Origin of the sequence: Parvibaculum sp., assembly GCF_049651025.1 — a bacterium.
Taxonomy (GTDB): domain Bacteria; phylum Pseudomonadota; class Alphaproteobacteria; order Parvibaculales; family Parvibaculaceae; genus Parvibaculum.
The window spans coordinates 1-50613 of the sequence record NZ_JBASBH010000018.1 but is presented as its reverse complement, the minus strand read 5'-3'; the positions used below and the strand labels follow the sequence as shown (position 1 = coordinate 50613).

The following is a 50613-nucleotide window of genomic DNA, read 5'->3' as shown; positions in this document are numbered from 1 at the left end:
GATCAGGCGTCTTTGGCGAGTTCAGCAATGATGAGTTCGGCGTGTTTCTTCAGCTCGCCGAAATCCGCCATCTGCCGTGCATGGAGTTTCAGATCGATGCCTTGCGAGCGCGGGATGATGTGAGTGTGGAAGTGGAAGACGGTTTGTCCCGCCGCTGAACCGTTCAACTGCGCGACCATGACGCCCGGCGCTTTGAATGCGCGTTTCACTGCGGCAACGACTTTCTTTGTTGTCAGAGCCTGTGCCGCGACGAATGCCGGATCGAGGTCGAGCAAATCCTCTGCCGGAAACTTCGGGATGACGAGCGTATGTCCTTCGGCCTGGGGCATCACGTCCATGAAGGCGAGCGTCATGTCGTCTTCATAGACTTTGAAGCAGGGTGCTTCGCCACGCAGGATTTTGGCGAAAATATTGTTTTGATCATATGCCATGACGTCAGAAATCATCCTCTTGGGTTTCCGTGTGCTCATCGTGCCGGAAGGGTGAGTATTCGCCAAGCGTTTCAATGTCGTGATCGACATGAAGGCGTTCGCGCGCGAGATATTCGGCAACGGCTTCGCTGAACGAGGCGTTTGCAATCCAGTGTGCGCTATAGGTTTTTGCGGGCAGATAGCCGCGTGCGAGTTTGTGCTCGCCCTGAGCGCCGGCCTCGACACGCTTCAGCCCGCGTGCAATCGCGAAGTCGATTGCCTGATAGTAGCAGCATTCGAAATGCAGGAAGGGGTGATGTTCTATCGCGCCCCAGTTACGCCCGAACAGCACCTCGTCGCCGATGAAGTTGAGCGCTCCGGCGATGTAGCGCCCATTGCTCCTGGCCATGATGAGCAGCGTCCGGTCCGCCAGCCTCTCATTGATCAGGCTGAAGAATTCGCGTGTCAGATAAGGGCTGCCCCATTTGCGGCTGCCCGTGTCCATATAGAAGGCATAAAAGGCATCCCAATGATTTTCGGTCAGGTCTGCGCCGGTGACCCATTCGATGGAGATGTCGTGCTCGAGCGCGCGCTCACGCTCCTTGCGGATCATCTTGCGTTTGCGCGATGAAAGATCGCCAAGAAATTCATCGAAGGATTTGTAGCCGCGATTTTCCCAATGGAACTGTTGATCCGTTCGCTGGAGAAGTCCGTGGCTGCCCAGTTTTGTCCATTGGCGCTCGGGCAGGAATGTGAAGTGCAGCGACGAAACGCCTGTGCGGCGTGCGACTTCGAGCGCGCCTGCCAGTAGCTGATCCTCGGCAGCGTCCCGGCCCGGGCCGGGCTTTGTCAGCAGGCGCGGGCCGGTCGCGGGTGTGAAAGGCACGGACACCTGAAGCTTGGGGTAGTAGCTCCCGCCCGCGCGTTCGAATGCGTCTGCCCAACCATGATCGAAAACATATTCGCCGCGGCTATGGCTCTTCAGATACATCGGCATGCAGCCTGCGAGGCCGCCGGCAGCGTCTTCAAATAGCAGGTGATAGGGCATCCAGCCGGTGCGGCGCGTCGCCGATCCGCTTTCTTCAAGCGCGTGCAGGAAGGCGTGGCTCAGGAATGGATTGTAGGGTTCACCGGGCGGATTCGCACAGGCATCCCACTGCGCGGGATCGACGGCGCCGAGTCCTTGCGCAATTTTTATGATGGTTTGTTCGGCGTCACCCATCGACACTTCCACTCCGACCGACAGGGCTCGACTTTAGGCTATCGCGCGCAACGAGCAAGGCGCGCGTCCGATCATGAAGCCGTATCGGCGAGTTGCGGCTAAAGGGATTTGACGATCAGGCGACCAATGTCGGCCAGCACGGCGTCACGCGCGTCGGGCGGTTCACCGCCGCCTTCGTAATAGGCGGCGACAAGAACAGGCGCGCGTCCTGTCGGCCATATGACACCGACGTCGTTGGTCTCGGCCTTGGCGCCTGATCCTGTTTTATGGCCAATGCGCCAATCGGATGGGAGGCCCGCGCGAATGCGCCCGGCACCCGTCTTGGTGGAAAGCATCCAGTGCTGGAGCTGCGTTCGCGAGGATGGCGATAACGCATTGCCGAGCAGTGTGGAATTCATGAGCGCGAGCATGGCATTTGGCGTGGTCGTGTCTCGCGGATCGCCGGGCTCGATGATGTTGAGCGTCGGCTCTGTGCGGTCGAGCCGCGTGACTTCATCGCCAAGGCTGCGTGCGTAACGGGTGAGGCCCGCCGGGCCGCCAAGTGTGTTGAGGATGAGATTGCCTGCCGTGTTGTCGCTCAGCTCGACGGCTGCCGCGCAAAGCGCGCCAAGCGTCATGCCGCCTTCGCCGACATGCTGGGCGGCTACCGGCGCGTATTCGAGCAGGTCCGACTTGCTGAAGCTTATCCGGCGATCGAGGCTGTCCAGCCCACGGTCTACGCGATCGAGCACGGCGGCTGCGGCGAGGAATTTGAAGGTGCTGCACATGCCGAACCGTTCGTCGCCACGATGGCCAAGGCGTCGTCCGCTTGCCGTGTCGAGGATGGCCACTCCGAGGCGGCCATTATGCCTTGTCTCAAGCGCGACAAGTTCGCGCTCGGCATCGGCGATGGCTGGCTTCGCGCCAGCAAATGTTGGCGAGATGGCAAGGAGCGCGACGCTGCCCAGCAGTATCTCGCGGCGAGATATCGGCATGCTATTCGATCTCGAAGATCGCCTCGATCTCGACGGCGATGTCCATGGGTAAGCTCGGGGCAGAAACGGCGGAGCGGGCATGACGCCCGGCATCGCCGAAGATTTCCACGAGCAGGTCCGACGCGCCGTTGACGACGGTCGGTTGCTGGATGAATTCCGGCATGGAATTGACGAAGCCGAGCAGTTTCACGCAGCGCTTCACACGATCGAGGTCGCCGCCGACGGCTTCCTTGAGCTGTGCGATGACATTGAGCGCGGTGAGCCGCGCGGCCTTCTTGCCTTCCTCGACATCGAGATCGCGCCCGACCTTGCCTTTGAACTCCAGCCCCTTGGGGCCCATCGGGCCCTGGCCTGAAATATAGACAAGCGAGCCTGTCACGACATAAGGCACATAGTTGGCTGCGGGCGCGGCCGCATTCGGCAATGTGATGCCCAGTTCGCTAAGCCGTGCTTCAATCTTGCCGGTCATGGAAACTCCTCCTGTTGCGCCCGTTTTGTCAGAGGATATACCTACCTTGTGAAAGGCGGGCGCGGAAGCCCCGGGGGAGGAACATATGAAGCTTGCGACGCGCATGCCGGTCGATGACGGCCTTTTCATGCCAGCCGAATGGGAGCCGCATGCGCGCTGCTGGATGCAGTGGCCGTCGCGTGGCGAGGTTTGGAGCGAGCAGTTGCCGCAGGCCTATGTCGCCTATGCGCAGGTTGCGCGTGCAATCTCCCGCTTCGAGCCGGTGTCGATGGTCTGTCGCCCGGCTGATGAAGCGCAGGTTCGTCTTGCTTGCGGTCGCGATGTGGAAATCGTGCCCATCGAGATCGACGATTCATGGGTGCGCGATTCCGGCCCTATTTTTGTGGTGGACGGCAGAGGCCATGTGGCCGGCATTCATTGGCGGTTCAACGCCTGGGGCAATGCCTATTGGCCGCATGACAATGACCGGAAGGTCGGCGGCAGCATTCTGGAGCGCCTCGATATGCGCTGCTACGAGGGACCGATGATCCTCGAAGGCGGCTCGATTTGCGTGGACGGCTACGGCACTTTGCTGACGACGGAAGAATGTCTGTTCAATGACAATCGCAATCCGGAACTTACGCGCCAGCAAATCGAGGAGCGCCTCGCGCTGCATCTCGGCGTCCGTCGCATTATCTGGCTCGATCAGGGGCTGGAGGATGATGAGACGGGCGGGCATGTCGATATGATTGCCTGCTTTGCCGGGCCGGGGCGCGTGTTGCTGCATATGCCGGAGGATCGCAGCGACGTCAATTTTGCGCGCATGCAGGAAAACAGGAAGCGGCTTGAAGCGGCGCGCGATGCTCGCGGCCAAAAGCTCGAGATCATCGACGTGCCGCAGCCCAGGCGCAATCTGCGCCGGGCGGATGGCCGCAGGCTCAGCACGTCATATGTGAATTTCTATATTGCGAATGGCGGCATCGTGATGCCGAGTTTCGACGATCCAAACGACAAGGTGGCCGCGGAAATCATCGGCGCCGCGTTTCCAGGTCGCGAGGTCGTTCAGGTGCCGTCACTCGATATTGCAGCAGGCGGCGGCGTCATACATTGCATAACGCAGCAGCAGCCTGCCGGGAAAGCGCTGAAGTAGATCAGCCGTTCAAGATCAGGCGCGCGGCCCGGCTGCCCTTTTTCTTGTCGGCATACATTGCGCGGTCGGCGCGATTGAGCAGATCGGCCGCTTCGGTCGTGCCATTGTAGTAAGCGAGGCCGAGGCTCGCGCGTATGCTGATTTTGTCGTTCTGGGCAGAAACCACCAGCTTGTTGATCCCGTTGACGAGCTGGCGTGCGCGCTCGCGTGCGGGCACGTGTTCGGCGCGGACGAAGAGAATTGCGAATTCGTCACCGCCCAGTCTCGCGGCATAGTCGGTGGCGCGAATGCTCTGCTGGAGATGGCGTCCGATGGCGCGCAGGACTTCGTCGCCAATGTGGTGCCCGTGCTCGTCGTTGATTGCCTTGAAGCCGTCGAGATCGAGATAGGCGAGAATGCCCGCCTCGTCATAGCGCGCAGCGCTGAGCAGGTTGCGGCGCAGAACGCCGTCGAAACCCCGGCGGTTCAGGAGGCCGGTCAGCTCGTCCGTGACTACCATGTTTTCGAGCCGCGTGACCCGCGCGTCGAGTTCCATGATGCGCTGTTCCGCTTCCGCCGCATATGCAAGGGCGTGAGCGAGAATTCGCTGAGGATCGGCCGCGACGCGCCGGTCGCTTAATGTACGGCGTAGGCGGGCGACAGGCTCGTCGGCCGACAGGACGCTATCTGCCAATGGCAGAGCCGCCGTATCCCGCAAAAGTTTTCCGCGTCGCATAGCGCTGCTTCTCCAAGTCAAACCGATATCGGTCTTGTGTGAAGCAAGCTGTTTGCCAGCTTCATTGATTTAATGGTTTCAATGACTTGGTGTGTTCCGGCGCCATTAAAACCGGGGTACAGATAGGTAAATATTGCCCGCCCAGCATGGCTTGCCGGGCTCGGACAGGTCCGCTCTTTGTGGATGTCAGCTTGTCAGGGCGTCGCGCGGGCGGCGTCCGGCGAAGAAATCGTCGAGGTTGTCCAGTGCCCGAAAACCCATGGCGTTGCGCGTTTCCAGCGTGGCGCTGCCGAGATGGGGCAGAAGGAAAGCATTGGGCAGGGTTCTGTAGCGCGGGTCGATGTTGGGCTCATTGTTGAAGACGTCGAGGCCCACCGCCGCGATCTGTCCGCTGGACAGGGCATCGATCAATGCATCGTCGTCAATGATATCGCCGCGCGCCGTGTTGACGACAATGGCGCCCTTGGGGAGCCGGGCGAGCGTTTTGGCATTGAGAAGTCCGCGCGTTTGCGGGGTAGATGCACAGTGAACGGACAAAATATCCGACACCGCCAGAAGTTTGTCGAGGCTTGCATGCCAGATCGCCTCGCCTTCACCTTCGACCTTGTGACGATTGTGATAGTGAACTTCCATGCCGAAGGCGCGGGCGCGCCTGGCGACAGCGCGGCCTATGCGCCCCATGCCGAGAATGCCGAGGCGTTTGCCCGTGAGAGATATGCCGAGCATGCCGGTTGGCGCCCAGTTTGCCCATGTGGCTTCGCGGATTGCCGCCGTGCCTGCGGCAGCGCCGCGTGCCGCGCCGAGAATGAGGAGCAGGGCTATGTCGGCCGTCGCGTCGGTCAGCACGTCTGGCGTATTGGTGACGGCAATTCCTCGCGCATTTGCTGCCTCAAGGCTGATATGATCGGTTCCGACGGAAAAACTGGCGATGATTTTTACGGTTGGCGGTAGCCGATTTATGGTGTCAGCGTCGAGCTTGTCGGTCACTGTAACCAGCAGAGCGTCCTTGCCTGCGGCGTGTGCAATGAGTTGTGCATTGTTCCAGAGGCTGTCGTCCCGATTGTTTTCGACAAGATAGTCTCGCGCCGCTCGTACTTCGGCATCCGGCGGAAGCCGGCGGGTGATAAGCAGTTTGGGTGCCATTGTTGCGCCATTTTCAAGTGTTGTGGTCTCGGTGACGGCAGGCTGTGCTTCTGGTTTACTTGATGGTGCAGCGTTCGCAAAGGTCGCGGGCGCGGCGATGATATGAGGTCGGGAATATGTTGCGAGGCAAAGGAGCGGTAGTCGGTGCCATGGCGGCGGTGGCCCTGGCGCTTGCCGTCGTAGCGGCAGGAAGCGTTGCGGTGGTTCGGCTCGTCAAGTCCGACGTTCAGGCGGCGCTCCCACAGGCGCATCGCGCCGTCTACGATCTCAGCCTCGACCATGCGAGGTCGGTCAGCGAGGTCTACGGCCTTGAAGGCCGCATGGTTGTCGAGTGGCGGGGCGGCCCTGCTTGCGACGGCTATACGTCCGATCAACGGGTCGTGACCCATTCTCTCGATTCCGCGGGTGGCGTTTCTCTGAGCGATGTCAGGCTGAATTCCTGGGAGGCGCTTGATGGAAATGAGTTCCGTTTCGACCGTACCGAATATCTCGACGGGAAGCTTTCGGCGCGCGAAAGCGGCATCGTCAGGCGCAAGGGCGGCAAGGTGACTTTGGAAGAGCCCGGCAAGGAGCTTCAGACGCTGCCGCGCGACGTCATGTTTCCCAGCGCGTTCAACATGGCGCTGACAACGGCGGTGCTGAACGGAAAATCGAGTTTCACTCGCCTGCTGTTTGATGGAACGCAGACGATGGTGACGAGCGTGACAGCCTTTATCGGCAAAGCGGGTGCGGCACCCACGGATGCACGTTCGGTCAGGATTAAAAATCGCGGCGACGGCAACCCGCTCAGAGGTGCACAGGCCTGGCCGGTGCGTATGAGCTATTTCGATCAGGATGATGGCAAGGTCGATGGGATGCCGAGTTTCGAGATGGGATTCCATATGTTTCCCAATGGCGTGATGAGCAAGCTCAGCCTTGATTATGACGATGTGATCCTGAGAGGCGATCTCGCGCAGATCGAATATTTCCGCCCCGGCAGTTGCTGAGGCGGCACCCGGCTTTCACTTCTTGATGCCGCGCCCCTTGATGATCGCTTCCGAACCAAAGCGGGCGCGGACGCGATCCATCGCGCGTTCGGCATCGGCACGGCGCGTTGCTTTTGGATCGAGCATATCGGGCGGATCTGCGAGATCGCCATCCGCCAGTTGCGTGATGCCGATACCGATGAGGCGGAAGGCAGTTCCATCCGCTTCGCGTGTAAGCATCGGCGCGCCTGCGCGATAGATCACTTCGGCAAGCTGCGTTGGATCGGGGAGCGTGAGACTTCGCGTCCGTGTTTTGAAGTCTGCCGTTTTCAGCTTCAAAACGACTGTTGTGCCTGATGCGTTAGCGGCCTTTGCTCTCTCCGCCACGCGTTCGCATAGTGGCCAGAGCTTGCGATCTAGTTCGGCGGCATCGGAAATATCATCGAAGAATGTCGTTTCGGCGGAAATGCTTTTGGCGATATTCGCGCTTGAGACACTACGAACGTCGAGGCCGCGTGCGAGCCGCCAGAGGCGACGGCCCATCGATCCGTAGCGCGCCATCAGATCGTTTTCTTCCATGCGCTGAAGTTGCGCGATGCGCGTGATGCCGTCGCGCGCGAGCTTTGTTTCCAGAGCCTTGCCGACACCCCAGATCAGACCAACAGGTTTTTCCGCGAGAAAGGCCAAGGCCTCGGCGCGGCCGATAGCGGAAAACCCGCGCGGCTTTTCCATGTCGGATGCAATCTTTGCAAGAAATTTGCAGTAGCTCATGCCCACCGAAACGGTGATGCCGATTTCCTTTTCGATGCGGCGCTGAAGTTTGGCCATGGTGATTGCGGGGCTTGCGTGATGCAGCCGCTCGGTGCCGGTGAGGTCGAGAAAGGCTTCATCGATCGATAGCGGTTCAACGAGCGGCGACAAGTCGCGCATCATTGTGCGCACTTCGCGCCCGACGCTGACATATTTAGCCATGTCCGGTTTGATGACGACAGCTTCGGGGCAGGCTTGCAGCGCCTTGAACATTGGCATTGCGGAGCGCACGCCGCGAATGCGGGCGATGTAGCAACAGGTGGATACGACGCCGCGCTTTCCGCCGCCAATGATGACGGGTTTATCCGCAAGTTCCGGGTTGTCGCGTTTTTCAACCGCGGCATAAAAAGCATCGCAATCGAGATGCGCGATGCTGAGGCTATGGAGTTCGGCATGGAAAGCGATGCGCGGACGGTTGCATGCGGGGCAACGTTTCGCGTGAGGCTCAGTAGGAGCGAAGCAATCGCGGCAGAAGCCGGTCGCGCCCGCAGCTTCTGTCATGGCACGGGGTCCGGCCAGAGCCAGGCCGCGCCGCGCACGCCGCTTGCGTCTCCATGGAGGTGGCGCATGAGCTTCGTGTCCACGCGGTCGGAGAAGACATAGGCGCCCCAGCGCGCGGGCACCTCGTCATAAATGGCGGCGATGTTCGACATGCCGCCGCCTAGCACGATAACATGCGGGTCGATGAGATTGATGACATGGGACAGGGCGCGGGCGAGCCGGTCGGAATAGCGCCGAAGTGCGGAACGGGCAGGGCGCGAACCTGCTTCTGCGGCTGCGACGATTTCCATCGCTGTCAGTCTTTCCTTTTCGGTCAGTTCATATTCCGCTTCGAAGGCGGGACCGGAGTTCCAGCTTTCGATGCAGCCTTCCTTGCCGCAATAGCAGCGCGGGCCGGGAATTTCATCGGGCAGGGTCCATGGGAGCGGATTGTGGCCCCATTCCCCGGCGACGGCGTTCGGCCCGTTCAGCAAGCGGCCATTGACGACGATGCCGCCGCCGACGCCCGTGCCGAGAATGACGCCGAAGACGGTTGGCGCGCCTGCGCCCGCGCCGTCTGTCGCTTCGGAAAGTGCGAAGCAGTCGGCGTCATTGGCAAGGCGCACCTTGCGGCCAAGCGCTGCTTCGATATCGACATCGAAGGGCATGCCGTTGAGCCAGGTGCTGTTGGCGTTTTTGACAAGCCCGGTGGCCGGGGAAATAGCGCCCGGCATGCCGATGCCGACGGTGCCTTGTTCGCCAGTCTCGTCTTCAATCGACGTGATGAGCGCGCGGATGGCTTCAATGGTTTCGCGGTAGCCGTTCTTCGGCGTGGGGATGCGCTTGCGTGAAAGCTCGCGCCCATCGGGAGCAAGCGCCACGCCTTCGATTTTCGTTCCGCCGAGGTCTATTCCGATACGCATGGTTCGTCCGGTTCAGTAAATCATGATTGTCATCCCGGCCTTGTGCCGGGATCCAGGAACGACGAGTGCCGAGCAAGCGGCTTCTGGACCCCGGCACAAGGCCGGGGTGACAGCAGGTTTTGGATGAGAGTTTCTAGAACCCATCTTCTGTCAGGCGCTCTTCGATAAATGTCTGTGCAAGCCGCCAATCCGTCGTGTGGAAATGACTGTCGGCGGCAGGGCCCATGAGTTTTGCAAGGCGCGGGTCGGCAATGAAATGGAGCCGGTGGCAAGCGCTGTGCGCCTTGGCGACGGATGAGATGTTGTGCGGGATATCGTCGAGGAAAAACACCGGCGCCTCCACTATGTCGGCAAGCTTGCGCACTGCGCCGCCCTTCAGCCCCGTATTGGCGATAACAGGATAGTCCATGCCTTGCGCGGCGAGGCTTCTTGCGCGTGTTTCCCGTTGGGAAAAAGGCACATTGGTCAGCACTACGATCTGCGCGCGGGCCGAGAGCGCTTTGAGCGCATCGGCGGCGCCGGGAACGGCAAGGAGCAGATTGGTCGATGTCTCGAAAAAACCTTTCATCAGGTCCGGCATTTCCGACGGATCGATCGCCACATCCGTATCGCGGCGTTTGATGTTGCCCGTCAGCGCATAGCTTTTGAGATCGAGCCAGAGGCCCTGCGTTTCGAGATAGGTCTCCAGGCCGACAAGGAACTGCATCAGCACTTCGTCGCAATCGGAGATGATGAGCGGCCGACCACGAACAAGGCTCAACGCCTCGATCTGCGGGAGAACGTCGACATGCAGCGCCAGCGGGTCGTGATTGCCGAAGTTGATCGGCTGTGTCGAGCTCTTCATGTCCAATGCACTTCTTCGCCGCCCGGCAGGAGCCGTCTTGCGACGCCGGGGATTTCGGGTTTCAGGTTGGCCGTTTCGCAAAAGGCCAGCAGACGTTGATCGTCCATCAAGATGAAATCGAGCACGCCGCCGAGGATTTCCGGCTCGCTGGCGCGGGCAAGCAGCTCATCAGACGAAAGCCCGGTGAGGTCGACAAAGGCGAAAAGAAGCTCTTCCTCGGTTGCGATATAGCCGAGCGCTTGTATGGCGATCAGTTCAGCCTGATCTGCTTTCATCGGGAACTCCGGGCGTTTCTACAAGCTCCCATTAAGCATAGGTCGCTTTTGATACAAAATGGGGGTGCCTGAGAGGCAGGTTAAAGACTTAGTTAACGATATTGGAGTGAGATGGCCCCAGTGAGACCCGGGAATCAGCTCCGAGCCCCGGAATACCAGTATTGAAGCGCCGGACGGGCTCGGCAACAGGTGGAGTTCTGGAGCATGGATGCGATGACCAAAAAGGTACTGATCGTCGAGGACAATGAGCTCAATATGAAGCTCTTCCATGATCTCCTGGACGCCCATGGTTACGAGACGCTTCAAACGCGCGACGGTATCGAAGCGCTGGAAATAGCGCGCAAGAATCGTCCCGACCTGATCCTCATGGATATCCAGCTTCCCGAAGTGTCGGGCCTTGAGGTCACGAAGTGGATCAAGGAAGACGACAGCCTGCGTTCGATCCCCGTCGTGGCCGTTACGGCTTTTGCGATGAAGGGCGACGAGGAAAAAATCCGGGAGGGTGGCTGCGAGGCTTATATCTCCAAGCCAATCTCGGTAACGCAATTTCTTGAGACCGTTCAGCGTTTCCTGAGATAAGGGCAGACCCGTGACGGCGCGCGTACTCATTGTCGATGACGTTCCGGCAAATCTGAAGCTTCTGGATGCCAAGTTGACGGCCGAATATTTCGGCGTGCTCAAAGCATCTTCCGGCCCGGAAGCCATAGAGATCGCCACATCCCAACTGCCCGACATCATCCTGCTCGATGTGATGATGCCGGGCATGGATGGGTTTGAAGTGTGCCGCCGATTGAAGGCCGCGCCTGCGACCGAACATATCCCCATCGTCATGGTGACGGCGCTCGATCAGCCGAAGGACCGTGTGCAGGGCCTTGAGGCCGGCGCCGATGATTTTCTGACCAAGCCTGTCAACGATCTGGCGCTTTTTGCCCGCGTGAAAAGCCTCGTGCGCCTCAAAATGGTGACGGATGAGCTTCGCATGCGCGAGGCAACCGGCCAGCGCATAGGCGCGCTTGTCGGCACCAGCACCGAACGGATGCTGATGTCGGAGCCGGGGCGGGCGCTCATTATCGACGATCGTCCGACATCGCTGAAGCGCATGAGCGAAGCCCTGTCGCTCGAGCACACGGTCATCGTTGCCGAGACGGTTGACGAGATGATGCAGCTTGCCAGCATCGGCGCTTACGACCTTTTGATCGTCAGCCTGACGTTGCAGGAATTCGATGGCTTGCGCCTGTGCTCGCAGCTTCGCTCGCTTGAAGCGACGCGGCAGACGCCTTTGCTTGCCATTGTGGAAGAGGGCGACACGCCGCGCCTCGTGCGGGCGCTGGATATGGGCGTCAACGATTACCTTGTGCGGCCGGTCGACCGGAACGAACTGGTGGCGCGTTGCCGCACGCAGCTTCGCCGCAAGCGTTATCAGGACTATTTGCGCGACAAGTTCCAGCAAGGTCTCGAGCTGGCGATTACCGACAGCCTGACCGGCCTTTACAATCGCCGCTATATGGAAAGCCATCTCGCAGCGTTGGTTGAAGAAGGCGTGAATGGCGGCAAGCCCGTTTCCCTGCTGATTTTCGACATCGACTATTTCAAATCGGTCAACGACAACTACGGTCATCCTGCGGGCGACGCGGTGCTCAAGGAATTCGCACAGCGCATCTCGCAGAATGTGCGCGGCGTCGATCTCGCCTGTCGTCTCGGCGGGGAAGAGTTCGTGGTCGTCATGCCGGACACGGATCTCTCCTACGCACTCATGGTCGCAGAGCGCTTGCGCCAGAAGGTCGCCGAAGTGCCGTTCCATGTGGAGCCGACCGTGAGTATCAGCGTCACGGTGAGCATCGGTATCGGCGTCTCGGAAGGGACGGCGGATTGCGCAGCGAAGCTGCTGGAGCGAGCGGACGCCGCTCTCTACAAGGCCAAACGCGAGGGACGCAATCGCGTGGTCGCCGAGGCGGCTTGAAGAAGCACCTTTCTTAGACATTGCCTTTAAAGACGTTTTCAAGCTATTGAAAAATCACAATAATATGTGGTTTTCACGATCTGTTCCGCAGTCAGTTAAGAGATTGCATTAACCATGAATGTTCATGGTTAATCATGCTTCTAACGCCGATCTCTATGATGTGACTTTATTTGGCACAGTTCCGATGATAAAATCTGTGTATTAGGTAGGTTTCGCTGCCGCGCCTGCTTCCTATTGCTGGGGGGTGAGTGGAGCGGGTTTGAGGCAGCGATATGTGTCCTCGCGGGTGCTCGGGTCCGCCGCATCTCCTGGGTCCGCGGGGCACGGCCGGTCGGAACGTGGTTGTGGAGTGGCCTCCTCTGATAAGCCACCGTTTCGACCGGTCACCTTTTCTGCCCGCATATTGCAAAACAAAAAGGCCGGTCCATCGGGACCGGCCTTTTGCGTATCAGAGGCGGCAGGCGCCAATTATTTGATCTTCGTTTCCTTGAACTCGACATGCTTGCGAACGACGGGATCGTATTTTTTGATCACGAACTTCTCGGTCATGGTGCGCGAGTTCTTCTTGGTCACGTAGTAGTAGCCTGTGCCCGCGGTGCTCTCGAGCTTGATCTTGATGGCTGCTGGCTTCGCCATGGCACGAAATCCTTGGTGTTAGGCGGACAACACAAGGCGTCCGCAGAGATTCTGCTCGCAATCACGGGATGTGCGATTTGGCGGCAGACTACTCGCGCGCCGGCGTAAGTCAAGCCTGCTGTCGCAACTGCTAAGTGCAGAGCGGACAAGCGGGATTTGGCCGCCTAGCTGGCCTGGGAGCGCAGCTTGGCGTAGCGCCAGCCTGCAATGCAGCCATAGAGAAGCGTCATGGCGGCAAAAGCGAGCGGGAGGCCGTGTGGCGGGAAGAGTTCCATGGCGCCGCCGCCAAGGGCAGGCCCCGCAAGGCCGCCGAAATTATACATCATGATGAAGGCGGCATTGGCTGCCGCCAGATCGCCGCCCCGGAAGCGCTGGCCCAAAAGCGTGAGGCCGACAGTGTAGAGGCCTGTCGTGACGCCGCCGAAAACGAAGATGACGGGCATGACCAGAAACGTGCCCTGGACCAGCGGCAGCGTCGCGACGGTGAGCGCACCGATCAGGCCGCACATGACGAGAATCAGTCGCCGGTCCAGACGATCTGCCAAAAGGCCAAGCGGTATCTGGCTCAGGATGTTGCCGGCCGCGAAGGCAGTCAGCACCAGCGCGGCCATTTGCTCGGTTAGCCCGACGCGAAGGCCGTAGACGGGCATCAGCGTCATCGTGCCTTGCTCAAGGGCGCCGAAGGTGAAGGCTGCGAAGGTCGCGGTCGGGGCGACGAGCAGAAAGGCGAGAACGCCCCGGCTCTGGCCGTGTGCGGACACCTGACGCGTCGCCGGACCGGCAAGCGAGATCGGGATGCTCGCCAGTGCCACCAGAAACGCGATGATCGCGTAAGGCAGGAAACCCTCGGAACCCGCAGTCACCAGAACGAGAGGGCCGGTGGCAAAGCCGACGGCGAGCACAGTGGCGTAGATGCCCATCAGTCGCCCGCGCGTGTTGTCGTCCGCAAGCTGGTTGATGGTGGTTTCGCTGAGGACAAAGAGAATGACCAGCACCGCGCCGTTGACGAAGCGGATGGGGAACCAGACCCAGACATTGGGCACGATGTAGTAGGAGATGAGGCAGACGGCGGAAATCCACACCGAACCGAGAAGCAGATGTTTGGCGCTGAAGTGGCGGAGCAACAGGGGCAGGAAAGGCGTGATCAACAAGCCGCCGATCGCCGGGAAGGCGGAACTGAGGCCGATCATGAAGGGCGAGATGCCCTGGCGCTCGAGCGTCAGCGCGAGCAGCGGCAGCGACGCGCCAAGACCCATCGCGACAGCGGTGAGGCTTGCAATGGCGCTGACGATCCCGCGGCGCCGGTCGGCGACGGAAAGAGCGGATGTGGCTTCGTCGGTCATGTCATTTGTCATCGTGCGAGAGAGCCTCAGGCGCGGATGACGGGCCTGTTGTTGCGGTATGAGTAGAGGGGAATGCGCGGCCGCGCGGTGGTGGCACCATAGCCTGCAAGCACCTCGCGCAGCACGAATTCGGTGACGTCGATCACCGGCAATTTCAATGCGTCGCTGATCGGATACCAGTCGAGTTCTTCCAGCTCGCCGCTGCCGGCAAGCGTGCCCCGGACCGCATTGGCCGAGGCTGCAAAGAAGCGCGCATGGAAACGGATGGGGCTTGATGCGGGCGTTATCGCACGCGCAAGACCCGTCAATGCATCAAGGCGTGGGGCTACGCCAAGCCCGTGGAAGTGCGACCAGGATGGGCCGCTATCGGCACCCACATCGCCGGGAGCGGCAAGGATGAGGCCCGTTTCCTCGAAGGTTTCGCGGATGGCGGCCATGGCGAGCGCCTGAGACTTCGCGCCGAAGCTTGCGGCTGGCGAAAGCGGCGTTGCCGGGCGTGCGCGCAGATCGTCAGGATCGAGTTTGCCGCCGGGAAAGACGAACGCGTCCGGGATGAACTTCATCCGCGAGTGACGTTTGCCCATCAGGATGCGCGGCTCGGCCTGTGTCGTGTCGATCAGAACAAGGCTGGCTGCGTCGCGCGGGCGTACGGGCGAGGTTGCTTGAGACATCAGACGCTCAGCATGTCGCGGATGGCCTGATTTTTCCGGAAATGAATGAAGGGCACGGCGCGCGCTTTTTGCGCGGCGCTCGTCAGACGCAGGCGTTCGTCGATCTCCGCAAGGATCGTGCGTGTGATGTTGGGGAGATCGAGATCCTGCGCGTCCTTGATGCTGATCCAGTGCAGGCCCTGCAATTCGCCAGAGCCGGCAACCTTGGAGGGATCGCCATGAATATGCTCGGCATCGGCGATGAAGAAGCGCGTGTCGAAGCGGCGCGTGCGATAGGGCGGCGTGATGGCGCGGGCGACGAAATCGAGCGCGCTCAATGCCGGTGAAACGCCGAGCGAAAAATAAGCGTCCCAATCCTTGTGCTTGCTGCGCTGGGGCGAGTCGATGAGCCGCCCGACGGCGAGGCCCGTTTCCTCGAAGGTTTCGCGGATGGCCGCCATGGCGAGTGCGCGCGCGCGATTTTCGGTTGGCGTACCGCGCATCCGCGCGAGCAGCAGCTTGGCCACATCGTTGCGAAGTTCTTCAGCGGGGCGTACGCGGCTATCCACCGGATCGACGCGGCCGCCGGGGAAGACGAATTTGTTCGGCATGAATTTGTGGCTCGCATGGCGCTGACCCATCAGCACCTGCGGCACCGAACTGTCATTGCGAACGAGGATAAGCGTAGCGGCATCGCGGGGGCGCACTGCGGGGCCCGCCGTTCCGTCGCGAAATTCCTGCTCACGTGATTTCTTGGGGTCAAACGCCCCTCCTGCCGCCTCTGTCATGCGCTTCGGTTCCCGGTGCTTCAATGCCGTTATAGGTGCAGGATGCCTGCCGGGCGGCGCAGTGTCCAGAAGTGTGCGGGGTGTCAGTCCTGCGGAGTGCCGTCGAAGCCGTGCATCCGGGCCCCCCATTGCAGGCCGACAATCGAGCCCTTGATGCGTGGCAGCAGGATGAGCGACAGCGCCACCGTCATGGCAGGCCAGATCGCGATATGAATCCAGATGGGGGGCATATAGGCCATTTCGACAGCCAGCATCAGCGGCACGACGATATGGCCGACGATCATGATTGTGAAATAGGGCGGGGCATCATCTGCCCGGTGGTGGTGGAGTTCTTCATGGCAATGCGGGCAGTTATCTGCGACTTTCAGAAATGCTCTGAAGACCTTGCCGTTGCCACACGCCGGACAACGCAGCATGAAGCCACGCAGCATTGCCTGCCATAGAGACCGGGCCTCGGGGCGCGTAGCCTCGAAGATTTCGGGCTCATGAATGTCCACAATGCTGCTCATCGGATCCCACTGAATATTTATTGCTTCAGCATATGGGTCTTATTCGCTTGATGAAAGAATGTGGCAGGTTGCCGCGCGACGGACTGACAAGTCAGCTCTTGCGCGAACGCCCGGGCGTTGCCTTGCCTTTGCCGGGTTTTGCGCGTCCCGGTTTTGGCTTTGACGCACCACGACGCGGATTGTCCTTGCCGGTACCGGACTTGCCAAACCCCTGGCGGCCAGCCGGTTTGCCGGGACGCCCGCCTTCGACAATGTCGAAGCGAAGGCCGCCGGTGATCGGCACGGCCTCTTCGAGGCGGACTGTCACCTGTTCGCCGAGACGATAGGTGAGGCCCGAGCGCTCGCCGACGAGGGCGTGGCGTGCTTCGTCATGGTGGAAATATTCTGTACCGAGATTTGAGATCGGTATCAGTCCGTCGGCGCCGGTTTCCTCGAGCTTCACGAAAAGCCCGAAGCGCGTCACGCCGGCAATGCGGCCGCGGAACTCGGCGCCGATGCGCGCTTCGAGGAAAGCGGCGATGAAGCGATCATTGCTGTCGCGTTCTGCCAGCATCGAGCGGCGTTCCGTCATCGAAATATGTTCGGCGATTTCGGCCATTGCCGAAACCTCCTCATCCGATTGGCCGTCTTTGCCCTGACCGAGCGCGGAAATGAGCGCGCGGTGAACGACGAGGTCCGCATAGCGACGGATCGGCGAGGTGAAATGCGCGTAATGGCGCAGGTTCAATCCGAAATGGCCGATATTGTCCGGCGAATAAATGGCCTGCGCCTGCGAGCGCAAGACAATGGTCGAAACCATCTGATCGAATTCGGTGCCGTCGACATCCCTCAGGATCTTGTTGAAGGTGGCGGGCCTCGTGACCTGACCCTTGGCGATGCTCATATCGAGCGTTTTCAGAAACTCCGCCAGGGCGGCAAGCTTCTCGCGCGACGGCGCATCGTGAATTCGGTAGACGAGCTTGCGCTGTTTGTGCTGCAGCGTTTCGGCTGCGCAGACGTTGGCTTGAATCATGAACTCTTCGATGAGTTTCATCGACTCGTATTTTTCCGCGATGTGGATTGCGGCGATGCGGCCGACAGGGTCGATCTCAGCCTTGTATTCGGGCAGATCGAGATCGAGCGGTCCGCGCTTTTCACGCGCAATGCTCAATGTCTTGTAGGCATCCCAAAGCGGCTGCAGCACCGTCTCGAGCAATGGCCCGGTCTTGTCGTCGGGCGCGCCGTCGATGGCTTCCTGCATCTGGCGATAGGTGAGGCGGGCGGCAGAGCGCATCAATCCGCGCAGGAATTCGTGGCTGCGTTTATTGCCGTTGCGATCGAAGATCATGCGTACGGCGAGACAGGGACGCTCTTCCTTTTCACGGAGAGAGCAGAGATCGTTCGAGATGCGTTCAGGCAGCATAGGCACGACGCGGTCGGGGAAGTAGGTCGAGTTGCCGCGCTTGCGCGCCTCGCGATCCATCGGCGAGCCGGGGCGCACATAGGCGGCGACATCGGCAATGGCGACGATGACGACATAGCCGCCCTCATTTGCCGGATCGGTATCGAGCGCTGCCCAGACGGCATCGTCATGGTCGCGAGCGTCCGTCGGGTCGATGGTGACGAGCGGTATGTCGCGCAGGTCCGTGCGGCCTGAAATGTCTTTTGCTTCAGCCGCCTCGGCTTCGCGGATCACGCTGTCAGGAAATTGATCGGGGATGCCATGCGTATGGATGGCAATGAGGCTGATCGACTTCGGATCGCTGCTCTTGCCGAAGACTTCCTTCACGCGCGCGCGCGCAAGTCCGTAACGCTTGCCCGGAACCGTTTCGGCGAGCACGAGATCGCCGTCCTTGGCGTTTCCTGTATCGTCGCGACCGATTTCAAATTCCGTGCGCACGCGCTTGTCCACGGGGACGATGCGTCCGCCTTCCGAGCCGCTGCGAAAGAGGCCGAGAACCTGTTCGGCGCCTTTGCCGACACGGCGAATGACGCGCGCCTCGTAGTCGTAGATCTCGCCTTCTTCAGTCGTCTTGGTGAGGCGGGCAAGTACGCGATCGCCGATGCCTGCCGGCGGTTCGGCGTCGCGCTCCGCTGTGCGGCCTTTTTTGGGTTCGGGCGTAATGACGATGCTGGGGGCGGCGAGTGTGCTTTTCCACTCAAGCGGGCGCGCAACGAGTTCGCCATCGGTGTCGCGATGCGTGATCTCTATGAGCAATACGGAGGGAAGCTCTCCGGTGCGATGGATCTTGCGGCTTTCGCGTTTTTCGAGAAGGCCCTCTTCCGCCATCGCCTTCAGCATTTGCTTCAGGGGGATGCGGTCCGCGCCCTTGATGTTGAAAGCGCGCGCGATTTCGCGCTTGCCGATAGGTGTTGCGCTCGACGAAACAAATTCAAGAATTTGTTCGCGCGAGGGCAGTCCTTGCTCCCGGTCGCGCTTGCGCGGCGCGTCCTTTTTTTGGGGTGGCTTGCGGTCGGCCACCGGTCAGTCCGCCGCAGCGGCAGAGCGAGGCTTCGCTTTGGCCGCAGGTTTCTTGGTTGCTGCCTTCTTCGCAGGCGTTTTTTTGGCGGCCGTTTTTTTGGCGGCAGGTTTTTTTGCTGCGGCTTTCTTCTCCGGCTTCTCGGCGGCGTCCGCTTTCTTGGGTGCCGCTTTCTTTGCCGGTGATGCCTTTTTGGCGGGCTTTTTCTTGCCGCCGCCTTGCGCTTCGCGCGCGGCGATCAGCGCGACTGCGTCAGCCAGCGTCACCTTTTCAATGTCCGCGTCCTTGGGGAGCGTGGCATTGGTCTTCTCGTGTTTTACATAGGGGCCGTATTTGCCATCCATGATCTGGACGGGCTTGCCGCCTTCGGGATGCGGCCCGAGTTCGCGCAAGGCTTTCGGCCCGCGCGGCTTGCCGCCACGTGCCTTCTTTTCGGCGAGTTCGGTCACGGCGCGATTGATGCCGATGGTGAAAACCTCTTCCGGGCTTTCGAGATTGGCATAGGTGCCGTCATGCAGCACGAAGGGACCGAAGCGGCCAAGACCTGCCGTGATAGGCAAACCCGTTTCGGGATGCAGGCCGACTTCGCGCGGCAAAGCGAGAAGCATCAGGGCTTTCTCAAGATCGATATTTGCAGCGGACACGCCGAGCGCCTTGGGAATGCCGGAGCGTTTCGGCTTGTCGCCTTTTTCTTCCGGCTCACCGAGCTGGATATAGGGACCGAAGCGGCCCGACTTCACCAGCACGGGCTTGCCCGTGTCGGGATCGACGCCGAGCACGCGGTCGCCCGCTGCGGCTTCGCCATCCGCACCGACGGTGAGCTGGCGCGTGAAGCGGCATTCGGGATAGTTCGAGCAGCCGACAAAGGCGCCGAACTTGCCGACCTTGAGCGAGAGTATGCCGTCGGTGCAGGAGGGACATTTGCGCGGGTCGGTGCCGTCGCCCTGATCGGGGAAGACGTGCGGCCCGAGCACATCATTCAAGCGGTCCAGAACTTCGGTGATGCGAAGCTCCATGGCCTGGCTGACGGCGACAGTGAAGTCGGTCCAGAATTCGCGCAGGACCTGCTTCCAGTCCAGCTCACCTGCCGACACCTTGTCGAGCTTTTCTTCGAGGCCAGCCGTGAAATCATATTCGACGTAGCGCGTGAAGAAGTTTTCAAGGAACGCCGTGACGAGACGGCCCTTGTCGTCGGGCACGAAACGGCCCTTGTCCATGTTGACGTAGTTGCGGTCGCGCAGCGTCTGCAACGTCGAGGCATAGGTGGACGGGCGGCCGATGCCGAGTTCTTCCATGCGCTTGACGAGTGTCGCTTCCGTGAAGCGCGGCGGCGGCTCGGTGAAATGCTGGTCGGCGCGCACATCTTGCAGGCCGAGCTTGTCGCCGCGCAAAACCTTCGGCAGACGGCCATCGTCATCGCCTTCTTCCGGCTCGTCGCGCGTTTCCTGATAGAGGCGGAGGAAGCCGTCGAAGACAACGACGGAGCCGGTGGCGCGCAGGCCGATCTGCTGTTCGTCCGCTTCGATTTCGATGGTCGTGCGCTCAAGCTGCACGCTTTCCATCTGGCTGGCGATGGTGCGGTTCCAGACGAGTTCGTAAAGGCGGCGCTGATCGTCATCCAGCATCTTGGCGACGTGCTTGGGCAAGCGCGCGAGATCGGTCGGACGAATGGCTTCATGCGCCTCTTGCGCGTTCTTCGCCTTGGTCTTGTAAATGCGCGGCGCGGAGGGGAGATAGGCCTCGCCGAATTCATTGTTGATGACGGTGCGCGCCTGCGCGATCGCTTCATCGGCGATTTGCACACCGTCGGTTCGCATATAGGTAATGAGGCCGGTCGTCTCGCCGTCGATTTCGAGGCCTTCATAGAGGCGCTGCGCGACCTGCATCGTGCGGCTCGCGGAAAAGCCGAGCTTGCGGGAGGCTTCCTGCTGCAACGTCGATGTGGTGAAGGGCGGGTAGGGATTGCGCCGTGCCGGTTTGCTTTCGACCGACTTGACCGAGAAGCGCGATGCCTCGATGCGCTTGACGATGTTGTCCGCAGTCGACTTGTCCGGGATGTCGAACTTGTCGAGCTTCTTGCCGTCGAGATTGACGATGCGCGCGACGAAAGGCGCGCCGGATGCGGTCTGGAAATCGGTTTCGATCGTCCAGTATTCCTGAGCGCGGAAGGCGTCGATTTCGAGTTCGCGATCGCAGATGAGGCGGAGCGCAACAGACTGAACGCGGCCGGCCGAGCGCGCGCCCGGCAGCTTGCGCCAGAGGACGGGCGAGAGCGTGAAGCCGACGAGATAGTCGAGAGCGCGACGCGCGAGATAGGCGTCGATCAGTTCCTTGTCGAGGCCGCGCGGATTGGCCATGGCCTGAAGCACGGAGTTTTTCGTGATCGCGTTGAAGACGACGCGCTCGACATGGACGCCCTTCAAAACCTTCTTGCGGTTGAGGACTTCTAGCACGTGCCAGGAGATCGCTTCGCCTTCGCGATCAGGGTCGGTTGCGAGAATGAGTTTGTTTGCGCCTTTGACCGCTTCCGCGATGTCGTTCAGCCGCTTCTGCGACTTCGGATCGACATCCCAGGCCATGGCGAAGTCTTCGTCGGGCAACACCGAGCCATCCTTGGATGGCAGGTCGCGGACATGGCCATAGGAGGCCAGGACCTTGAAGCCTTTGCCAAGGTATTTGTTGATCGTCTTCGCCTTTGACGGCGATTCAACAATGACGACGTCCATGTGGCGCTTGAACTCTCTTTATATACCCAGGTGGTGGCCGCGTTCGTCGGCCGCAAAAGGTCAACGAGCAGTCCAGATAGTCTGGTTGCCATGAATAGAGAAGGGATAATTCACGCCGCCGCTGGCTTATGCAGCCGTGCGAGAAGATGGGGAAAAGCCACATCGCTGTCAAATGTCGCAGAAATCCGCCGATTTTCCTGGAGGAAGCCGATTTGGAGCAAATTCGGCTATTCCTGGGCCCCATGCTGAATTAACCATTTCAATAGGCGGAAAGTTATGAGATAGTTCTAAGGATGTAGTTCATAAAATACATCAAACGGTCTGTTCTAAGCATTCGGGAGGCGGGAGTTGCATGCTGAGGAACTCGAGGGAGGGAGCGGTGATCGATATTTCGCCGCTGATGAATGGGGCGGAGCCGGTTCAACGAGGGCGCGACGCTGGCTCAAGCGGGGATGAGGATGCAGCGAGCTATCTGTTCGAGTTGCTTGTGGCAGCCCGGCGGCTCGCGGTCATGCGCCGCCATAAATTTCTGGCCTATCTGATCGGCATGGCTGCCGAGGAAGCGCGGCTTCTTACGCAGGGTCGCTCCGCTGCTCGGCCCGCAACGGCGAAGGCTGCGCGCTAGGCGTAGTCTTCGGGGAGCAGGCTGACCCGGTCGCCCGTATCGCGGTGCAGGCGGCCTGCAAGGTCCAGTTCAAGCAGGACAATGCGGACCGTCGGCACGGACAAGCCGGTTTGCCGGACAATTTCATCCACCATGATGGGCGTCGGCCCAAGCGCCGAGATGATGCGCTTGCGGGTCGCTGCGTCCGGCTCGGGCGTGCGCGTGGTCGCTGCGGCGAAGGTGAATGGCTCCGGTTCGAAGAGCTGGCGCGCAACCGGCGAATCGAGCGCGGCGATGATGTCGTCGGCATTCTCCACCAGTGCGGCGCCTTGTTTGATGAGGCTGTTCGAGCCGCTGGCGCGCGGGTCGAGCGGCGACCCCGGCACGGCGAGAACGTCGCGGCCTTGCTCCAGCGCGAAGCGTGCGGTGATGAGCGAGCCGGAGCGCATGGCGGCTTCCACGACAACGACGGCGAGTGAAAGGCCGGAGATGATCCGGTTGCGGCGCGGAAAATGGCGCGCTTGCGGGCGCGTGCCGGGCGGCATTTCGCTGACGAGTGCGCCGCGAGTGCCGATTTCTTTTTGCAGGGCGCGATTTTCTTCCGGATAGACGACATCGAGGCCGCCGCCGACAACGCCGATGGTTCCGCCCGACAGCGAGGCGCGATGCGCGGCTGCGTCAATGCCGCGTGCGAGGCCGGATACGACGACGAAGCCTCGTTCGTTGAGATCGCGCGCGATCGTTGCCGCGATCTTCGCCCCTGCGGCAGAAGCATTGCGCGAGCCGACCATCGCAATCGATTTGCGCTCGAGGAGATGCGCTTCACCCATCACCGAAATGACGGGCGGCGGCGGGTCGAGCGTGGCGAGGCGGCTTGGAAATGATTTCTCGCCGACGACGATGAGCCTTGCGCCCAGCGCTTCAGTCGCCTTGATTTCGCGTTCGGCTTCGGCGCTTGAGGGGATGCGCAACGCATTTTTTCTGCCGCCGCGCGAGGCGAGGGCAGGGAGCGCCTCCAGCGCCTCGACGGCACTTGGCATGTGTTGCAACAGATCACGAAATGTCACGGGGCCAACCGTGTCGCTGCGCGCAAGGCGCAATCGCGCGATGCGTTCGGCCTCGGAAATGCCGGAGCTCATTAGTTCGAGCCGATGCGCGATTCTGTGCCGGAGGTGAGGCGGCCGATATTGCCGCGATGGGCGATATAGATGAGCACGACAAGCACGATGCTCAGCGGCAGCAGATCGAAGCGGCTGAACAGCGCCAGATAGATTGGCGTTGCAAGTGCGGCGATGAGTGCCGCCAATGACGAATAGCGGAAGATGGCGGCAACGGCGAGCCAGGTGACGCAGAAGAGAAGCCCGACGGGCCAGAAGAGCGCGAGATTGATGCCGATGAAAGTCGAGATCCCCTTGCCGCCCTTGAAGCGAAGCCAGACCGGGTAGAGATGGCCGATAAAAGCTGCAGCGGCAGCCATCATCGCCATCGGAAGGGCGAGGGTGGCATCTGGCGCGATGTAGAGAGCCGCGAATACCGCGACAGCGCCTTTGCCCGCATCGCACAGAAATGTGCCGCCAGCGACCCAGCGATTGCCTGTGCGCAACGCATTGGTCGCGCCGATATTGCCCGAGCCGATGTCACGAATGTCACCGAGACCAGCCATGCGCGTGAAGATCAGGCCGAAGGGGATCGAGCCCAGCAGATAGCCGAGCAGAAGTGCAATGGCGAACCATGGCCAATTGGCGCTGTCACTCAGTAAGCTGATCATCATTTCCCCCGCTCCCATTTCCGTCTGATCTTATCCGTGGCGCTTCATCGACGCCAGCCCATCGTGCCAAAGCTCGATATGGAAATTTAGTGGAGGCGCGAACTAGTCGCGGACGTAGACCGTTCGCCCGCCGACCACTGTGCGCAAGGCATGGCCTTGCAGGCGACGGTCTTCAAAGGGGGTGTTCTTGGAAATCGAGTGAAGCTTTGAGGCTTCGACGATCCACGGCACGCCTGCGTCGATGAGGACGAGATCGGCGGGAAGTCCGGCGGCGAGACGGCCCGTCTGCAAGCCGAGCAGATCGGCAGGCACATGCGTCATTGCGCTGAGCAGGCGGGCGAGCGGCATGTCGCCATTATGGACAAGCGCAAGGCTCGTGGGCAGCAGCGTTTCAAGCCCGATGGCGCCGAAGGCGGCTTGCGCGAAGGGGCGGCGCTTCACTTCCGGGTCTTGCGGGTCGTGGCCCGAGACGATGACGTCAATGGTGCCGTCCGCGAGGCCTGCGACGAGGGCGCGGCGATCCGCTTCCGAGCGCAGCGGCGGCGACAGCTTGAAGAAGGTGCGATAGGACTGCACATCGTTTTCGTTGAGCGCAAGATGCGCTGCCGACACGCCGCATGTCACCTTGAGACCATGACGCCGCGCGCGGGCGATGATTTCGACCGATGAGGCGCAGGATATTTGCGCGACGTGGTAGCGACCGCCGGTCAGTTCCAGCAGGCGCAGGTCGCGCTCGATCATGATGGTTTCGGCGGCGGACGAAATGCCCGCAAGGCCGAGGCGCCCTGCAAGTTCGCTTTCGTTCATCACGCCGCGCGCAAGCTCTGGTACTTCCGCATGCTGAACGATGAGCGCGTTGAAGTGAGCGGCATAGGACAATGCGCGGCGCATGATCTGCGCATCGGCAATGGCACGGTCGCCATCGGTGAAGGCAACGGCGCCCGCTTCCTTCAACAGGCCGATTTCCGTCATCTCCTTGCCGTTGAGGCCCTTGGTCAGGGCGGCCATCGGATGGATGTTGACGATGCCTGTGTCGCGGGCGCGGCGTTCGATGAAATCGACCAATGCAACGTCGTCGATCACCGGATTGGTGTTCGGCATGACGATGAGCGTCGTCACACCGCCTGCGGCAGCGGCGAGGCTTGCCGTGCGCAAGGTCTCGCGGTGTTCGGCACCGGGCTCGCCGGTGAAGACGCGCATGTCGATGAGGCCGGGCGCGAGCAGATGGCCGCGGCAATCGACGATCTCGACGCCGTCGGGGATGCTGTCGCTGAAAAGGCCGGGGCCGAGGTCGGCAATCTTGCCGTCTACAACCAGCAGATTGCCGCGCGCATCGAGACCGGATGCAGGATCGAGCAGTCTCGCGTTGATGAAAGCGGTTTTGGTCATGCCTTTGCCGCCCATGGCTGGCGCTCGTTCGGCAGGTTGCGGGCAAGCGCATCGAGAACGGCCATGCGCACGGCGACGCCCATCTCGACCTGTTCGCGAATGACGCTGCGGTTGATGTCGTCGGCGACGGCGCTGTCGATTTCGACGCCGCGATTCATCGGGCCGGGATGCATGATGAGCGCGTCGGGCTTGGCGCTGGCGAGCTTGTCGTAGTCGAGGCCGTAAAAGTGGAAATACTCGCGCTGCGAGGGCACATAGGAGCCTGACATGCGCTCAAGCTGCAGGCGCAGCATCATCACGATGTCGCAGCCTTCGAGGCCCTTGCGCATATCGTGAAAGACTTCGACGCCGAAACGCTCGATGCCGGTCGGCAACAGGGTCGGCGGTGCGACGACGCGGACGCGGGCGCCCATGATGTTGAGTAGCAGAATATTCGAGCGTGCGACGCGGCTATGAAGGATGTCGCCGCATATGGCGACGGTCAGGCCTTCGAGATTGCCCTTGCGGCGGCGGATGGTCAGCGCGTCGAGCAGGGCCTGTGTCGGATGTTCGTGGCTGCCGTCGCCCGCATTGATGACCGAGCAGCTCACCTTTTGCGCCAGAAGCTCGACCGCGCCGCTGTCGCCATGACGGATGATGATGAGATCTGGATGCATGGCGTTCAGCGTCATCGCCGTGTCGATCAGGGTTTCGCCCTTTTTGATCGAGGACGAGCTGACCGACATGTTCATGACGTCGGCGCCGAGGCGCTTGCCCGCCAGCTCGAACGAGCTTTGGGTGCGGGTGGAGGCCTCGAAGAAGAGATTGATTTGTGTGCGACCGCGAAGGACGGAGCCTTTTTTGTCGACCTGGCGGTTTTGCTCGACATAAGTGTCGGCGAGGTCGAGAAGCGCGGTGATATCACTCGCGGAAAGCCCCTCGATCCCCAGCAAATGCCGGTGTGGGAAAAGGGGGACGGGTTGTTTATCCGCGTTGGTCATTAAAGCCGCATTGTATAGGTCCGATTCCTGAACGCGGCAAGGTGGAATTGTCGCACTGGTGACGCAGAGGTCTTCCCGGCGTGCTAGCATTCCAGCCTGCCGGACCAGCAGGAGACACGCTCATGACAACGATCCGCACTTTTGCAACGCATGAAGTCTTCAACCAGCCACCGCCGCTGGAGCATTACAACCTCTATACGTCCGATAATGCGCTTCTTGAAACGGTAGAGCGCGAGGGTGGGCAAGCGGCGCGTGCTTCGTTGACGGCATTCGGGGGGCGGATCGGCACGCCAGAAGTGATCGATCTGGGGCGGCAGGCAAATACCTATCTGCCGGTGCTGAAAAGTTTCGACCGTTTCGGCCATCGCATCGACCGGGTGGAGTTTCATCCCTCCTATCATCAGCTCATGGCGCTGTCGGTCGAGCAGGGGCTGCACGGCTCGCCCTGGGACCATCTGAAGGATGGGAGCAAGGCGAAGCCCGGCGCAGTCGTCTCGCGTCTTGCGGGCACCTATATGATGACGCAGATCGAATCCGGTCATGGCTGCCCGATCACCATGACCAATGCGGCTGTGCCTGCGCTTCTCTTTCAGCCCGATCTCGCGAAGGAATGGATACCTCGCATTCTCTCGCGCAAATATGACGAGCGCTTCGTTCCGGCGAGTGACAAGGCTGGCGTGACCTTCGGCATGGGCATGACCGAGAAGCAGGGCGGCACGGATGTGCGCGCAAATACGACAGTAGCGCAGCCGGTCGGCAAGGGCGGGCCGGGCGGCGAATATCGCATCACCGGGCATAAGTGGTTTTTCTCCGCGCCCATGTGCGACGCGTTCCTCGTGCTGGCGCAAGCGCCGGGCGGCATCTCGTGTTTTCTGATGCCGCGCTTCACGCCTGACGGGGTGGAGAATGCGATTGCGATCCAGCGCCTCAAGGACAAGGTCGGTAACAAGTCGAACGCGTCGTCGGAGGTTGAGTTTCAGGCGGCGTCTGCCTGGCTCATTGGCGAGGAAGGCCGGGGCGTTCGCAACATCATCGAGATGGCAACCTATACGCGGCTCGACTGTGCGGTGGCGTCGGCGGGCATGATGCGGCAAGCGGTGGCGCAGGCCGTTCATCATTGTTCCTATCGTACCGTTTTTCAGAAGAAGCTGATCGATCAGCCGTTGATGGAAAATGTTCTTGCCGATCTCGCGCTGGAAACGGAAGCGGCGACGGCGCTGTCGTTCCGCGTTGCGCGGAGCTTCGACCGTGCGGCGGACGATGAGGCGGAAGCCGCTTTCCGTCGCATCATGACACCGGTCGCGAAATACTGGGTGTGCAAGCGCGCGCCGAACCTCGCCTATGAGGCGATGGAGTGCCTTGGCGGCAATGGTTATGTGGAGGAAGGCATTGCGGGGCGCATCTATCGTGAGATGCCGGTCAATGCGATCTGGGAAGGTTCCGGCAACGTCATGTGCCTTGACGTGCTGCGCGCATTGACGCGCGAGCCGCAGGCGCTCGATGTCGTGCTGGCGGAGTTCGAGGCCGCGCGCGGCGCGAATGTCGCCTATGACGGGGCGCTTGATGCGCTGAAGGATGCGTTCACGGATTTGGGTTCGCTTGAGGCGCGTTCGCGTCAGATCGTCGAGGCGATGGCAAAGATCGCTGCGGGTTCGATCCTCGTGCGTCATGCGTCCGCAGCGGTGTCGGATGCTTATTGCGCGACACGGCTTGGGCGTGACTGGGGCGATATTTACGGGACGCTGCCGGTGGGTGTGGATCAGCGGGCGATTGTGGAGCGGGCGCGGCCGGTGCATTGATGTGAGCGAGGTGGCGTTCTGTCTCTTGCGTCATGCCCCGACTTGATCGGGGCATCCATCTTCGGTCGCTGAAAGATGGATCACCCGGTCAAGCCGGGTGATGACGACGGGGAGGGAATGTCTGTCTTACCCAAACACCCACAGCATCAGCGGCATCGTCACAACCGCCAGCACCGTCCCGCCGGTGATGAGGCTTGCCATCAGTTCCATGTGGCCGCCGAGCTGGCGCGCGAGGACGTAGGATGATGTGGCGCCGGGAACGGCGGCGCAGATCAGGACGACGAGGCGCGGCAGGCCGGTGACGTCGAAGAGCCAGCAGAAGCCCATCATCATTGCAGGCATGGCGATCAGTTTCAGCGTGCTGGTAAACAGGACGGCCCACTTCGCTTCCAGGATATGCCCGATGCGAAGACCACCGCCGACGGCGATCAGGCCGAGCGTCAAGGAAGCGTCGCCAAGAATTTTCGTCGTTATCGAAAGCGGGCCGGGCAGGCCGATGCCGGTCGCATTGAGGAATATTCCGGCGATGCAGGCGAGGATGAGCGGGTTCTGGGCGAGCAGTTTGAAAAGCGCGACGGGGCCCGATGACATGCCAAGCGCATAGCGCGTCAGCACCATGACGGAGAGCGTGTTGACCAGCGGCACCAGCACGGCAAAAGCCACAGCGGCCAGCGTTACGCCGTCACTGCCGTAAAGCGCCGCGATGGCAGCGAGTGCGACGAAACTGTTCCAGCGCGCCGCGCCTTGAAAGATGCTTGAGAATTCCGGCCCGTCGATCGGCAGAAAGCGTCGTGCTGCCAGCAACAGGGCAACCATGGTAAGCAGGCCCGCTGCAAGTGCAGACGCCATGGGCCATACGTCGAAGCTCGCGAGGTTCGCTGTCGCGAGCGTGTGAAGCAGCAGGCCGGGAAAGAGGACGTAATAGTTCAACTGGTCGAGCGGCAGCCAGATGCCTTCACCGGGAAAGCCTGCGCGCCTGATCGCAAAGCCGAGCGCGATGACGAGAAAGATGGGGACGAGTGAATTGAGGATCGAAAGCACTCAGCGCCTCATGGGAAAGGTGTCGGGCCAGCTTCGGCGTCGTGTAGCACTTCCGGCGAAATTTCATCAAGCGAGCGCCGCGCCGTCTCGGGCAGGAACAGCAGAACCGGAATGATGGCAAGCGGCGCGGCGGCAAGCAGAATGACGATCGCCAGAGCGTGAGAACCGACGACGGCATAGAGCGCGCTTTCGGCGGCGAGGCCGGCGATGCTCGCGGTCACATTGATGACGCCGCGTGCTGCCGCCGAGGTCGAGCGGTAAGAGGTCGGAAAAAGTTCGCTGCCAAGAGCCGACAAGGTGACTTCGGAAGCGAAATAGGTGAAGAGCGCGCCGATCCAGCTTGCGACGAGAAGCCTCGGGTCGGAGGTGAGATAGAATACGTAGAAGAGCGACACGGCAAGCGTGATGCTGACGGTCAGCACCGCGCGTCGGCCGATACGGTCGCTCAGGCGCCCGGCGATGAAGTAGCCGATGATCGCTAATGCGCCGCCGAAAAATTGCAGCGTGCCGACCTGTTGCGGCGTGTAGCCATGCGTTTCCTGCAGGAACTTCGAAATGAAGGCGAAGGTCGCCGACAGCCCGAATGAATAGGGGGCCGTGGTGGCGACGAGGGCCGCGAAACGTCCGGGATAGGCACGCGCCAGCGAGACGATGGGCGTGAGATGGTCACCGAGGCTGCGGCGCATGGAGGTGCGGGCGGCACGCAGGTCGGTGAAGCGTTGCGTCTCCTTCAACTGGCGCCGCGCAAGCAGGATGATGACGAGGCCCGCCGCGCCGATCAGATAGAAATCCCGCCAGCCGTGAGGCAGAACGTCAATCTGCGTGTAGAGCAGCGAGGAGAGGCCGTAGCCGAGCGTGCCAAGCGCCGCCAGTCGCCCGAGCGCCCAGCCGCGCATGCGCGCGTCGATCTCTTCGGCGACGATGACGTAGCACAGCATGTCTTCGGCATAGCTGAAGCAGCGGGCGAGGGTTTGCAGAACCAGAAACTGCAAGTCGGTCTGGGCGAAGGCGGTGAGAACCGTCGCGATGGTCATGCCGGAGATGGTGATGAGCAGGAGCCGCTTGCGCCCGACAATGTCGGCCATGAAGGCCAGCGGAAAGGCGAGCAGCACGCCGAAGCGGATGATGCCGGTATAGAAGCCGACATTCTGTTCGGGGATTTCGAGGGAGGCTTGTATCTGCGGCAAAGCGAGGGAGAAGATGCCGAGGTCGTAATTGTTGATGAGGAGCGAGCTGCCGACGAGCAGCAAGAGCAGGCGCTGTTCGCTCGGCAACCTGTATGCGGCTTCTGTCAATTCGGCGTTCCCCTCCGAAGCGCTTCGCTGAACCTTTCCTCCTTATACGCTGCGCAACCGTTCCAGAGCACCCTGGAGGATGTAGGCGGCCGCCATTTTGTCCACGACTTCGGCGCGCCTTGCGCGGCTCGTGTCGGCCTCGATCAAGGTGCGCGTCACGGCGGCGGTCGACATGCGCTCGTCCCAGAAGGCGAGAGGCAGGGGCGAGAGCTTTTCGAGATTGCGGGCGAAGGCGCGGGCGGATTGCGCAGCCGGGCCTTCCGTGCCGTCCATGTTGACGGGAAGGCCGACGACGAAGCCGCCCACCTGATGTTCGGCTGCAAGGGCGAGAAGGCGCGCGACATCGGCGGAGAATTTGGTCCGGCGGATCGTTTCCAGCGGACTTGCCACGGTCAGCGTCACATCGGTGAGCGCGAGGCCTATGGTTTTAGACCCAAGGTCGAGGCCCATAAGCCTTTCGCCCCGTTTCAGGGCCGCCCGAAGCTCGCTCAGGTTCTTCACATTGCCGCTCAAACCTGTGTTTCCCTTGTAAAATTCCCGGTTCGCCGGACCATAAGAGGGCTGAAGGTCGCGCGCAACGCGTTATCCTCATATATAGAGAGCGGTATCGTTGCGGCAGGGCATCCGGCTTTGTTATGTTCCGCCCGAATCCTAGAGAATGGGAGCCATATGACCAGGCGGGCGACGATCCGCCGGACAGGCTTCTTTCTGAACCAGAACAAAGGCACCTCATGTCCGTCGATCAGAACACGGTCCGGCACATCGCCCGGCTTGCGCGGATCGCAGTCCGGGAAGATGAGCTTTCGGCTCTCGCTGGCGAGCTCAACACAATCCTCGATTGGGTCGAGCAATTGAGCGAAGTCGATACCAAAGGCGTCGAGCCCATGACGAGCGCGGTCGAAGTGACCATGAAGATGCGCGAAGACGTTGTGACGTCGGGCGACCTCCAGAAAGAGGTGACGATGAACGCGCCGATATCCGAGGACGGCTTTTACGTCGTGCCGAAAGTGGTGGAATGATGAGTGACCTGACAAAGCTGACGCTCGCCGGCGCGCGCGACGCGCTGAAGAAGAAAGAGATCACTTCGGTCGAACTGACCGGGGCCTATCTCGCTGCGATGGAAGGCGCGAAGGCGCTCAATACCTATGTGACCGTGACCGCCGACAAGGCGCTCGACATGGCAAAGGCATCGGATGCGAAGCTCGCCAAAGGCGAGGGCGGCGCGCTTGAGGGTCTGCCGCTCGGCATCAAGGACCTCTTTGCGACCAAGGGCGTGTTGACCACGGCCTGCAGCCACATCCTCGACGGCTTCACGCCGCCTTACGAGTCGACGGTGACGTCGAACCTGTGGCGCGACGGCGCGGTGATGCTCGGCAAGCTCAACAATGACGAGTTCGCCATGGGCTCGTCCAACGAGACGAGCTTCTACGGGCCGGTCGTCAATCCGTGGCGGCGCAATGGCTCGGACACGAAGATCGTTCCGGGCGGTTCGTCGGGCGGTTCGTCGGCTGCGGTTGCGGCGCGGCTCTGCCTTGCGGCGACGGCGACCGATACGGGCGGCTCCATCCGTCAGCCGGCTGCCTTCACCGGCACGGTCGGCATCAAGCCGACCTATGGCCGTTGCTCGCGCTGGGGCGTTGTCGCCTTTGCCTCGTCGCTCGATCAGGCGGGCCCGATTGCGCGCGACGTGCGCGACGCGGCGATCATGCTCGGCTCGATGGCTGGCTATGATGAGAAGGACTCGACCAGCGTCGATCGTCCTGTGCCGAATTACGAAGCGGCGCTCGGTCAGGGCGTGAAGGGCCTCAAGGTCGGCATTCCGAAAGAATATCGGGTCGATGGCATGCCTGCCGAGATCGACGCGCTGTGGACGCGCGGCATCGAATGGCTGAAGGCGGCAGGGGCAGAGATCGTCGATGTCAGTCTGCCTCACACCAAATATGCCCTGCCGACCTATTACATCGTCGCCCCTGCCGAATGCTCGTCCAACCTCGCGCGCTATGACGGCGTTCGCTACGGGTTGCGGGTCGAAGGCAAGGACATCACCGATATGTATGAGAAGACCCGCGCGGCGGGCTTCGGCGCAGAGGTGAAGCGGCGCGTGCTCATCGGCACTTATGTTCTGTCGGCGGGCTATTACGATGCCTATTACCTCAAGGCTCAGCAGGTGCGCACGCTCATCGCGCGCGACTTTGCGGAGGCGTACAAGAAATGCGACGTGCTGCTGACCCCGACGGCGCCGTCGGCGGCTTTCGGCATCGGCGAGAAGACGGCCGACCCGCTGTCCATGTATCTGAACGACGTGTTCACAGTAACGGTGAACCTTGCGGGCCTGCCCGGCATTTCGGTGCCTGCCGGACTTTCGAGCGACGGCCTGCCGCTCGGGCTTCAGCTCATCGGCAAGACTTTCGACGAAGAAACACTCCTGCGCGCAGCCTATGCGCTTGAAGAAGCGGCCCAGTTCAAGGCCGAACCGACTGAATGGTGGAAGGCATGACCGTGAATATGCAGCACCGCGAACCCCGCAACGAAGACCTCATCAAGGGTGCGACGGGCGATTGGGAGATCGTGCTGGGCCTTGAGGTTCATGCGCAGATCGCGTCCAGGGCGAAGCTCTTTTCGGGCGCGTCCGCCGAGTTCGGCGCCGAGCCGAACACGCAGGTGAGCCTTGTCGATGCCGCCATGCCCGGCATGTTGCCCGTCATCAATCGCTATTGCGTAGAGCAGGCGGTCAAGACCGGCCTCGGGCTTCGCGCGCAGATCAATCTGCGCTCCGTGTTCGATCGGAAGAACTACTTCTATCCGGATCTGCCGCAGGGCTACCAGATATCGCAGTTCAAGAGCCCGATTGTCGGCGAAGGCGTCGTCGTGATCGATCTTGCCGGTGGCCGTTCGGTTTCCGTCGGCATCGAGCGGCTTCACATGGAGCAGGATGCGGGCAAGAGCGTGCACGATCTTTCGCCGTCAAACAGCCTCGTCGATCTCAATCGTTCGGGCGTTGCGCTGATGGAAATCGTGTCGAAGCCCGACATGCGCTCGTCCGACGAGGCGCGCGCCTACGTCACGAAACTCCGCACAATTCTGCGTTATCTCGGCACATGCGACGGCAACATGGAGGAGGGTTCTCTCCGTGCGGACGTTAACGTTTCGGTGCGCCGTCCGGGCGGCCCGCTCGGCACGCGCTGCGAAATCAAGAACGTCAATTCGATCCGTTTCATCGGCCATGCCATCGAATACGAAGCGCGTCGGCAGATTGAAAGCCTTGAAGAGGGCGGCAAGATCGCCCAGGAAACGCGCCTCTTCGATCCGAAGAACGGCGAGACGCGCTCCATGCGCTCCAAGGAAGAGGCGCATGACTATCGCTACTTCCCCGATCCCGATCTTCTGCCGCTCGTACTGGTGCAGGCCGACGTTGACCGCATCGCAGCAAGCCTGCCCGAACTTCCAGACGACAAGAAGGCGCGCCTGATGTCGGAGTACGGCCTGTCGGCCTATGACGCGACCGTTCTGGTCGGCGAACGTGCGACTGCGGACTACTACGAAGCGGTGGTGAAAGGCGGCAAGTCGGGACGCGATGCGAAGCTCGCGGCGAACTGGGTGACGGGCGATTTGTTCGGCGCGTTGAACCGCGAAGGGCACTCCATCGAGGCCTCTCCGGTGTCTGCAAAGCAGCTCGGAGAGCTCGTCGATCTCATCTCCGACGGCACGATCTCGGGTCGAATCGCGAAGGAGGTTTTTGATTCGATGTACAAAACCGGTCGCGACCCGGCCGAAATCGTCGAAAAAGATGGCTTGCGTCAGGTGACGGATACGGGAGCGATCGAGGCGGCCATCGATGCCGTCATGGCTGCGAACCCCGACAAGGTCGCGCAAGCAAAAGAGAAGCCTGCATTAGCAGGCTGGTTTGTCGGTCAAGTCATGAAATCCACGTCTGGCAAGGCTAATCCGCAAGTCGTGAATGAAATTCTCGCGCGCAAGTTGGAGCTTTCGTCCGAGGGCTGACAAAAAAATACGACTCTCTCCTGAACGATTTGTAAACCACTTTCCGCAGAAAGTGGGCCGCACCTGCTTGCACAAAATTGCAACAGTGTGTTGCGGAGATGATTGACCACGCTCATATTATTTACGCGTCCAAGGGGTACTTGGCCGCGAGGAGTGTGTGCGTTGCGAGTCAACGGATTGTCGCCGGACGAAAACGGCACATCAGGAGCTAGAGAAAACATGGCTACGAAAGCAAAAGCTAAACCAGCCGCCGCCAAAAAGACGGCAGCGAAAAAGCCTGCCGCCAAGAAGACGGCAGCAAAGAAGCCCGCAGCTAAGAAGCTCGCCGCCAAGACGACGGCCGCGAAGAAGAAGCCTGTTGCGAAGAAGAAGCCGGCTGCTGCAAAGAAGCCTGCCGCTGCCAAGAAGAAGCCGGCCGCCAAAAAGGCAGTCGCCAAGAAGACGGTAGCCAAGAAGGCCGTCGCGAAGAAGAAGCCGGCTGCTGCAAAGAAGCCTGCCGCCGCGAAGAAGAAGCCGGCCGCCAAGAAGGCAGTCGCCAAGAAGACGGTTGCCAAGAAGGCCGTCGCCAAGAAGCCGGTTGCCAAGAAGAAGCCCGCTGCGAAGAAGAAGCCGGCTGCGAAGAAATAATGACCGTTAGTCGCCGGCCTGCCGCAAGGAGTGCGGCGGCCACGCGCCCTTCCAAAACGGCCAGCCCTGCAAAGCGGGGCAAGGCCAAGCCGATCGAGCTCTATTACTGGCCAACTCCTAATGGCTGGAAGGTCTCGATCATGCTGGAGGAGTGCGGTCTGCCCTACGCGGCAAGGCCGGTGAATATCGGAGTTGGCGACCAGTTCAAGCCGTCCTTTTTGAGGATCGCGCCGAACAATCGGATGCCAGCCATCGTGGATCCGGATGGTCCAGGGGGAAAACCGATCTCGATCTTTGAGTCGGGGGCAATCCTTCAATATCTCGGCCGAAAGGCGGGAAAGTTTTATCCCGCGAACGAGAGGCAGAGAGTTGAGGTCGACCAATGGCTATTCTGGCAGATGGCTGGGCTTGGCCCCATGGCGGGTCAAGCCCATCATTTCCGCCAGTACGCCCAAGAAAAAATCCCGTACGCGATCAAACGCTATACCGACGAAGTGAACCGGCTCTACGGCGTCATGAACAGACGCCTGAAGGATCGGGACTATCTCGCCGGACGCTACTCGATCGCGGACATGGCCTGCTGGGGCTGGATCGTACCTTACAAGAACCAGGGCCAGCAGCTCACAGACTTTCCCTACCTTAAGGACTGGTTCGAGCGGGTCAGTGCTCGCCCGGCCGTTCAGCGAGGTTTTATCCTTGGACGCGAATGGCGCCAGGGAACACTCGGGGACAAGACGAAAGACGCCGAAAAGGCTCGCAAGATCCTGTTCGGGCAACGCGCACAATGAACGATATGGGTGACGGGTCGGACTAATCCTCCGGCCCGCCACTTGCCAAGCACCAGCGCGTCCGGGAAACTGGGCGCGCTGGTGGTGTTTTCAGCAGCGTAAAAGTGAAGAGGGACTGCCGATGCGTTTCAAAACCTGGATTGCGACGGGATTGGCGGTTTGCGCCCTTGGCATTTTCGCGGGCTCGGCCCAGGCCAACGAAGTGACCGGCAGCGGCTCGGTCGTCATGAAGGACAAGTTCCATAGCAAGAATGCGTGGGGCTCGAACCTCACCCTTCCGCGCGACGGCAAGATCACGCGCGTCATGGACGGCACTTACGGCTTCGACATTCGCACCGTCGATGGTGTGCAGGTTGCGAGCTTCCTCGATCCGCAACAGGCGGTCGGCCTGTCGCTGCCCGCGGGCACCTATGTCATCGATCCCTATGTTTGCACGCAGCATCGCCATCACCACATTGAAGTGACGGCATCTTATTGACCACTGCGGACGGGGGAGCGGGCGATGATTGATCTCTATACATGGACGACGCCTAACGGGCGCAAAGCATCGATCATGCTTGAGGAATGCGGACTCGACTACGCAGTGCATCAGATCAACATCGGCAAGAACGAGCAGTTCGCACCTGAGTTTCTGAAGATCAGCCCGAACAATCGTATCCCCGCCATTGTCGACAATGATGCGGAAGGCGGCGCGCTTTCTGTTTTCGAGTCAGGTGCGATCCTGATTTATCTCGCCGAAAAAACCGGCAAGTTTCTGGCGCCGAAAGGCGCGCAGCGCGTCAAGGCGCTGGAGTGGTTGATGTGGCAGATGGGCGGCGTCGGTCCGATGTTCGGCCAGCTCAATCATTTCATGAACGCCGCGCCGGAAAAAATTCCCTATGCGATCGAGCGCTATCAGAACGAAGCCGCGCGCCTGATGCGAATTCTCGACAAGCGACTGGGCGAAGCGCAGTACCTCGGCGGGGATTATTCGATTGCGGACATCATCACCTATCCGTGGGTGGCGCCCGCCTTTGACCTGATCGCCAAGGCAAAGCCGGATGTGGTCGGCGAGGGCGCCAATACGCGGCGCTGGCTTGCGGCTGTCGGCGCTCGGCCCGGCGTTCAGCGCGGCATGGCGGTGCCGAAAGTCTGATCGTCAAAGCCGATTAAACAAAATGACTGGCCGATCACACCGCCATTTATAGCGAATGGCGCGTTAACCATTTTTTCAGCGAAGGGATGAAATGCTTCTGCCGGGCAAGGGCGACCTTGCGGGTGGTCGAGTGGTGCCGCGCTGAAACAGATGCTTGCGGACCGCGATTTTTGGAGGTGGGCCAATGGCTCGCGTGCAAGTCGAGACGCTCGAACAGTTCGAGCTCGCTGCTGAAGGAGGAAAGAGCGACGCACTCTATGACCTGGGCCTTATCTATTCGACGGGCCGGGGTGTGGAGGTGGACCTCGTGACAGCGCATAAGTGGTTCAATCTGGCGGCCGTTCGCGGAAGCGAGCCTGCCCGTCATTATCGCGCCGAACTGGCACAGGAAATGAATCCCGCCCAGGTTGCTGAAGCCCAGCGACAGGCGCGTGAGTGGTTGGCGTCGCACTAGTTCTCCCGGTTCAAATCTGCGCGTCGGCGTCGCTTTCCCGCAAGGTGACAGGCCATTGCGTTGCGCTTATGTTGCGCACGCGAACACAGAGGGGCCCATGACCGACGCCATTGAAGACCTTATCCAGATTCTCGACCTCGAAAATATCGAGGAAAACCTGTTTCGCGGCCATAGCCCCGATGTGAGCTGGCAACGCGTATTCGGCGGGCAGGTGATCGGTCAGGCCATGATCGCCGCCTATCGCACGGTCGAAGATCGCGTGTGCCATTCGCTGCACGCCTATTTCATCCGCCCCGGCGATCCCAAAGTACCCATCGTTTATGAGGTCGACCGTTCGCGCGACGGCAAAAGCTTCACGACGCGCCGTGTCGTCGCGATCCAGCACGGCAAGCAGATTTTCAACCTGGCGGCTTCGTTTCAGGTGCCGGAGCAGGGGTTCGAGCATCAGGCGGAAATGCCGATTGTGGCGATGCCGGAAGACCTGCCGAGCGAGCGGGAGTTGCGCGAGGAAGTTGCGAGCCGATTGCCTGAAGACATGGCCAAGCATTTTGCCCGGCCGCGTCCTATCGAGATCAAGCCGGTCAATCCGCAGCACTACATCGATCCCGAACCGATGGAGCCGACCCAATATATCTGGTTCCGCGCCCGCAAGCCGGTGCCGGAGAACAATATTGCGCTGAGCCAGTCGATCCTTGCCTATGCCTCCGACATGACCCTGCTCGATACCTGCATCCGGCCTCATGGCGTGAGCTGGGTTTCGGGAAAATTGCAGTCCGCGAGCCTCGACCACGCGATGTGGTTTCATCAGCCTTTCAAGGCGAATGAGTGGATGCTTTATGCCCAGGATAGTCCCAGCGCATCCGGCGCGCGGGGCTTCAATCGCGGCAGTGTTTTTACCCGTGACGGTCGCCTTGTGGCATCGGTTGCCCAGGAGGGGCTGATCCGATATCGGCCCTAAGATAGTCGTTTTCTCCCAGATGGCTCTTGATGCCAGAGGCAATCTTGGGCATACACGGGTCACGGAGATGTGGCCGAGTGGCTGAAGGCGACGGTTTGCTAAACCGTTATACGGTGTAAAGCCGTATCGAGGGTTCGAATCCCTCCGTCTCCGCCAAAGCCCTCACATATCATATTGATTCATCGAGACTTTTTGGCCTCATGCTGCGCCGCTTGCGACTAGGCAATGGATGCCTGTGTGAATCGCATGTGCCGACCGCAAACTGCTTTTCAAATGTTCCGGTGCGACGTGCGGCTCAGACAGGACGCAGCAGATAATGGCTGACGGCCCAGTCTTTGCCGCCTGCATGGCCGAAGAGTCCTGCCGTGGCGAGGAAGAAGATGCGCCAGCGGCGACGCCAGAGTGATGCGTCATTGCCATAGACGTCGCGAAGAATGTCCATAGCTGGTTCCGAATTGGTGTCGAAGTTTGCCAACCAGTGGAGTGCTGTTCGGCGATAATGTTCGCCGCTCCATCGCCAATCCCTTTCAATCGAAAACAGATTGTCGAAGTGGTCGATCAGGCCATGGCTCGGCATCATGCCTCCAGTGAAGAAGTACCGTGCGATCCAGTTGGATGGATCGTCCAACTGGAAGCGGTAGGGTGTGCGGGCATGGGTGAAGATGTGGATGAAAAGTTTGCCCTCGGGCTGCAACCAGCCTCTCACGCGAGTGAGCAGGGCGTCCCAGTTTGCCATGTGCTCGAACATCTCAACGGAGATCACGCGATCGAAACGTTGGGGTGTCGAGAAGGCGTTCATGTCTGCGGTGATGACGCGCAGATTTACAAGACCGCGCAATGCGGCCTGCGCGATGATGTAATCGCGCTGGGCTTGCGAATTTGAAACTGCGGTGATGCGTGCATCGGGAAAACGAGCGGCCATCCAGAGCGTGAGCGAGCCCCAACCGCACCCCAATTCCAGAATGTTCTGACCATCAGCGAGTTGCGCGCGGGCGGCTGTTTCGGCGAGAGCCAACTCTTCGGCTTCTGCCAGGGTTTCCCGGCCAGTCGGGTAAAGGCATGAGGAGTATTTTCGCTGCGGCCCCAGGATCAGATCAAAGAAAGCGGGCGGCAATTCGTAATGCTGGGCGTTGGCATCTTCGACGTGCTCGGCTATGGGGCGGTTGCGCATGCTTTCCGCGAACAAAAGTTCCGCCAGTGAGTCGCTCGCTCCGAGTTTCTGATTTGTGCGCGACACCAGATAGCGGATGCCAGCGACAATCAGCGGATCGGGAAGTGAGGTGCGTTCCAGAAGGGCACTGCCGGCGGCGATCATATTCATCGTGAGTTCTCGTCCTAAGGGCGAAGCACGTGCATGTGTACGTTTCACCTTCGGTTGCGGATCAACCTTTGAGATGTGATCCAAACGCCGTTTGCGTCCCTATCAATGCAGGAGCGCAATGCCGCACGAGGCAAAGGACCCACGTATGATTTCTCGCCGAATGTTTATAGGGGCGGCTGCGTCCTTGGCTTTTGCCGGGCCTGCTTTGGCCGCTCTGCCGGTGCCAGTTGCCGACGTTTTGACGTTTCGCATCATGCGCAAGGGCACCCGTATCGGCACACATGCCGTGGCGTTCCAGAAAGTCGGTGATGCGCTGACGGTGACGATTAATGTCGAAATGCTGGTCAAGTTTGGACCCATTCCGATTTTTCGCTACACACACAGGAATATTGAAAGATGGCAAGGCGGCGAATTCATCAGCATGGATGCGAAAGCGGACAATGATGGTACCCCCGCCTTTGCAATTGCACGTCGGGAGGACGATGGGCTCCTTGTCGAAGGCTCAAAGGCCACACGATACATTGCTCCTCCGAACGCGTTGGCGGCAACGCACTGGAACGTTTCAGAGCTTTTCGTTCCGATGATCAATCCGGAAAACGGGAAGCTTCTCGCGCCGCAAATCACAGATAAGGGCATTGCACCTTTCTCGCTCGCCACCGGCAAGGTCATTCGGGCTCAGCACTACACCTGGCGTGAAGAGGAGGCTCTTGATCTTTGGTATGACAGCGACAAGACTTGGGTGGGTTTGAATTTTCAGGCCAAGGATGGTTCTGTTGTCGAGTATGAGCGGCTTTAGCCAATTAGCGGTTTTCGACGACGTCTTCGGCCGGTGTTGCGCCACGATCGGCGCGCTGGTCCACAGGCTTTGAAACGCGGCTCAGGTTGTGCGCCGTGTTGATGAGGGCGACATGCGAGAAGGCTTGCGGGAAGTTCCCGAGCATCCGCTGCGCCACAGGATCATATTCCTCCGAGAGCAGGCCGACATCGTTGCAGAGGTCGGCGAGGCGAGTAAAAAGCCTGCGCGCATCGTCCATGCGGCCCAGCATCACATATGCGTCAGCGAGCCAGAAACTGCATGCGAGGAAAGCGCCTTCGCCGGGTGGCAGGCCGTCTGCCGTTTCTTCGGTCCTGTACCGCAGGACATAGCCATCGACGATCAGTTCGCGCTCGATATGGGCAATCGTGCCGCGGATGCGCGGATCTTCAGGCGGCAGGAAACCAACGGCAGGCAGAAGCAGCAGGCTTGCATCCAGCGCGGGAGAGTCGAAGCTCTGCACGAATGTTCCGCGCGTTGCGTCATAGCCGCGCCGGCAGACCTGATCGTGAATTTCCTGACGCACCTCGCGCCATCGCTCGAGCGGACCGGGCAGATCGAATTCTTCAATGCTTTTGATGCCGCGATCGAAAGCGGTCCAGGCCATGACTTTGGAATGCGTGAAATGGCGTCTGCCGCCGCGCACTTCCCAGATGCCTTCGTCGGGTTCATGCCAAATCGTTTCGAGATGGGTGAGGATTTTGCATTGAAGCGCCCAGTCGGCTTCGATGTATTCCAGCCCGCCGCGCCGCGCCTGATAGAGCGCATCCATCAGCTCGCCATAGACGTCGAGCTGAAGCTGGCTATGGGCCGCATTGCCGACGCGCACCGGCTGTGAGTTCTCATAACCGGAAAGCCACGGAACCTGCCACTCGGTCAGTCTGCGCTCTCCGGCGATGCCGTACATGATCTGCAATTTGTCGGGGCTTCCGGCGACGGCGCGCATGAGCCAGTTACGCCAGTCGCGGGCTTCGTCGTAGAAGCCGCTATTCATCAGCGCCAGCAATGTCAGCGTCGCGTCGCGCACCCAGCAGAAGCGATAGTCCCAGTTGCGCGAGCTTCCGATGTGCTCTGGCAGCGACGTTGTGGGCGCGGCGACGATGCCGCCGGTTGGCGCATAGGTGAGGGCTTTCAGTGTGATCAGAGAACGGATGACATTGGAGGCCCACGGCCCTTCCACTTTGGCGCGGCTTGCCCAATCTTTCCAGAACGCCTCCGTATCGTGGAGCGCCGCGATAGCATCCAGCGGTCCTCGCAGCGGTTCGTGCGAGGCCTGATAGGTCAATACAAAGGGATATGTTTCGCCTGCCGCGACCTTGAACTCGCTGACTGTTTTCAGCTCCTCGCCATGCAAGGCCACGGGCGTGCGCAGGAGAACCATATCGGGACCGGCAATCGCCTGAAGTGTGCCGCACTCGGTGGTATGGACCCAAGGGACTGTCTCACCGTAACCAAAGCGAATTTCAAGCTCGGTGCGCATCGTCACCTCGCCGCGCTCGCCGATCACCAGACGGACGATGTCCGACGTGCCGTGACGCGGCGGCATGAAATCCACGATTTTTACTGTCCCCTCCGGCATCTCAAATCTCGTCACCAGAATGAGCGTGTCGCCCTGATATTGGCGGCTGATCTCGGCCGATGTCATGTCGCAAGGTGCTATCAGCCAGCGGCCATTGTCCGGCTTGCCCAGCAAGGCGGCAAAGCAGGCGTCGGAGTCGAAACGCGGCCAGCATAGCCAGTCGATGGAGCCGCCACGGCCGACCAGTGCCGCGGTCTCGCAATCGCCGATAAGCGCGTAATTTTCGATACGATGCGTCATCAGAACGGGGAATTTGGTGTGCAGGCCATTGCATTGAAACGCGCAGGCGTGCGGGACGTTCCATTGGCGGGGCGGGTCGCCTGTTGACCGACAGTTCCCCGGCGTGAACTATTAGGGACGGGACGCGATTTGGATCGAGGGGATAACATGTCTGTCGCCACTTCCGCTGTGCCTTCCACGGCGCAGATGCCTGCGGATCATCCGGCGCGGCTGGTCGATCTCGCGCGCTATCCGATCCACGATCTCCAAAGCGCGGAAGCTCGAACGCTTGTCCAACGCTGCCATGATGAATTGGTGGCCACCGGCTCGTGCATGTTGCCGGGCTTCCTGACGGCAGAGGCTTTGGCCGCGATGAGGCAGGAGGCGCGTGAACTTGCACCGCTTGCCTATAATGAAGGCGCGGCAAAGGGGACGGCCTATCTCGACGCGCCCGACAAGAGCCTGCCTGAAGACCATCCGCGGCGGCGCATGCTGCGCACCTCCGTTGGCGCCGTTGCATATGACCTTGTGCCGCAAGGCTCGCCGCTGCGCCGTCTTTACGAGTGGGATGGGCTCAATGATTTCATCGCGAGCGTTGTCGGCCTGCCGAATATTTATCGCTATGCCGATCCGCTGGGCGCGCTCAACATTGCCGCGATGAAGTGCGGGGATGAATTGCTCTGGCATTTCGACCAGACGGATTTCGTGACCTCCATTCTGCTTGAGCCGAGCGAGCAGGGCGGGGAATTTGAATATGTGCCTTTCATCCGCAGCGATGATGACGAGCGATATGATCGCGTGAAGCGACTTTTCGACGGGGATATGTCGGAGGTGATCCGGCTCGATCTGGAACCGGGCGCTTTTGCCTTTTTCAAGGGGCGGCATTCGATCCATCGTGTGACGCCGATTGAAGGCGATACCACGCGGCTGATCGCGCTGCTCGGCTACGATACGAAGCCCGGCACGGTGAGCAGCGAGGGGTTGAAGCAGCGGCGTTATGGGCGGATCAACTAGAGCATGACCAAAAGAAGCATGATGATTGCCGAGGCCTATGTGGGCGAGGGCGTCGACGCTGCGCATTTGAACCTGATGCTGGGGCCGCGCGACGGGCCGGTCGGGCAGGCTTTCGCCAATGCGCTCGCCGCTCCGCGCATGGGCTATATTCCATTCATGGCGGTCGTCCGGCCGAATGTTCCGGCGACGCCCGCGACGCTCCTTGTTTCGAAGGGCGATCTGCGCGGGCCGGTTCATGAAAATCTGGTCTGGGGCCCAGCGCAGCTTGGCGTCGCGCGCGGCATCACCGAAGCGCTCCTCGAAGGCGACCTGCCGCCTGAGGCCGAGCACGATTGGGTCGCGATTGCGGCAGTCTGGGTGAGTTGGGATGCGAAGGATGCCGACGCTGTCTATCGCAACAATCATCAGGCGACGCGCGCGGCGGTGCGCCGGGCATTGTCGACGATCAGCGAGCGCGAAACGCTTGCGCGCTTCGCCTCGCGGCCGCTCAACTCATATTATCAGCCGAAAGGCTGATCGTCAGGCCGTGACGACTTCATCGTCGTCGATGTCGTCTTCGCTCGCCTCATGGTCTTCGGCGAGCAGCATGTAGATTGCCGGGACCACGAAGAGCGTGAAGGCCGTCCCGATGGACAGGCCCGAGGCGATGACGAGGCCCAGGCTGAACCGCGACATGGCACCGGCGCCGCTGGCAAGGATCAGCGGCAAGACGCCGAGCACCATGGCCGCTGTAGTCATGAGGATCGGGCGGAGACGAATGCTCGTTGCTTCCTCGATTGCCTCGCGCTTGCTTCGGCCTTCCTTCTGGAGATTGTTAGCAAACTCCACGATCAGAATGCCGTGCTTGCTGATGAGGCCGATCAGCGTCACGAGGCCCACCTGAGTATAGATGTTCAGCGTTGCACCGCCGACGCCGAGCGAGATGAAGATCAACGCGCCGCAGATCGACATGGGCACGCTGATCAGGATGATCGCCGGATCGCGGAAGCTTTCAAACTGCGCGGCAAGCGTCAGGAAAATAATGACCAGCGCGAAGAAGAAGGTCACGACGATGGCACTCGATTCCTGAACATATTGGCGCGAGGGGCCGGAGTAATCGACCGTGTAGCCTTGCGGCAGAGTGCGGGCCGCAAGATCGCGCAGGTAGTTGAGAGCGTCGCCCGTTGTGATGCCGGGCGTTGCCACGCCTGAAATCGTGGCCGCGTTGAGCTGCTGGAAATGGTTCAGCGTCTCAGGCACCGTTTTCGTTTCGAAATGGGCGACTGTCGAGAGTGGAATGGAAGCGCCTGCTGCCGTGCGAATGTAGTAGTTCGACAACTGGTCCACGTTGAGGCGGAACTGCTGCTGTACCTGCGGGATGACCTTGTAGGAACGGCCCGCCAGGCTGAAATAGTTGACGTAACCGCCGCCGAGCATCGCCGACAATGCGCCACCGACATCGCTCATTGTCAGGCCCATCTGCGCGACCTTGTCGCGATCGATGATGACTTCCGTTTGCGGCTTGTCGAACTTCAGGTCGGAGTCGAGAAAGACGAAGTTGCCGCTCTTCTGCGCTTCGGCGAGGAAAGCTTGCGAGACTTCATTGAGCTGCGAAAACGGTTCGGTCGTCTGGATCACGAATGAAATGGGTAGTCCGCGGGCACCGGGAAGCGCCGGGGGCTCGAACATGACGACGCGCGCGGCCGCGATATTGCTCAGCTCTTTTTGCAGCATATTCTTCAACTGGGTCGAAGATGTAGTGCGCTCGTCCCAGGGTTTGGTCACGAGACCGGCAATCGTCTGCGAGGGCGTGACGGCCTGGAAAACGTGGTCCATCTCGGGATGCTTCGCATAGGTCTTGTAGACCTCGGCGCTTGCGATCTGGCGCTGGGCGAGCGTCGCATTCGGTGCGGGCGTAACAAGGCCGATGACGATGCCCTGATCTTCCTGCGGCGCGAGCTCAGACTTCGAGAAGCTGTACAGAAAATAGATGCTGACGAGCACGATGGCCGCGAAGGTTGCGACCACGGGCAACTGGTCGAGGCTCGAACTGAGGACGCGCGCATAGCCGACTCTCAGTCGCTCGAAACGCTCATCGATGAAGGTGACGGTACGGCGTTCCCACTTGCTTGTCGTCGGATCGTTATGCGGCTTTAGAAAACGGGCGCACATCATCGGCGAGAGCGTCAGCGCGACGACCGCGGAGACGGTGACGGCGCCGACCAGCGTGAACGCAAATTCCGTGAAGAGCGCGCCGGTGAGGCCGCCCATGAAGCCGATCGGAATGTAAACGGCGATCAGCACGATAGTCATCGTGATGATGGGTCCGCTTAGCTCGCGCGCCGCGAGGATTGCCGCTCTGGTCGGTGGTTGCCCCTCTTCGAGATGGCGATTGACGTTTTCGACGACAATGATCGCGTCGTCGACGACAAGGCCGATGGAGAGCACCAGCGCGAGCAGGGTGAGCAGGTTGATCGAGAAGCCGAACAGCACCATGAACATGAAGGCGCCGACGAGCGAAAGCGGAATGGCGAGCGTCGGAATGAGCACAGATCGCGGTGAGCCGAGGAAGGCAAAAACCACCAGCGTAACGATGATGAGCGCTTCGACGAGCGTGCGAATGACTTCGTTGATCGAACTGTTGACGAATTTCGTCGCGTCATAGGCAATGGCGCCGTGCAGGCCTTCGGGGAGTTGCGCCTGAATTTCGGGGAACACAGCTCTGACGCGCTTCATCACATCGAGAAGGTTCGCGGAAGGCGCGACCTTGATGCCGACCTGAACGGACGGCTTTCCGTCGAAGTAGCCGGCGGATTCATAATCCTCGGCACCCAGCGTGACGTTGGCGACGTCTTCCAGTCGCACGGACGTCCCGTTGACGTTCTTGACGATGAGATTGCGGAAGTCGTCGAGGGAGGACAGGCTTGTTGAGGCGGTCAGATCCACCTGGACCATCTGGCCCTTGGTGGTGCCGAGCGCGGAGAGAAAGCTGTTGCGTGCCAGTGCGGCCGTGATGTCCGATGCCGTCATATTGTAAGCGGCGAGCTTGTCGGGGTTCATCCAGACGCGCAGCGCAAAGCGCTTTTCGCCAAGGAACTCTGCCTGCTGCACGCCTTCAATGGCTTGCAGCTTCGGCGCGACGACGCGGAGCAGATAGTCGCTGATCTGGTTGTTGGCCAGCACGTCGCTTGAGAAGCCGATATACATCGAGTCGATCGTCTCGCCGACGGCGACGGTGATGACCGGTTGCTGCGCTTCGGCGGGAAGCTGGTTGCGCACCGCGTTGACGCGCGTATTGATCTCGGTTAGCGCCTTCGCGCTGTCGTAGTTCAGGCGGATTTGCACCTGAATGACGGAGACGCTCTGCGAACTCACCGAGTTCATGTAGTCGATGCCGTTCGCCTGAGCGATCGAGTTTTCGAGAGGCGTCGTGATGAAGCCGGAAATCACGTCTGCGCTTGCGCCGAAGTAAGTCGTCGAAACTGTCACGACGGCATTTTCGGTACGCGGATATTGCAGCACGGGCAGCAGGGACACGGACCGCAAGCCCAGCACCAGGATGAGCAGGCTGACGACGGTGGCAAGGACCGGGCGGCGGATGAAGATGTCGGTGAAGTTCATGAGAGCCTACTGATCCTGCGGCGTGGGCGCGGGGCTATTGGGCAGTTTGACCTCATTGTTGATCAAGACAGGCGTGCCGTTTTTCAGCTTGAGCTGTCCTGACGTGACAACCGTGTCGCCTTCCTTGAGACCCTCGACGATTGCAACCTGATCGCCGCGAGTTTCGCCGGTCTTGACGAATTTCTGCTGCGCCGTGAGCGGCGTTTTGCCCTCGGCGTCGGGCTGGCCCTTGACGATAAGGAATATGGTTTCGCCATAGGGATTGTAGGTGATGGCCGTCTGGGGAAGCGTCAGGCGCTTCTCCGTGTCGCCGACGGCGATTGCGACGGAGGCGAACATGCCGGGCAACAGTTTGCGCTCGGGGTTTGAAAGCTCGGCGCGGACGGCGACGTTGCGGGTCTGCGGGTCGAGCTTGGGATCGAGTGCCACGACCTTGCCGGCAAATGTCATGCCCGGATAAGCGTCCGTCGTGATCGTGACGGCCTGGCCGACTGCCGCGAGGCGCACATTCTGCTGCGCCAGAGAGAAATCGACATAGATCGGGTCGAGCGCCTGAAGGGTCGTTACCTTCTGGCCGGGCGTCAGATATTGACCGAGATCGACGAGGCGGATGCCGACGTGACCATCGAAGGGAGCGCGAATCTGCTTCTTGTTGACCAGTGCCTGTTGTGCTGCAACCTGCGCCTGAGCGCTCTTGAGATTGGCCGTCGCCGTGTCCAGCGCGGCCTGGCTGACGGCGCGGGTGCGTACGAGTTCCTTGTTTCGCTCATAAGTGAGGCGCGACAGCTCGGCTGATGCCTTCAGCGCATTGAGATTTGCCACATCGTCGGCGTCGGCAAGGCGGAGAAGGAGATCGCCTGCTTTCACGTCGCTATCCGACTGAAAGGGGATTTCCGCGACGATGCCCGCGAGTTGGGGCGCTATGTCCGTGCCTTTTTCCGCTTTCAGCGTACCGACCGCTTTCAGCGTCGGGTCCCATTCCTCCATCCCGACCACTGTCGTCGAAACGGTCTGCGGAGGCTGGCCCATGCTGGCAATGAAGTGCCTGATCATGATGCCGCGGCCGATCAGGAAGGCAATGATGCCACCAAAGATTACGCCAGCCACAATCAGCATGATGACCATGCGTCTCGTTATCATGGAATTCTCCGCGTGCAGAAATGGGACGATGGGCTGGTGCCGCCAAGGGCGGTATGGCTGCGATTTATGTTACGATATAAAAGACTTAATAGATCTCTGAAAGGGATTGCCGCCGCCCGGATCGCTTTTTGTCGCGAGTAGGGTCTGCAGGGTGACACTTGCGATTGTGAAAACCCGTATCCCGGGGGGAAAATGAGTTCCGCGCTGGCCAGTATTGACCTCCTGATGTTTTTCCAGTTTATCGGCCTTGCCGCCTTCGCGGTATCCGGCGCGCTTGTCGCCGGCGAACGACAGATGGACTGGTTCGGCGTTGTCGTCATGGGCATCATCGTCGCGGTCGGCGGTGGCACGCTGCGCGATATGATGCTCGGCGCGACGCCCGTTTTCTGGATCACATCGCCGTGGTATGTGGCCGTGGCCTCCGTCTTTGCGCTGGGCACAATTCCTTTGATGCGGTGGGGAATTGCCGTCCGCAGGCCCATGCTTATCGCCGATGCTATCGGCCTTGCCGTTTTTGCGGTTCTGGGCACGCGCAAGGCGCTGGAAATGGGCACGACCGGTTCCGTTGCCGTCATCATGGGCATTGTGACCGGCATTTTCGGCGGTGTTATCCGCGATGTGCTGGCCAACCGTACGCCGATCATTTTGCGGCAAGAGGTCTATGCGCTGGCCGCTCTTGTCGGCGGCCTCGTGTTTGTGATCCTGCACCGCCTCGACGTTGCCCCTGCGCTTGCCCTTTGGGGATCGATCGGCGTCGCCCTCATCATTCGGCTGCTCGCTTTGGCGCGGCGCTGGTCAATTCCCATTTTCAAGATCGAGCCGACTGAGCCCGATTAGCCGGGGGCGGACCGCTATTGCATGAACCAGCCATGGCTGACGACAAGCGACTGGCCGGTGAGGGCGTTTGAAGGGAAGCTCGCAAAGAGCAGCGCGACCTCGGCGACGTCCTGAACGGTTGTGAATTCTCCGTCGACGGTATCCTTCAGCATCACCTTCTTGATGACATCGTCTTCTGAAATGCCGAGCAGCTTCGATTGTTCCGGGATCTGCTTTTCGACCAGCGGCGTTCGCACGAAGCCCGGACAGATCACATTGGCGCGTACGCGGTGCTCCGCGCCTTCCTTGGCGACGGTTTTTGCCAGACCGATCAGCCCATGTTTCGCTGTCACGTAGGGCGCCTTCAAGAGCGATGCCTCATGGGAATGCACCGAACCCATATAGATGATGCTGCCGCCACGTCCTGAGGCGTACATGATGGGCAGGCAGGCGCGGGTGGTGAGAAATGCGCCATCCAGATGGATCGCCAGCATGTTTTTCCATTCGGCCAGCGTGAACTCTTCAAGCGGGTGAACGATCTGTACGCCTGCATTGCTGACGAGAATGTCGACGCCGCCCCATGCCTTGACGACAGCGGCGATGCCCGAATTGACCTCGTCTTCTTTGGTTACATTCATTGCGACCGCCATGGCTTTCCCGCCTGCCGCCACAAGCTCGGCGGCGGTGGCTTGTGCGGCGGCCAGCGCCATATCGGCGATGACGACCTTTGCGCCTTCACGCGCAAAGGTCGCGGCGATTTCCTTGCCGATGCCGCTGGCGGCACCGGTCACGACGGCAACTTTGTTCTGGAGTTTCATGTGATCCTCTGCGGGAATTGAGATGATCGGAGGTGAATATCGTAGTCGCATTTCAATACGGCAATCCGGTCGAACTTGTGGCGGGCTTTTTGGCGATGCTTTTGCCTTACAGAGCCGCTTGGCAGGGCGCGCGGATTGGCGTAGCTTTTGCGCAACCTTGGCCCATGCCGGAAAAGGACAGAGACGATGACGCATATGTTCCGCATCAACGGCGCTTGGTGGACCACCTGACGGGTGGCCCAGACATGTCGCATATCGACTTGCCGGTTTGGCCGCCCCTTTTGGAGGCGGCCTTTTTGTTTTCCCGTTCGGAGCGAAGGTTGCCTTGAGGGGCGGTCTCCGGTTCGCAACGGAGAGAAAAATGATCAAGGAATTTCAGCACGCCAGAGAGTTCGATCTCGAGGGCGTCGTGCCGTGGGGCCGTCGCCTCGACGAGTACAGGGCGTTCTTCGCGCTTGATGATGTGGCGCCGGGCGCGAGCATCCTCGATGTGGGCGGCGGGCCTGCGTCATTCGCCGCCGAGGCGTCCGAGGCCGGGTACAGTGTGACGGCAGCCGATCCGATTTACGCGCTTGACGGTGAAACAATAAGGCGACGCTTTGAGGAAACGGCGGTTGCGATGCGCGCAGGCATGCGTGTCGCGTCCTATCGCTTCAACTGGAACTTTTATGGCTCAGAGGAGCGGGTGCATCGCCGCAGGCGCGAGGCGCTCGATCTTTTTCTCACCGATTTTGCGCGTCGGGGCGAGCGGCGCTATGTGCCTGCGTCGCTGCCGGATTTGCCATTTGCCGATGATACCTTCGCGCTCGCGCTCTCGTCGCATTTCCTGTTTCTCTATGGCGACGAGCTTGATGGCGCATTTCACATAGCTGCCATACGCGAGTTGTTGCGTGTCGCAGAAGAGGTGCGGATATTTCCGCTGCTCAATCTCGACGGGCGACCGTCGAGCCATCTGCCCGTTGTCATCCGCGATCTTGAGAAGGATGGCTTCGAGCCGGAGCTTGTGCCCGTGCCGTTCGAGT

At 60.6% G+C, this 50613-nt stretch carries 50 protein-coding genes and 1 tRNA gene; 22 read left to right on the top strand and 29 right to left on the bottom strand.

The genetic code is table 11. The features are described from left to right. Positions 1-2 precede the first annotated feature (2 nt). The 4 genes from WA943_RS02215 to WA943_RS02200 all read right to left on the bottom strand — a co-directional run bounded on the left by WA943_RS02215 (position 3) and on the right by WA943_RS02200 (position 3075). Positions 3-431: an HIT family protein gene (locus tag WA943_RS02215; protein WP_424468199.1), complete on the bottom strand. Its 429-nt coding sequence runs from the start codon at positions 429-431 to the stop codon at positions 3-5. Between the two features lie 4 nt (positions 432-435). Further along, entirely contained in the window at positions 436-1632 is a 1197-nt protein-coding gene (locus WA943_RS02210; RefSeq protein ID WP_424468198.1) for a GNAT family N-acetyltransferase, read from the bottom strand. Positions 1633-1730: 98 nt separating this feature from the next. Further along, positions 1731-2606, bottom strand: a complete 876-nt coding sequence (gene bla / locus WA943_RS02205) for a class A beta-lactamase (RefSeq protein ID WP_424468197.1) — start codon at positions 2604-2606, stop codon at positions 1731-1733. 1 nt (position 2607) lies between these two features. Continuing rightward, positions 2608-3075, bottom strand: a complete 468-nt coding sequence (locus WA943_RS02200) for a RidA family protein (RefSeq protein WP_424468196.1) — start codon at positions 3073-3075, stop codon at positions 2608-2610. Between the two features lie 85 nt (positions 3076-3160). Between WA943_RS02200 and WA943_RS02195 the strand changes: the two genes are divergently transcribed. Then, positions 3161-4204 (top strand): agmatine deiminase family protein, encoded by a 1044-nt coding sequence (locus WA943_RS02195; protein ID WP_424468195.1) that lies wholly within the window; start codon positions 3161-3163, stop codon positions 4202-4204. A 1-nt stretch (position 4205) separates the two neighbouring features. Here WA943_RS02195 and WA943_RS02190 read toward each other — a convergent pair whose 3' ends face one another. Together WA943_RS02190 and WA943_RS02185 are read right to left on the bottom strand one after the other, a co-directional pair. Further along, entirely contained in the window at positions 4206-4877 is a 672-nt protein-coding gene (locus tag WA943_RS02190; RefSeq protein WP_424468194.1) for a GGDEF domain-containing protein, read from the bottom strand. Positions 4878-5105: 228 nt separating this feature from the next. Beyond that, on the bottom strand, positions 5106-6062 hold the full coding sequence (locus tag WA943_RS02185) for a 2-hydroxyacid dehydrogenase (RefSeq protein WP_424468193.1): 957 nt from the start codon (positions 6060-6062) through the stop codon (positions 5106-5108). 149 nt (positions 6063-6211) lie between these two features. Here WA943_RS02185 and WA943_RS02180 point away from each other — a divergent pair, with 149 nt between their 5' ends. Beyond that, on the top strand, positions 6212-7048 hold the full coding sequence (locus WA943_RS02180; RefSeq protein ID WP_424468192.1) for an EipB family protein: 837 nt from the start codon (positions 6212-6214) through the stop codon (positions 7046-7048). Between the two features lie 15 nt (positions 7049-7063). On the opposite strand, the gene WA943_RS02175 is transcribed toward WA943_RS02180, so the two are convergent. The 4 genes from WA943_RS02175 to WA943_RS02160 all read right to left on the bottom strand — a co-directional run bounded on the left by WA943_RS02175 (position 7064) and on the right by WA943_RS02160 (position 10359). Then, complete coding sequence (locus WA943_RS02175; RefSeq protein WP_424468191.1) at positions 7064-8338, bottom strand: DNA polymerase IV; 1275 nt, start codon at positions 8336-8338, stop codon at positions 7064-7066. Next, a complete protein-coding gene (locus WA943_RS02170) occupies positions 8335-9240 on the bottom strand; it encodes an ROK family protein (RefSeq protein ID WP_424468190.1) in 906 nt (301 codons plus the stop codon). The genes WA943_RS02175 and WA943_RS02170 overlap by 4 nt, the downstream gene beginning before the upstream one ends. A gap of 133 nt (positions 9241-9373) precedes the next feature. Next, positions 9374-10084, bottom strand: a complete 711-nt coding sequence (locus WA943_RS02165) for a hypothetical protein (protein WP_424468189.1) — start codon at positions 10082-10084, stop codon at positions 9374-9376. After that, positions 10081-10359, bottom strand: a complete 279-nt coding sequence (locus tag WA943_RS02160; RefSeq protein WP_424468188.1) for a DUF3572 domain-containing protein — start codon at positions 10357-10359, stop codon at positions 10081-10083. The genes WA943_RS02165 and WA943_RS02160 overlap by 4 nt, the downstream gene beginning before the upstream one ends. Before the next feature lie 213 nt (positions 10360-10572). On the opposite strand from WA943_RS02160, the gene WA943_RS02155 reads away from it, so the two are divergent. Both WA943_RS02155 and WA943_RS02150 read left to right on the top strand, forming a co-directional pair. Beyond that, positions 10573-10938 (top strand): response regulator, encoded by a 366-nt coding sequence (locus tag WA943_RS02155; protein ID WP_293550074.1) that lies wholly within the window; start codon positions 10573-10575, stop codon positions 10936-10938. Positions 10939-10948: 10 nt separating this feature from the next. Continuing rightward, on the top strand, positions 10949-12319 hold the full coding sequence (locus tag WA943_RS02150; protein WP_424468187.1) for a PleD family two-component system response regulator: 1371 nt from the start codon (positions 10949-10951) through the stop codon (positions 12317-12319). A 468-nt stretch (positions 12320-12787) separates the two neighbouring features. Here the strand turns inward: WA943_RS02150 and rpmG are convergent, their stop codons facing one another. From rpmG to topA, 7 genes are all read right to left on the bottom strand, one after another. Next, positions 12788-12955, bottom strand: coding sequence for a 50S ribosomal protein L33 (gene rpmG, locus WA943_RS02145; RefSeq protein WP_424468186.1), 168 nt, complete (start codon positions 12953-12955; stop codon positions 12788-12790). A gap of 164 nt (positions 12956-13119) precedes the next feature. Then, entirely contained in the window at positions 13120-14298 is a 1179-nt protein-coding gene (locus WA943_RS02140) for an MFS transporter (RefSeq protein WP_424468185.1), read from the bottom strand. 26 nt (positions 14299-14324) lie between these two features. After that, positions 14325-14969: an NUDIX hydrolase gene (locus WA943_RS02135; protein ID WP_424468184.1), complete on the bottom strand. Its 645-nt coding sequence runs from the start codon at positions 14967-14969 to the stop codon at positions 14325-14327. After that, the gene (locus WA943_RS02130; RefSeq protein WP_424468183.1) at positions 14969-15736 is read right to left on the bottom strand and encodes an NUDIX hydrolase; all 768 of its coding nucleotides are present in this window, start codon (positions 15734-15736) and stop codon (positions 14969-14971) included. The genes WA943_RS02135 and WA943_RS02130 overlap by 1 nt, the downstream gene beginning before the upstream one ends. 83 nt (positions 15737-15819) lie before the next feature. Continuing rightward, positions 15820-16233, bottom strand: coding sequence for a DUF983 domain-containing protein (locus tag WA943_RS02125; protein ID WP_424468182.1), 414 nt, complete (start codon positions 16231-16233; stop codon positions 15820-15822). A gap of 103 nt (positions 16234-16336) precedes the next feature. Further along, complete coding sequence (gene rnr, locus WA943_RS02120) at positions 16337-18706, bottom strand: ribonuclease R (RefSeq protein WP_424468181.1); 2370 nt, start codon at positions 18704-18706, stop codon at positions 16337-16339. A 3-nt stretch (positions 18707-18709) separates the two neighbouring features. Then, on the bottom strand, positions 18710-21430 hold the full coding sequence (gene topA, locus WA943_RS02115; protein WP_424468180.1) for a type I DNA topoisomerase: 2721 nt from the start codon (positions 21428-21430) through the stop codon (positions 18710-18712). 379 nt (positions 21431-21809) lie between these two features. On the opposite strand from topA, the gene WA943_RS02110 reads away from it, so the two are divergent. Continuing rightward, positions 21810-22055, top strand: a complete 246-nt coding sequence (locus tag WA943_RS02110) for a hypothetical protein (RefSeq protein WP_424468179.1) — start codon at positions 21810-21812, stop codon at positions 22053-22055. On the opposite strand, the gene dprA is transcribed toward WA943_RS02110, so the two are convergent. The 4 genes from dprA to WA943_RS02090 all read right to left on the bottom strand — a co-directional run bounded on the left by dprA (position 22052) and on the right by WA943_RS02090 (position 26171). Continuing rightward, positions 22052-23173 (bottom strand): DNA-processing protein DprA, encoded by a 1122-nt coding sequence (dprA, locus tag WA943_RS02105; RefSeq protein WP_424468178.1) that lies wholly within the window; start codon positions 23171-23173, stop codon positions 22052-22054. The two genes, WA943_RS02110 and dprA, sit on opposite strands and share 4 nt — an antisense overlap. Beyond that, positions 23173-23802 carry a glycerol-3-phosphate 1-O-acyltransferase PlsY gene (gene plsY / locus WA943_RS02100; RefSeq protein ID WP_424468202.1) on the bottom strand — a complete coding sequence of 210 codons (630 nt, stop codon included), beginning with the start codon at positions 23800-23802 and terminating at the stop codon, positions 23173-23175. The genes dprA and plsY overlap by 1 nt, the downstream gene beginning before the upstream one ends. A gap of 102 nt (positions 23803-23904) precedes the next feature. After that, positions 23905-25191, bottom strand: coding sequence for a dihydroorotase (gene pyrC, locus WA943_RS02095; RefSeq protein ID WP_424468177.1), 1287 nt, complete (start codon positions 25189-25191; stop codon positions 23905-23907). Continuing rightward, positions 25188-26171 carry an aspartate carbamoyltransferase catalytic subunit gene (locus tag WA943_RS02090; protein ID WP_424468176.1) on the bottom strand — a complete coding sequence of 328 codons (984 nt, stop codon included), beginning with the start codon at positions 26169-26171 and terminating at the stop codon, positions 25188-25190. Before WA943_RS02090 ends, pyrC begins: the two co-directional genes overlap by 4 nt. A 122-nt stretch (positions 26172-26293) precedes the next feature. On the opposite strand from WA943_RS02090, the gene WA943_RS02085 reads away from it, so the two are divergent. Continuing rightward, on the top strand, positions 26294-27970 hold the full coding sequence (locus tag WA943_RS02085; protein WP_424468175.1) for an isovaleryl-CoA dehydrogenase: 1677 nt from the start codon (positions 26294-26296) through the stop codon (positions 27968-27970). Between the two features lie 126 nt (positions 27971-28096). Here WA943_RS02085 and WA943_RS02080 read toward each other — a convergent pair whose 3' ends face one another. The 3 genes from WA943_RS02080 to ruvX are packed head-to-tail and all read right to left on the bottom strand — an operon-like array spanning position 28097 to position 30756. Then, positions 28097-29011: an AEC family transporter gene (locus tag WA943_RS02080; protein WP_424468174.1), complete on the bottom strand. Its 915-nt coding sequence runs from the start codon at positions 29009-29011 to the stop codon at positions 28097-28099. Between the two features lie 8 nt (positions 29012-29019). Continuing rightward, on the bottom strand, positions 29020-30306 hold the full coding sequence (locus WA943_RS02075) for an MFS transporter (RefSeq protein WP_424468173.1): 1287 nt from the start codon (positions 30304-30306) through the stop codon (positions 29020-29022). A gap of 42 nt (positions 30307-30348) precedes the next feature. Then, positions 30349-30756, bottom strand: a complete 408-nt coding sequence (ruvX, locus tag WA943_RS02070; protein ID WP_424468201.1) for a Holliday junction resolvase RuvX — start codon at positions 30754-30756, stop codon at positions 30349-30351. Between the two features lie 281 nt (positions 30757-31037). Between ruvX and gatC the strand changes: the two genes are divergently transcribed. From gatC to WA943_RS02020, 10 genes are all read left to right on the top strand, one after another. After that, the gene (gene gatC, locus WA943_RS02065; RefSeq protein WP_424468172.1) at positions 31038-31325 is read left to right on the top strand and encodes an Asp-tRNA(Asn)/Glu-tRNA(Gln) amidotransferase subunit GatC; all 288 of its coding nucleotides are present in this window, start codon (positions 31038-31040) and stop codon (positions 31323-31325) included. Next, positions 31325-32803 carry an Asp-tRNA(Asn)/Glu-tRNA(Gln) amidotransferase subunit GatA gene (gene gatA / locus WA943_RS02060; RefSeq protein WP_424468200.1) on the top strand — a complete coding sequence of 493 codons (1479 nt, stop codon included), beginning with the start codon at positions 31325-31327 and terminating at the stop codon, positions 32801-32803. Before gatC ends, gatA begins: the two co-directional genes overlap by 1 nt. Further along, positions 32800-34308, top strand: coding sequence for an Asp-tRNA(Asn)/Glu-tRNA(Gln) amidotransferase subunit GatB (gatB, locus tag WA943_RS02055; protein WP_424468171.1), 1509 nt, complete (start codon positions 32800-32802; stop codon positions 34306-34308). Before gatA ends, gatB begins: the two co-directional genes overlap by 4 nt. A gap of 102 nt (positions 34309-34410) precedes the next feature. Then, entirely contained in the window at positions 34411-34935 is a 525-nt protein-coding gene (locus WA943_RS02050) for a histone H1-like repetitive region-containing protein (protein ID WP_424468170.1), read from the top strand. Further along, on the top strand, positions 34935-35723 hold the full coding sequence (locus WA943_RS02045) for a glutathione S-transferase N-terminal domain-containing protein (RefSeq protein WP_424468169.1): 789 nt from the start codon (positions 34935-34937) through the stop codon (positions 35721-35723). The genes WA943_RS02050 and WA943_RS02045 overlap by 1 nt, the downstream gene beginning before the upstream one ends. A gap of 121 nt (positions 35724-35844) precedes the next feature. Beyond that, positions 35845-36201 (top strand): hypothetical protein, encoded by a 357-nt coding sequence (locus WA943_RS02040; RefSeq protein ID WP_424468168.1) that lies wholly within the window; start codon positions 35845-35847, stop codon positions 36199-36201. A 24-nt stretch (positions 36202-36225) separates the two neighbouring features. After that, on the top strand, positions 36226-36858 hold the full coding sequence (locus WA943_RS02035) for a glutathione S-transferase N-terminal domain-containing protein (protein WP_424468167.1): 633 nt from the start codon (positions 36226-36228) through the stop codon (positions 36856-36858). Positions 36859-37042: 184 nt separating this feature from the next. Then, the gene (locus WA943_RS02030) at positions 37043-37312 is read left to right on the top strand and encodes a hypothetical protein (protein ID WP_424468166.1); all 270 of its coding nucleotides are present in this window, start codon (positions 37043-37045) and stop codon (positions 37310-37312) included. Positions 37313-37409: 97 nt separating this feature from the next. Continuing rightward, the gene (gene tesB / locus WA943_RS02025) at positions 37410-38270 is read left to right on the top strand and encodes an acyl-CoA thioesterase II (protein ID WP_424468165.1); all 861 of its coding nucleotides are present in this window, start codon (positions 37410-37412) and stop codon (positions 38268-38270) included. 63 nt (positions 38271-38333) lie between these two features. Then, positions 38334-38426 (top strand) — tRNA-Ser (locus WA943_RS02020). Between the two features lie 139 nt (positions 38427-38565). Here WA943_RS02020 and WA943_RS02015 read toward each other — a convergent pair. Further along, the gene (locus WA943_RS02015; RefSeq protein ID WP_424468164.1) at positions 38566-39591 is read right to left on the bottom strand and encodes an SAM-dependent methyltransferase; all 1026 of its coding nucleotides are present in this window, start codon (positions 39589-39591) and stop codon (positions 38566-38568) included. A gap of 145 nt (positions 39592-39736) precedes the next feature. On the opposite strand from WA943_RS02015, the gene WA943_RS02010 reads away from it, so the two are divergent. Then, on the top strand, positions 39737-40387 hold the full coding sequence (locus WA943_RS02010; protein WP_424468163.1) for a DUF6134 family protein: 651 nt from the start codon (positions 39737-39739) through the stop codon (positions 40385-40387). Between the two features lie 4 nt (positions 40388-40391). Here the strand turns inward: WA943_RS02010 and WA943_RS02005 are convergent, their stop codons facing one another. Continuing rightward, on the bottom strand, positions 40392-42224 hold the full coding sequence (locus WA943_RS02005) for a glycoside hydrolase family 15 protein (RefSeq protein ID WP_424468162.1): 1833 nt from the start codon (positions 42222-42224) through the stop codon (positions 40392-40394). Positions 42225-42371: 147 nt separating this feature from the next. Here WA943_RS02005 and WA943_RS02000 point away from each other — a divergent pair, with 147 nt between their 5' ends. Together WA943_RS02000 and fae are read left to right on the top strand one after the other, a co-directional pair. Continuing rightward, positions 42372-43217 carry a HalD/BesD family halogenase gene (locus tag WA943_RS02000; protein WP_424468161.1) on the top strand — a complete coding sequence of 282 codons (846 nt, stop codon included), beginning with the start codon at positions 42372-42374 and terminating at the stop codon, positions 43215-43217. Between the two features lie 3 nt (positions 43218-43220). Next, positions 43221-43733 carry a formaldehyde-activating enzyme gene (gene fae, locus WA943_RS01995; RefSeq protein ID WP_424468160.1) on the top strand — a complete coding sequence of 171 codons (513 nt, stop codon included), beginning with the start codon at positions 43221-43223 and terminating at the stop codon, positions 43731-43733. A 3-nt stretch (positions 43734-43736) separates the two neighbouring features. Here the strand turns inward: fae and WA943_RS01990 are convergent, their stop codons facing one another. Together WA943_RS01990 and WA943_RS01985 are read right to left on the bottom strand one after the other, a co-directional pair. After that, positions 43737-46817, bottom strand: coding sequence for an efflux RND transporter permease subunit (locus WA943_RS01990; protein WP_424468159.1), 3081 nt, complete (start codon positions 46815-46817; stop codon positions 43737-43739). 6 nt (positions 46818-46823) lie between these two features. After that, positions 46824-47957: an efflux RND transporter periplasmic adaptor subunit gene (locus tag WA943_RS01985; protein WP_424468158.1), complete on the bottom strand. Its 1134-nt coding sequence runs from the start codon at positions 47955-47957 to the stop codon at positions 46824-46826. Between the two features lie 192 nt (positions 47958-48149). On the opposite strand from WA943_RS01985, the gene WA943_RS01980 reads away from it, so the two are divergent. Next, positions 48150-48794 carry a trimeric intracellular cation channel family protein gene (locus tag WA943_RS01980; protein WP_424468157.1) on the top strand — a complete coding sequence of 215 codons (645 nt, stop codon included), beginning with the start codon at positions 48150-48152 and terminating at the stop codon, positions 48792-48794. 14 nt (positions 48795-48808) lie between these two features. Here the strand turns inward: WA943_RS01980 and WA943_RS01975 are convergent, their stop codons facing one another. Beyond that, positions 48809-49591 (bottom strand): 3-hydroxybutyrate dehydrogenase, encoded by a 783-nt coding sequence (locus WA943_RS01975; protein WP_424468156.1) that lies wholly within the window; start codon positions 49589-49591, stop codon positions 48809-48811. A 32-nt stretch (positions 49592-49623) separates the two neighbouring features. Between WA943_RS01975 and WA943_RS01970 the strand changes: the two genes are divergently transcribed. Both WA943_RS01970 and WA943_RS01965 read left to right on the top strand, forming a co-directional pair. Continuing rightward, positions 49624-49920, top strand: a complete 297-nt coding sequence (locus WA943_RS01970; RefSeq protein ID WP_424468155.1) for a hypothetical protein — start codon at positions 49624-49626, stop codon at positions 49918-49920. A gap of 32 nt (positions 49921-49952) precedes the next feature. After that, a partial coding sequence (locus tag WA943_RS01965; protein ID WP_424468154.1) for a hypothetical protein occupies positions 49953-50613 on the top strand: 661 nt, incomplete at its 3' end.

What these genes read in the sequence shown, in the direction of transcription:
- WA943_RS02215 (WP_424468199.1), bottom strand. Translation starts at nt 431, where the DNA reads ATGGCATATGATCAAAACAATATTTTCGCCAAAATCCTGCGTGGCGAA.
- WA943_RS02210 (WP_424468198.1), bottom strand. Translation starts at nt 1,632, where the DNA reads ATGGGTGACGCCGAACAAACCATCATAAAAATTGCGCAAGGACTCGGC.
- bla (WP_424468197.1), bottom strand. Translation starts at nt 2,606, where the DNA reads ATGCCGATATCTCGCCGCGAGATACTGCTGGGCAGCGTCGCGCTCCTT.
- WA943_RS02200 (WP_424468196.1), bottom strand. Translation starts at nt 3,075, where the DNA reads ATGACCGGCAAGATTGAAGCACGGCTTAGCGAACTGGGCATCACATTG.
- WA943_RS02195 (WP_424468195.1), top strand. Translation starts at nt 3,161, where the DNA reads ATGAAGCTTGCGACGCGCATGCCGGTCGATGACGGCCTTTTCATGCCA.
- WA943_RS02185 (WP_424468193.1), bottom strand. Translation starts at nt 6,062, where the DNA reads ATGGCACCCAAACTGCTTATCACCCGCCGGCTTCCGCCGGATGCCGAA.
- WA943_RS02180 (WP_424468192.1), top strand. Translation starts at nt 6,212, where the DNA reads ATGGCGGCGGTGGCCCTGGCGCTTGCCGTCGTAGCGGCAGGAAGCGTT.
- WA943_RS02175 (WP_424468191.1), bottom strand. Translation starts at nt 8,338, where the DNA reads ATGACAGAAGCTGCGGGCGCGACCGGCTTCTGCCGCGATTGCTTCGCT.
- WA943_RS02170 (WP_424468190.1), bottom strand. Translation starts at nt 9,240, where the DNA reads ATGCGTATCGGAATAGACCTCGGCGGAACGAAAATCGAAGGCGTGGCG.
- WA943_RS02165 (WP_424468189.1), bottom strand. Translation starts at nt 10,084, where the DNA reads ATGAAGAGCTCGACACAGCCGATCAACTTCGGCAATCACGACCCGCTG.
- WA943_RS02160 (WP_424468188.1), bottom strand. Translation starts at nt 10,359, where the DNA reads ATGAAAGCAGATCAGGCTGAACTGATCGCCATACAAGCGCTCGGCTAT.
- WA943_RS02155 (WP_293550074.1), top strand. Translation starts at nt 10,573, where the DNA reads ATGACCAAAAAGGTACTGATCGTCGAGGACAATGAGCTCAATATGAAG.
- rpmG (WP_424468186.1), bottom strand. Translation starts at nt 12,955, where the DNA reads ATGGCGAAGCCAGCAGCCATCAAGATCAAGCTCGAGAGCACCGCGGGC.
- WA943_RS02140 (WP_424468185.1), bottom strand. Translation starts at nt 14,298, where the DNA reads ATGACCGACGAAGCCACATCCGCTCTTTCCGTCGCCGACCGGCGCCGC.
- WA943_RS02135 (WP_424468184.1), bottom strand. Translation starts at nt 14,969, where the DNA reads ATGTCTCAAGCAACCTCGCCCGTACGCCCGCGCGACGCAGCCAGCCTT.
- WA943_RS02130 (WP_424468183.1), bottom strand. Translation starts at nt 15,736, where the DNA reads ATGACAGAGGCGGCAGGAGGGGCGTTTGACCCCAAGAAATCACGTGAG.
- topA (WP_424468180.1), bottom strand. Translation starts at nt 21,430, where the DNA reads ATGGACGTCGTCATTGTTGAATCGCCGTCAAAGGCGAAGACGATCAAC.
- dprA (WP_424468178.1), bottom strand. Translation starts at nt 23,173, where the DNA reads ATGAGCTCCGGCATTTCCGAGGCCGAACGCATCGCGCGATTGCGCCTT.
- plsY (WP_424468202.1), bottom strand. Translation starts at nt 23,802, where the DNA reads ATGATCAGCTTACTGAGTGACAGCGCCAATTGGCCATGGTTCGCCATT.
- pyrC (WP_424468177.1), bottom strand. Translation starts at nt 25,191, where the DNA reads ATGACCAAAACCGCTTTCATCAACGCGAGACTGCTCGATCCTGCATCC.
- WA943_RS02090 (WP_424468176.1), bottom strand. Translation starts at nt 26,171, where the DNA reads ATGACCAACGCGGATAAACAACCCGTCCCCCTTTTCCCACACCGGCAT.
- WA943_RS02085 (WP_424468175.1), top strand. Translation starts at nt 26,294, where the DNA reads ATGACAACGATCCGCACTTTTGCAACGCATGAAGTCTTCAACCAGCCA.
- ruvX (WP_424468201.1), bottom strand. Translation starts at nt 30,756, where the DNA reads ATGGGCCTCGACCTTGGGTCTAAAACCATAGGCCTCGCGCTCACCGAT.
- gatC (WP_424468172.1), top strand. Translation starts at nt 31,038, where the DNA reads ATGTCCGTCGATCAGAACACGGTCCGGCACATCGCCCGGCTTGCGCGG.
- gatA (WP_424468200.1), top strand. Translation starts at nt 31,325, where the DNA reads ATGAGTGACCTGACAAAGCTGACGCTCGCCGGCGCGCGCGACGCGCTG.
- gatB (WP_424468171.1), top strand. Translation starts at nt 32,800, where the DNA reads ATGACCGTGAATATGCAGCACCGCGAACCCCGCAACGAAGACCTCATC.
- WA943_RS02045 (WP_424468169.1), top strand. Translation starts at nt 34,935, where the DNA reads ATGACCGTTAGTCGCCGGCCTGCCGCAAGGAGTGCGGCGGCCACGCGC.
- WA943_RS02040 (WP_424468168.1), top strand. Translation starts at nt 35,845, where the DNA reads ATGCGTTTCAAAACCTGGATTGCGACGGGATTGGCGGTTTGCGCCCTT.
- WA943_RS02035 (WP_424468167.1), top strand. Translation starts at nt 36,226, where the DNA reads ATGATTGATCTCTATACATGGACGACGCCTAACGGGCGCAAAGCATCG.
- WA943_RS02030 (WP_424468166.1), top strand. Translation starts at nt 37,043, where the DNA reads ATGGCTCGCGTGCAAGTCGAGACGCTCGAACAGTTCGAGCTCGCTGCT.
- tesB (WP_424468165.1), top strand. Translation starts at nt 37,410, where the DNA reads ATGACCGACGCCATTGAAGACCTTATCCAGATTCTCGACCTCGAAAAT.
- WA943_RS02015 (WP_424468164.1), bottom strand. Translation starts at nt 39,591, where the DNA reads ATGAATATGATCGCCGCCGGCAGTGCCCTTCTGGAACGCACCTCACTT.
- WA943_RS02010 (WP_424468163.1), top strand. Translation starts at nt 39,737, where the DNA reads ATGATTTCTCGCCGAATGTTTATAGGGGCGGCTGCGTCCTTGGCTTTT.
- WA943_RS02005 (WP_424468162.1), bottom strand. Translation starts at nt 42,224, where the DNA reads ATGACGCATCGTATCGAAAATTACGCGCTTATCGGCGATTGCGAGACC.
- WA943_RS02000 (WP_424468161.1), top strand. Translation starts at nt 42,372, where the DNA reads ATGTCTGTCGCCACTTCCGCTGTGCCTTCCACGGCGCAGATGCCTGCG.
- fae (WP_424468160.1), top strand. Translation starts at nt 43,221, where the DNA reads ATGACCAAAAGAAGCATGATGATTGCCGAGGCCTATGTGGGCGAGGGC.
- WA943_RS01990 (WP_424468159.1), bottom strand. Translation starts at nt 46,817, where the DNA reads ATGAACTTCACCGACATCTTCATCCGCCGCCCGGTCCTTGCCACCGTC.
- WA943_RS01985 (WP_424468158.1), bottom strand. Translation starts at nt 47,957, where the DNA reads ATGATAACGAGACGCATGGTCATCATGCTGATTGTGGCTGGCGTAATC.
- WA943_RS01980 (WP_424468157.1), top strand. Translation starts at nt 48,150, where the DNA reads ATGAGTTCCGCGCTGGCCAGTATTGACCTCCTGATGTTTTTCCAGTTT.
- WA943_RS01975 (WP_424468156.1), bottom strand. Translation starts at nt 49,591, where the DNA reads ATGAAACTCCAGAACAAAGTTGCCGTCGTGACCGGTGCCGCCAGCGGC.